59 protein-coding genes (1 of these 59 running past the window's edge) are annotated in these 57,671 nt (G+C 41.9%); 7 read left to right on the plus strand and 52 right to left on the minus strand.

All coding sequences use genetic code 11. The annotated features are described in order from the left end of the window. Nucleotides 1-436 precede the first annotated feature (436 nt). Both groL and groES read right to left on the minus strand, forming a co-directional pair. Nucleotides 437-2,071: a chaperonin GroEL gene (groL, locus tag QZ995_RS18900; protein ID WP_301809958.1), complete on the minus strand. Its 1,635-nt coding sequence runs from the start codon at nucleotides 2,069-2,071 to the stop codon at nucleotides 437-439. A gap of 60 nt (nucleotides 2,072-2,131) precedes the next feature. Beyond that, entirely contained in the window at nucleotides 2,132-2,413 is a 282-nt protein-coding gene (groES, locus tag QZ995_RS18905) for a co-chaperone GroES (RefSeq protein WP_003333513.1), read from the minus strand. Between the two features lie 324 nt (nucleotides 2,414-2,737). Here groES and QZ995_RS18910 point away from each other — a divergent pair, with 324 nt between their 5' ends. Then, the gene (locus QZ995_RS18910; protein WP_301809962.1) at nucleotides 2,738-4,009 is read left to right on the plus strand and encodes a CAP domain-containing protein; all 1,272 of its coding nucleotides are present in this window, start codon (nucleotides 2,738-2,740) and stop codon (nucleotides 4,007-4,009) included. A 1-nt stretch (nucleotide 4,010) separates the two neighbouring features. On the opposite strand, the gene QZ995_RS18915 is transcribed toward QZ995_RS18910, so the two are convergent. From QZ995_RS18915 to QZ995_RS18945, 7 genes are all read right to left on the minus strand, one after another. Next, nucleotides 4,011-4,550: a hypothetical protein gene (locus QZ995_RS18915; RefSeq protein ID WP_301809965.1), complete on the minus strand. Its 540-nt coding sequence runs from the start codon at nucleotides 4,548-4,550 to the stop codon at nucleotides 4,011-4,013. A gap of 166 nt (nucleotides 4,551-4,716) precedes the next feature. Continuing rightward, nucleotides 4,717-5,373, minus strand: coding sequence for a Bax inhibitor-1/YccA family protein (locus QZ995_RS18920; RefSeq protein ID WP_301809968.1), 657 nt, complete (start codon nucleotides 5,371-5,373; stop codon nucleotides 4,717-4,719). Nucleotides 5,374-5,487: 114 nt separating this feature from the next. Then, the gene (gene tatC, locus QZ995_RS18925; RefSeq protein WP_301809971.1) at nucleotides 5,488-6,279 is read right to left on the minus strand and encodes a twin-arginine translocase subunit TatC; all 792 of its coding nucleotides are present in this window, start codon (nucleotides 6,277-6,279) and stop codon (nucleotides 5,488-5,490) included. 20 nt (nucleotides 6,280-6,299) lie between these two features. Then, entirely contained in the window at nucleotides 6,300-6,668 is a 369-nt protein-coding gene (locus QZ995_RS18930; protein WP_301809972.1) for a twin-arginine translocase TatA/TatE family subunit, read from the minus strand. A gap of 26 nt (nucleotides 6,669-6,694) precedes the next feature. Then, on the minus strand, nucleotides 6,695-7,696 hold the full coding sequence (locus QZ995_RS18935) for a molybdopterin-binding protein (RefSeq protein ID WP_301809973.1): 1,002 nt from the start codon (nucleotides 7,694-7,696) through the stop codon (nucleotides 6,695-6,697). Continuing rightward, a complete protein-coding gene (locus QZ995_RS18940; RefSeq protein ID WP_018673793.1) occupies nucleotides 7,690-8,205 on the minus strand; it encodes a MogA/MoaB family molybdenum cofactor biosynthesis protein in 516 nt (171 codons plus the stop codon). Before QZ995_RS18940 ends, QZ995_RS18935 begins: the two co-directional genes overlap by 7 nt. An 84-nt stretch (nucleotides 8,206-8,289) precedes the next feature. Then, nucleotides 8,290-8,853 (minus strand): 5-formyltetrahydrofolate cyclo-ligase, encoded by a 564-nt coding sequence (locus tag QZ995_RS18945; protein ID WP_301809977.1) that lies wholly within the window; start codon nucleotides 8,851-8,853, stop codon nucleotides 8,290-8,292. Nucleotides 8,854-8,968: 115 nt separating this feature from the next. Here QZ995_RS18945 and QZ995_RS18950 point away from each other — a divergent pair, with 115 nt between their 5' ends. Then, a complete protein-coding gene (locus QZ995_RS18950) occupies nucleotides 8,969-10,903 on the plus strand; it encodes an ABC-F family ATP-binding cassette domain-containing protein (protein ID WP_301809980.1) in 1,935 nt (644 codons plus the stop codon). On the opposite strand, the gene QZ995_RS18955 is transcribed toward QZ995_RS18950, so the two are convergent. From QZ995_RS18955 to QZ995_RS18980, 6 genes are all read right to left on the minus strand, one after another. Then, nucleotides 10,900-13,260 (minus strand): hypothetical protein, encoded by a 2,361-nt coding sequence (locus QZ995_RS18955; RefSeq protein ID WP_301809983.1) that lies wholly within the window; start codon nucleotides 13,258-13,260, stop codon nucleotides 10,900-10,902. The genes QZ995_RS18950 and QZ995_RS18955 overlap by 4 nt on opposite strands. A 330-nt stretch (nucleotides 13,261-13,590) precedes the next feature. After that, nucleotides 13,591-14,649, minus strand: coding sequence for a tRNA (adenosine(37)-N6)-threonylcarbamoyltransferase complex transferase subunit TsaD (gene tsaD / locus QZ995_RS18960; RefSeq protein ID WP_437124754.1), 1,059 nt, complete (start codon nucleotides 14,647-14,649; stop codon nucleotides 13,591-13,593). 16 nt (nucleotides 14,650-14,665) lie between these two features. Then, nucleotides 14,666-15,136 (minus strand): ribosomal protein S18-alanine N-acetyltransferase, encoded by a 471-nt coding sequence (gene rimI, locus QZ995_RS18965; RefSeq protein WP_301809988.1) that lies wholly within the window; start codon nucleotides 15,134-15,136, stop codon nucleotides 14,666-14,668. A 9-nt stretch (nucleotides 15,137-15,145) separates the two neighbouring features. Continuing rightward, nucleotides 15,146-15,859, minus strand: a complete 714-nt coding sequence (gene tsaB, locus QZ995_RS18970; protein ID WP_301809991.1) for a tRNA (adenosine(37)-N6)-threonylcarbamoyltransferase complex dimerization subunit type 1 TsaB — start codon at nucleotides 15,857-15,859, stop codon at nucleotides 15,146-15,148. Then, nucleotides 15,840-16,310 carry a tRNA (adenosine(37)-N6)-threonylcarbamoyltransferase complex ATPase subunit type 1 TsaE gene (tsaE, locus tag QZ995_RS18975; protein WP_301809996.1) on the minus strand — a complete coding sequence of 157 codons (471 nt, stop codon included), beginning with the start codon at nucleotides 16,308-16,310 and terminating at the stop codon, nucleotides 15,840-15,842. The genes tsaB and tsaE overlap by 20 nt, the downstream gene beginning before the upstream one ends. A gap of 65 nt (nucleotides 16,311-16,375) precedes the next feature. Further along, a complete protein-coding gene (locus tag QZ995_RS18980; RefSeq protein WP_301809999.1) occupies nucleotides 16,376-16,840 on the minus strand; it encodes a SprT family protein in 465 nt (154 codons plus the stop codon). Nucleotides 16,841-16,961: 121 nt separating this feature from the next. Here QZ995_RS18980 and QZ995_RS18985 point away from each other — a divergent pair, with 121 nt between their 5' ends. Both QZ995_RS18985 and cmpA read left to right on the plus strand, forming a co-directional pair. After that, entirely contained in the window at nucleotides 16,962-17,297 is a 336-nt protein-coding gene (locus QZ995_RS18985) for a hydrolase/acyltransferase (RefSeq protein WP_301810002.1), read from the plus strand. 109 nt (nucleotides 17,298-17,406) lie between these two features. Beyond that, the gene (gene cmpA / locus QZ995_RS18990; RefSeq protein ID WP_003333532.1) at nucleotides 17,407-17,532 is read left to right on the plus strand and encodes a cortex morphogenetic protein CmpA; all 126 of its coding nucleotides are present in this window, start codon (nucleotides 17,407-17,409) and stop codon (nucleotides 17,530-17,532) included. Between the two features lie 74 nt (nucleotides 17,533-17,606). Here cmpA and QZ995_RS18995 read toward each other — a convergent pair whose 3' ends face one another. The 9 genes from QZ995_RS18995 to pstB (QZ995_RS19035) all read right to left on the minus strand — a co-directional run bounded on the left by QZ995_RS18995 (nucleotide 17,607) and on the right by pstB (QZ995_RS19035) (nucleotide 25,843). Continuing rightward, complete coding sequence (locus QZ995_RS18995) at nucleotides 17,607-19,766, minus strand: Tex family protein (protein ID WP_301810011.1); 2,160 nt, start codon at nucleotides 19,764-19,766, stop codon at nucleotides 17,607-17,609. Nucleotides 19,767-19,981: 215 nt separating this feature from the next. Continuing rightward, complete coding sequence (locus tag QZ995_RS19000; RefSeq protein ID WP_003333534.1) at nucleotides 19,982-20,332, minus strand: type II toxin-antitoxin system PemK/MazF family toxin; 351 nt, start codon at nucleotides 20,330-20,332, stop codon at nucleotides 19,982-19,984. 3 nt (nucleotides 20,333-20,335) lie between these two features. Then, on the minus strand, nucleotides 20,336-20,635 hold the full coding sequence (locus tag QZ995_RS19005; RefSeq protein ID WP_003333535.1) for a CopG family ribbon-helix-helix protein: 300 nt from the start codon (nucleotides 20,633-20,635) through the stop codon (nucleotides 20,336-20,338). A gap of 144 nt (nucleotides 20,636-20,779) precedes the next feature. Then, nucleotides 20,780-21,985, minus strand: coding sequence for an alanine racemase (alr, locus tag QZ995_RS19010; protein WP_301810016.1), 1,206 nt, complete (start codon nucleotides 21,983-21,985; stop codon nucleotides 20,780-20,782). A gap of 3 nt (nucleotides 21,986-21,988) precedes the next feature. Further along, on the minus strand, nucleotides 21,989-22,432 hold the full coding sequence (locus tag QZ995_RS19015; RefSeq protein ID WP_003333537.1) for a hypothetical protein: 444 nt from the start codon (nucleotides 22,430-22,432) through the stop codon (nucleotides 21,989-21,991). Between the two features lie 226 nt (nucleotides 22,433-22,658). Continuing rightward, a complete protein-coding gene (locus QZ995_RS19020) occupies nucleotides 22,659-23,690 on the minus strand; it encodes a DUF4367 domain-containing protein (RefSeq protein ID WP_003333538.1) in 1,032 nt (343 codons plus the stop codon). Nucleotides 23,691-24,034: 344 nt separating this feature from the next. Next, a complete protein-coding gene (locus QZ995_RS19025) occupies nucleotides 24,035-24,364 on the minus strand; it encodes a gamma-type small acid-soluble spore protein (RefSeq protein WP_301810021.1) in 330 nt (109 codons plus the stop codon). 209 nt (nucleotides 24,365-24,573) lie between these two features. After that, a complete protein-coding gene (locus QZ995_RS19030; protein ID WP_301810024.1) occupies nucleotides 24,574-24,906 on the minus strand; it encodes an ArsR/SmtB family transcription factor in 333 nt (110 codons plus the stop codon). Nucleotides 24,907-25,090: 184 nt separating this feature from the next. Continuing rightward, nucleotides 25,091-25,843 carry a phosphate ABC transporter ATP-binding protein PstB gene (gene pstB, locus QZ995_RS19035; protein ID WP_301810027.1) on the minus strand — a complete coding sequence of 251 codons (753 nt, stop codon included), beginning with the start codon at nucleotides 25,841-25,843 and terminating at the stop codon, nucleotides 25,091-25,093. A 195-nt stretch (nucleotides 25,844-26,038) separates the two neighbouring features. Here pstB (QZ995_RS19035) and QZ995_RS19040 point away from each other — a divergent pair, with 195 nt between their 5' ends. Then, nucleotides 26,039-26,233 (plus strand): DUF378 domain-containing protein, encoded by a 195-nt coding sequence (locus QZ995_RS19040; protein ID WP_301810029.1) that lies wholly within the window; start codon nucleotides 26,039-26,041, stop codon nucleotides 26,231-26,233. Between the two features lie 108 nt (nucleotides 26,234-26,341). Here QZ995_RS19040 and QZ995_RS19045 read toward each other — a convergent pair whose 3' ends face one another. The 6 genes from QZ995_RS19045 to QZ995_RS19070 form a co-directional block, all read right to left on the minus strand. Further along, nucleotides 26,342-26,863, minus strand: a complete 522-nt coding sequence (locus QZ995_RS19045; protein WP_301810031.1) for a GerMN domain-containing protein — start codon at nucleotides 26,861-26,863, stop codon at nucleotides 26,342-26,344. Nucleotides 26,864-26,884: 21 nt separating this feature from the next. Continuing rightward, entirely contained in the window at nucleotides 26,885-28,558 is a 1,674-nt protein-coding gene (locus QZ995_RS19050) for an N-acetylmuramoyl-L-alanine amidase family protein (protein WP_301810034.1), read from the minus strand. 264 nt (nucleotides 28,559-28,822) lie between these two features. After that, nucleotides 28,823-29,248, minus strand: a complete 426-nt coding sequence (locus QZ995_RS19055) for a hypothetical protein (RefSeq protein WP_301810037.1) — start codon at nucleotides 29,246-29,248, stop codon at nucleotides 28,823-28,825. Nucleotides 29,249-29,319: 71 nt separating this feature from the next. Further along, entirely contained in the window at nucleotides 29,320-29,577 is a 258-nt protein-coding gene (locus QZ995_RS19060) for a hypothetical protein (protein ID WP_301810040.1), read from the minus strand. Between the two features lie 157 nt (nucleotides 29,578-29,734). After that, nucleotides 29,735-31,354, minus strand: a complete 1,620-nt coding sequence (locus tag QZ995_RS19065) for a peptide ABC transporter substrate-binding protein (protein ID WP_301810043.1) — start codon at nucleotides 31,352-31,354, stop codon at nucleotides 29,735-29,737. 180 nt (nucleotides 31,355-31,534) lie between these two features. Continuing rightward, the gene (locus QZ995_RS19070) at nucleotides 31,535-33,172 is read right to left on the minus strand and encodes a peptide ABC transporter substrate-binding protein (RefSeq protein ID WP_301810051.1); all 1,638 of its coding nucleotides are present in this window, start codon (nucleotides 33,170-33,172) and stop codon (nucleotides 31,535-31,537) included. A 577-nt stretch (nucleotides 33,173-33,749) separates the two neighbouring features. On the opposite strand from QZ995_RS19070, the gene QZ995_RS19075 reads away from it, so the two are divergent. Both QZ995_RS19075 and QZ995_RS19080 read left to right on the plus strand, forming a co-directional pair. Beyond that, a complete protein-coding gene (locus QZ995_RS19075) occupies nucleotides 33,750-34,910 on the plus strand; it encodes a HesA/MoeB/ThiF family protein (protein WP_301810054.1) in 1,161 nt (386 codons plus the stop codon). Nucleotides 34,911-34,925: 15 nt separating this feature from the next. Continuing rightward, nucleotides 34,926-36,149: a PqqD family protein gene (locus QZ995_RS19080; protein ID WP_301810057.1), complete on the plus strand. Its 1,224-nt coding sequence runs from the start codon at nucleotides 34,926-34,928 to the stop codon at nucleotides 36,147-36,149. Between the two features lie 103 nt (nucleotides 36,150-36,252). Here QZ995_RS19080 and QZ995_RS19085 read toward each other — a convergent pair whose 3' ends face one another. From QZ995_RS19085 to QZ995_RS19190, 22 genes are all read right to left on the minus strand, one after another. Further along, the gene (locus QZ995_RS19085; RefSeq protein ID WP_301810059.1) at nucleotides 36,253-37,107 is read right to left on the minus strand and encodes a MetQ/NlpA family ABC transporter substrate-binding protein; all 855 of its coding nucleotides are present in this window, start codon (nucleotides 37,105-37,107) and stop codon (nucleotides 36,253-36,255) included. A 31-nt stretch (nucleotides 37,108-37,138) separates the two neighbouring features. Then, nucleotides 37,139-37,822, minus strand: coding sequence for a methionine ABC transporter permease (locus tag QZ995_RS19090; protein ID WP_301810062.1), 684 nt, complete (start codon nucleotides 37,820-37,822; stop codon nucleotides 37,139-37,141). Beyond that, nucleotides 37,822-38,853 carry a methionine ABC transporter ATP-binding protein gene (locus tag QZ995_RS19095; protein WP_301810064.1) on the minus strand — a complete coding sequence of 344 codons (1,032 nt, stop codon included), beginning with the start codon at nucleotides 38,851-38,853 and terminating at the stop codon, nucleotides 37,822-37,824. Before QZ995_RS19095 ends, QZ995_RS19090 begins: the two co-directional genes overlap by 1 nt. A 230-nt stretch (nucleotides 38,854-39,083) precedes the next feature. Continuing rightward, complete coding sequence (locus tag QZ995_RS19100) at nucleotides 39,084-40,124, minus strand: LCP family protein (protein ID WP_301810065.1); 1,041 nt, start codon at nucleotides 40,122-40,124, stop codon at nucleotides 39,084-39,086. 125 nt (nucleotides 40,125-40,249) lie between these two features. Further along, a complete protein-coding gene (locus QZ995_RS19105; RefSeq protein WP_301810068.1) occupies nucleotides 40,250-40,528 on the minus strand; it encodes a hypothetical protein in 279 nt (92 codons plus the stop codon). Between the two features lie 51 nt (nucleotides 40,529-40,579). Further along, the gene (locus QZ995_RS19110) at nucleotides 40,580-43,345 is read right to left on the minus strand and encodes a calcium-translocating P-type ATPase, SERCA-type (RefSeq protein WP_437124755.1); all 2,766 of its coding nucleotides are present in this window, start codon (nucleotides 43,343-43,345) and stop codon (nucleotides 40,580-40,582) included. 201 nt (nucleotides 43,346-43,546) lie between these two features. Then, nucleotides 43,547-44,194, minus strand: coding sequence for a sporulation membrane protein YtaF (gene ytaF / locus QZ995_RS19115; RefSeq protein WP_301810073.1), 648 nt, complete (start codon nucleotides 44,192-44,194; stop codon nucleotides 43,547-43,549). Nucleotides 44,195-44,407: 213 nt separating this feature from the next. Beyond that, complete coding sequence (locus tag QZ995_RS19120) at nucleotides 44,408-44,839, minus strand: BrxA/BrxB family bacilliredoxin (protein ID WP_301810139.1); 432 nt, start codon at nucleotides 44,837-44,839, stop codon at nucleotides 44,408-44,410. 80 nt (nucleotides 44,840-44,919) lie between these two features. After that, nucleotides 44,920-46,572 (minus strand): ribonuclease J1, encoded by a 1,653-nt coding sequence (gene rnjA, locus QZ995_RS19125; RefSeq protein ID WP_301810075.1) that lies wholly within the window; start codon nucleotides 46,570-46,572, stop codon nucleotides 44,920-44,922. A 324-nt stretch (nucleotides 46,573-46,896) separates the two neighbouring features. Then, a complete protein-coding gene (gene pstB / locus QZ995_RS19130; protein WP_301810077.1) occupies nucleotides 46,897-47,673 on the minus strand; it encodes a phosphate ABC transporter ATP-binding protein PstB in 777 nt (258 codons plus the stop codon). Between the two features lie 18 nt (nucleotides 47,674-47,691). Continuing rightward, the gene (gene pstA, locus QZ995_RS19135) at nucleotides 47,692-48,582 is read right to left on the minus strand and encodes a phosphate ABC transporter permease PstA (protein ID WP_301810080.1); all 891 of its coding nucleotides are present in this window, start codon (nucleotides 48,580-48,582) and stop codon (nucleotides 47,692-47,694) included. Then, the gene (pstC, locus tag QZ995_RS19140; RefSeq protein ID WP_301810081.1) at nucleotides 48,582-49,568 is read right to left on the minus strand and encodes a phosphate ABC transporter permease subunit PstC; all 987 of its coding nucleotides are present in this window, start codon (nucleotides 49,566-49,568) and stop codon (nucleotides 48,582-48,584) included. Before pstC ends, pstA begins: the two co-directional genes overlap by 1 nt. A gap of 50 nt (nucleotides 49,569-49,618) precedes the next feature. Then, on the minus strand, nucleotides 49,619-50,551 hold the full coding sequence (locus QZ995_RS19145) for a phosphate ABC transporter substrate-binding protein (RefSeq protein WP_301810083.1): 933 nt from the start codon (nucleotides 50,549-50,551) through the stop codon (nucleotides 49,619-49,621). Between the two features lie 257 nt (nucleotides 50,552-50,808). Then, nucleotides 50,809-51,429: an SCO family protein gene (locus QZ995_RS19150; protein WP_301810084.1), complete on the minus strand. Its 621-nt coding sequence runs from the start codon at nucleotides 51,427-51,429 to the stop codon at nucleotides 50,809-50,811. 10 nt (nucleotides 51,430-51,439) lie between these two features. Next, nucleotides 51,440-51,862, minus strand: a complete 423-nt coding sequence (locus tag QZ995_RS19155) for a hypothetical protein (protein WP_301810086.1) — start codon at nucleotides 51,860-51,862, stop codon at nucleotides 51,440-51,442. Nucleotides 51,863-51,881: 19 nt separating this feature from the next. Then, nucleotides 51,882-52,193, minus strand: coding sequence for a rhodanese-like domain-containing protein (locus tag QZ995_RS19160; protein WP_301810087.1), 312 nt, complete (start codon nucleotides 52,191-52,193; stop codon nucleotides 51,882-51,884). Nucleotides 52,194-52,314: 121 nt separating this feature from the next. Beyond that, nucleotides 52,315-53,334 (minus strand): cytochrome d ubiquinol oxidase subunit II, encoded by a 1,020-nt coding sequence (locus QZ995_RS19165; RefSeq protein WP_301810089.1) that lies wholly within the window; start codon nucleotides 53,332-53,334, stop codon nucleotides 52,315-52,317. Between the two features lie 19 nt (nucleotides 53,335-53,353). Beyond that, nucleotides 53,354-54,670 (minus strand): cytochrome ubiquinol oxidase subunit I, encoded by a 1,317-nt coding sequence (locus tag QZ995_RS19170; protein ID WP_301810091.1) that lies wholly within the window; start codon nucleotides 54,668-54,670, stop codon nucleotides 53,354-53,356. A 394-nt stretch (nucleotides 54,671-55,064) separates the two neighbouring features. Next, the gene (gene lepB, locus QZ995_RS19175) at nucleotides 55,065-55,643 is read right to left on the minus strand and encodes a signal peptidase I (RefSeq protein ID WP_301810093.1); all 579 of its coding nucleotides are present in this window, start codon (nucleotides 55,641-55,643) and stop codon (nucleotides 55,065-55,067) included. Between the two features lie 50 nt (nucleotides 55,644-55,693). Continuing rightward, the gene (locus QZ995_RS19180) at nucleotides 55,694-56,614 is read right to left on the minus strand and encodes a hypothetical protein (protein ID WP_301810096.1); all 921 of its coding nucleotides are present in this window, start codon (nucleotides 56,612-56,614) and stop codon (nucleotides 55,694-55,696) included. 69 nt (nucleotides 56,615-56,683) lie between these two features. Then, complete coding sequence (locus QZ995_RS19185) at nucleotides 56,684-57,463, minus strand: hypothetical protein (protein ID WP_301810099.1); 780 nt, start codon at nucleotides 57,461-57,463, stop codon at nucleotides 56,684-56,686. A 44-nt stretch (nucleotides 57,464-57,507) separates the two neighbouring features. Further along, nucleotides 57,508-57,671 carry the end of a hypothetical protein gene (locus QZ995_RS19190; RefSeq protein ID WP_301810101.1) on the minus strand. 310 nt of this gene lie beyond the right edge of the window, so the window shows 164 of its 474 coding nt (coding positions 311-474); its start codon lies beyond the right edge, outside the window — the gene reads right to left on this strand; its stop codon occupies nucleotides 57,508-57,510.

The raw sequence follows: 57,671 nt of genomic DNA on the forward strand, positions 1-57,671 counted from the left end.
AGAGCACTTTTCAGCTTAAAGCGAGTTCATCTCGTCTCTCGCTTACCTTTATAACTCTATCAGATCATCATCTTAAAGTCAATAGTTTTTTAAAACTTTTTAAGAGATTTTTTTATAGAGTTGGTAACATCGCTTAAAGCGACGCTTTTTATAATACCAAACTAAAGACAGGTTATGCAAGTTTTTTTATTTTTCCCTAAATATTTTTCAATCCTAATTAAACTAACTTATAAAAACAGCATCCACTTTTCTCTAGAATAAACAAAAACGTCATCTTGATTATCTATAACCAAGAAAGCTTTCTACTAAACCGAGGTTCTCTATAGCATAAGCTCTCTCGTGAAATCCTAGCAATAATCCTGTAAATATTTTCACTCACAACAAAGGAAAAAGAGGTGACAAAATCGTCACCTCTTCGCAGTTTGGGTATAACTGCTTACATCATACCCATTCCGCCCATGCCACCCATAGCACCCATGTCTGGCATTGCTGGTTTATTTTCTTCTGGTTTATCTGCAACAACCGCTTCTGTAGTTAAGAACATAGCAGCAACTGAAGCAGCATTAGATAGAGCAGAACGAGTTACTTTAGCTGCGTCTACAATACCCTCTTCAATCATATTTACCCATTGTTCAGTAGCAGCATTGAAGCCAATACCTAGTTCTTCTTTTTTCAGACGTTCTACGATTACGGAACCTTCCAATCCAGCATTTGCTGCGATTTGGCGTACAGGTTCTTCCAAAGCACGAAGAACGATTTGGGCACCTAGACCTTCTTCTCCTTGAAGGTTTAGCTTCTCGATAGCATGCATAACAGAAATTAGTGTTGTACCGCCACCTGCTACGATGCCTTCTTCTACAGCCGCACGAGTAGAGTTCAGAGCATCTTCAATACGAAGTTTTTTCTCTTTCAACTCAGTTTCTGTAGCAGCACCAACTTTAACAACTGCAACACCACCAGCTAATTTAGCTAGACGTTCTTGCAATTTTTCACGATCAAATTCAGATGTAGTGTCTTCGATTTGTTGACGGATTTGAGCTACACGACCTTCGATAGCTGCTTTATCCCCAGAACCTTCAACGATTGTTGTGTTTTCTTTAGTAACAACAACTTTCGCAGCACGGCCCAATTGTTCGATTTTTGTAGCTTTAAGATCAAGTCCCAATTCTTCAGTGATTACTTCACCGCCAGTAAGAATAGCGATATCTTGCAACATCGCTTTACGACGATCACCAAATCCAGGAGCTTTTACCGCTACCGCTGTAAATGTACCACGCAATTTATTAACTACCAGTGTAGCCAAAGCTTCGCCTTCAACATCTTCAGCAATGATAACTAAAGGTTTGCCGCTTTGTACTACTTGCTCAAGTACTGGCAATACTTCTTGGATGTTTCCGATTTTTTTATCAGTGATTAAGATAAATGGGTTGCTAAGAACAGCTTCCATTTTATCAGTATCAGTGATCATGTAAGGAGAAGCGTATCCACGGTCGAATTGCATACCTTCAACCACTTCAAGCTCTGTTGCGAAACCTTTGGATTCTTCAACAGTAATTACGCCGTCTTTCCCTACTTTTTCCATAGCTTCAGCAATCAAGCTACCTACTTCAGGATCATCAGCAGAAATAGAAGCAACTTGTGCGATTGCAGCTTTGCTTTCTACTGGTTTGGAAATAGAATGGATTTCTTCTACAGCAGCACGAACAGCTTTATCCATACCGCGACGAATCACCATTGGGTTAGCACCAGCAGTTACATTTTTTAGACCTTCGCGAATCATGGAAGCAGCAAGTACTGTTGCAGTAGTTGTACCGTCACCAGCGATATCGTTGGTTTTAGTAGCAACTTCTTTAACTAATTGCGCACCCATGTTTTCGTATGCATCTTCTAGTTCGATTTCTTTTGCAATCGTTACACCATCATTTGTAATCAATGGAGAACCGAATTTTTTTTCCAAAACAACGTTACGACCTTTAGGTCCAAGTGTTACTTTAACTGCATTTGCAAGAGTTTCTACACCGCGCAACATAGAGCGACGTGCATCTTCGGAGAACTTGATTTGCTTTGCCATCTAATACTCAACCTCCAAATAGAAATATGTGTTTAGGGTAAATCAGTATGTGACGGTACCTTAGCCGATAACTGCCAAAATATCGGACTCACGAAGTACCAAATATTCTTTGTTGTCCAGCTTAACTTCTGTACCAGCATATTTAGAGAAGATTACTTTATCGCCTTCTTTTACTTCAAGGGCGATACGCTCACCGTTTTCAATGCGACCAGAACCCACTGCAACAATGCGACCTTCTTGTGGTTTTTCCTTTGCAGTATCAGGCAAAACAATACCACTAGCAGTTGTTTCTTCTTTAGAAATTGGTTCAAGTACGACACGATCACCTAATGGCTTCAACACAAAAAACACCCTCCTCAAAGATAGTACATAATTTTTCTTAAACGGTTAGCACTCACCTTTAAGGAGTGCTAACACCCAATTCCTATAATAATAAATCACTGAATGCTTTGCAAGTATTTTCAAGTACATTTACAGACAAAAACTTCTATCCCTGTAAGGTCTGGGACTAAGCATCCAGTCTCTTCATACATATATCTTCTGGAACTCTCTTATTCCACCTTCTTTTCTTTTATACAAAACTCTATTTATTAGTTCTATACTTGACGATATTTACTTATAGATGAAATAGAGAAAGATTTGCTAGACTCCGAGGAGGAATCGTACATGCCTAAAAAAAGCTGGTTTCTTGTTACAGCTCTTGGACTTTCACTTTTTGTTTTGTTGCAAACAAGCACGCAAGCCTCATCCGAGACGAAAAGTCATATGCGGATGATCTTCTCCCCTCTTTTTACGAAAACAAGCACGCTACATGCATCAGACTCTGACAAATATACCAAGGGTACCTCTGCTGATGTCATTGAAACAGTAAAAGAAACGACGAAAGCTGTTTTCCTGACAACGCTGACACCTGGGCACACTGCGTCTGCTAAATCGCCCCTTCAGCAAAATCAGCGAATAGTCACTCCTTCTATGAAGCAAGTTTTATCTACGACGGAAAAAAGAGAGACCCCCACGAAGCCCCTTGTTTCTGATCCTATTCTTTTTGGGGTCTCCTTGCATATGAGTTCCCAACAGGTGGAAGCTGCATTAGGTATCCCTGATCGTCGGGAACCCAGCTTATTGGGATATGAATGGTGGATCTATAACAAGCATCCTGATCGTTATGTACAGGTTGGCATTTTAAAAGGGAAGGTAGTAGATGTCTTTTCCAATAGTTCGAAAGCCGCTTTAACCAATCAAATACGTATTGGCACTTCATATGATACGCTCAAAAGGAGCTATTCTTTACAGGAGCGCGTTACCTTTTCTTATGAGGATACATTTGTGGAAATAAAAAATGACCGAGCAGAGCGGCCGTTACAGCTTGTAGGTGATATTCCTGTCTTATTTTACTTGGACAAGCACAACCAACAGAAGGTTACTGGCATCCGACTCATCGACAAGCTAGTTCTGCTTCAGGGCGGATTCTCCGAAACGAAGTGGACTTATACAGGGGAAGCACCCAATTTCACGCCTCCCACCCCTGATGCTAAAAGTCAGGAGGAGATTAATCGAGCGATGGAACGTCAGATATTAGATTTAACCAATGTCATTCGTTATCGCTATCAAATTCCACCATTGCGTTGGAACGAAAAAGCAGCCATTACAGCCCGTAATCATAGCATTGATATGCAGCGCAATCAGTATTTTGATCATATTTCCGCAACAACAGGCTTATCTCCATTTGACCGACTGAAGAAAAACGGTCTGTCCTATCGAATGGCAGGAGAAAATATTGCCGCCGGATTTCCTGATGCTATTGAGGCCTCTCAAAGCTGGTTAAACAGCTTGGGACATCGTAAAAATGTGCTCGAAAAGCAATTTGAAGAGCTAGGCGTAGGTGTCTTTTCTGACTACTTTACCGAAAACTTCGTTACACTCTCTGCAACCAAATAAATTATTTCTTGATGAGTTCACGTATCGCCCTTACATCTCTGGTAAACTCCGCTAATATGGTTTCCTCACGCTGATTATGCAGGATAAGCCATGGTTTGCGTTTCCCGTTCTTTGGCATCACCACAAAAACTCGCGCGATATGATCTTTTATCTTTTCTTTCGGAACAGATACTTTTATTGGAGGGTCCACAGGGATTTTTAAAATATAACAATGCTCCAACTGCGGGCTAATATCCTGGACTCTCCCGCTCACTGAGTGTAAAATCGTTTGCGCTTCCTGTTGAAAGAGAGTGCTATTTGAGTAATGGGATACAACCTTTTGCTGGTCGCTATCAAATAGCTCGACATTCTCTCCAGCTATCTGCGCTCCATCTGAATCGTTTCCTGTTGGGGCACCGCTAGTGGCCGTTGCTTGCTCACCCTTATGCAAGAATGGGAGAATTCCTGAGATTGCACCTGCCTTCATCATAGTGAAACCAGCCACCACCGCCGATACGGATAAAAAAATAGCAGATACTACAATCCACCTTCTTTTTTTCATCTATTTCACTCCTTTTCAAGCCATTTCGTCCATATAGTATTTGCTCGACAAAAAGCAGCTATACCAAACAGAGCAAGTATTTCTGTAAAACAATAAGCTTAATATCCATACGCAAAAGCCCCCCTCCTGAAAAAGCTCAGAGGGGGGCACATTCATTTTTTAAGAACTAATCATCACTATTTAAAATTCCTAAAAGACGGAGCAATGACAAGAACAAATTGATAAAATCGAGGTAAAGCGAAATAACAGCCATTGGGATATCATCATCTGCTACCCCATGTTTGAACTGAGACACATCATATAGGATATAGCCGCTAAAAATCAAAATCCCGCCAGATGCTATTAATAGCTGCATTCCCGTTCCTAATGGAATAAACAGATTTAGCACCTGTAACAGGATCAAGCCAATAAGAGCTGCAAACAAAAAGCCGCCGATTGAACTGAAGTCGCGTTTGGACACATAAGCATAACCAGCCAGTGAAATAAAGATAACGGTAGTGATGAGGAAAGCTGCGTTAACCAGCAAGGCCCCATTTTTCATTGCGTAGTATTGAAGCGTTGGCCCAAGCGTGATTCCACTGATGAACACAAAGGCGAATAAGAATCCATACCCGATTCGAACACCCTTTCTACGCATAAAAAAGGCACCGATCAGCATTAGCAATTCAACAACAACCAGTGGCAGGATAAAGGCCGGGGGAACAAATGCTGTTCCTACCGCACTACCAATCGTTGACACCAGCAGTGAAATGGCAAACAATCTCAAAATTTTAGGAAAGTTACTCTCTTCCCGATACACTTGCTCCGAATAATTCTCGTTCAAGCTTCAAGCACCTCCAATTTTTGGTTCCTACTTAAGAATCCTACCGATTCATGACAAGTTCTGCAACTATATTTACACAAAAAGAGCATAAATATAACTTTATGCTCTTTGAAACTATTTCATTTCAGAATCAGCTTGAACTTCCGCGATACCGTATTCACGTTCCCACGCCTCATCCTCTTTCAACTGCCGACGGTAAATGACTTTGGACAGAAACACACTGATCTCATACAAAACAAACAACGGAATCATTACGATAAAGTCACTCATGAAGTCAGGAGGTGTAATCACAATTGCAATAAAAGCTAAAATAAAATATGCGTATCTTCTTATTTTAGACAGCCTTACCGGATTGATAATCCGCAGCCTTGTTAGTAAAATCACCAGGATCGGAAGTTCAAACAAAAATCCAAAAGGTACAACCATATTAAACATAAAAGAGAAGTACTCACCTAATCCCCACATGACTGGGGTACCCAACTGAACGTTAATGTTAGTCATAAACAGAACCACTAACGGGAACACAACATAATAGCCAAAAGCTAATCCAATCAGAAACAACAGACAAATAACGGGAATAAACGATAGAGTTAGCTTTGTTTCATGTGGCTTTAAACCTGGTTTAACAAACGCCCATAGCTGTAACAAAAATACAGGTGTAGTTAGAATCATCGAAACCAGGAAAGCAAACTGCATGTACACCTGCAAAGCATCGGAAGGCTTCAAGGAAACTAATGTATTCATAGAAAGATTAGTCATAGGCGTTTGCTGTAGATACATAACAACCGGCCCGGCGTAGTATAGTCCCACTGCTAATCCGATAACAAAAACGAGTAGAACAATTAAAAGACGATTACGCAATTCGCCAATATGTTCCCATATAGTCATTTCTCTTTGTTTACTCATCCAACCTGCCTACCTTCTTCTTACGCTTTTGGTTCGCTGGAAGAGGACGCTTCTTTACGCTCCTGTTCGATTTTTGCGCGAATCTCCTTTTCTAGACGCTCGCGTTCCAGACGCTCACGAATTTCACGCTCTAGCTTTTCACGATCAATTTTCTCTGAGGTCTCCACTGTGTCCGCCGGTTTAGCAGTCGCTGCTACCACTTGCTGTTCGGCTGGTTTCTCTTTTTTATTCTCGTCAAAATCATCATTAGCAAGTCCGCTTGTTGCTTTTTTGAACTCTCGCAAAGTACTGCCCATAGCTCTTCCCAACTCTGGCAGCTTTTTAGGCCCAAAGAAGATGATAGCTAAAATGATCAATATAACAAAACCTGAAGCTCCAATTCCACTCATAATCAACATCTCCACTCATTTGATTATTAACACTTCCGTAAACCACCATAACCAAGTCGTGTCATATCACTTTCTTGGATGCGCTCTCCATACAGGATTCTAGGCAAAAAGACGTCAAACGATGTAACAGGCTCATGCATCACCGCTCCAGGTAAGCCTAGAATAGGGGTATCTCCTTTATAGGCGATCATTAGCATAGAACCAGGCAACATCGGCGTTCCATAACGTATAACATCAGAGCCTACACCAGCAATAGCTCCGGGTGTCTTATCATCTGGATCAACAGACATACCGCCTGTTACACAGATGAGATCAACTTCTTGTGCCAGGAAATATTCTATCTCATGTTGTATCATTTCTTTATCATCTGGGGCAAACCGTTGTTCAACTATTTGAGAGCCTAGCGCTTCTACCTTAGCTCTAATAGCGGGGCCAAACTTATCTTGGATTCGTCCCTGATAAACCTCACTTCCTGTCGTGACCACTCCTACCCTGCGAGCAGGAATGGGCAGCACATCCACGATCGGTCCTTCAAACTGCTTAGCCAAACGTTCTAACACGAGAATGTTTTCTTCTTTCATAATCAAAGGGATAATACGAGTAGCAGCCACAGACTGCCCCTTTGTTACCACTTGATTCGTTAGAATAGTGGAAAGGGCTATACCATCTAATTCATTTAAAGCATGAACGGCCTGCTCATTGATTTTACAAAGTCCGTTCGTTTTTGCCTTCATTGTAACCTTACCTTCATAAGGCTCTGTTAAAATAAGATTTGTGCCTGCAACAGCTTGGGCAATTCTTTGACCTGCCTCTTCTTCATGGATAAAGCCAGGAGGCATATCCATGATATAAATATGCTCTTTTCCTATAGAAAGCAGCGGTTCTATGTCTTCTGTTTTAATAACATGCCCTTTTTTAAACAACCTACCCTTGAACTCCCCGGGTAAAATCTGCGTCATATCATGAGGCAAAATCATGCCCACCGCTTCGCGGACAGGCACGACTTTAAAGTTCGGCTTTTCTACCATCCGATTCCACCCCAGTCTTCACCGGCTTCTTCTGAGCCTTGCAAAATATGCAATGCATCCGGCAGCATGTCTGCAATAGCGATAAAGCAGACCTCGACTCCTTTAGGGTTTCCTGGTAAATTGAAAATCAAACTGTTGCCTCTAGTCCCTGCAACAGCACGTGTTAACATTGCGCGGCGAGATTGCTTTAAACCTGCACGACGCATCTCCTCCGCTAAGCCAGGTACTGGACGATCAATTACCCATGACGTTACTTCCGGTGTAACATCCCGCGGACTCAATCCTGTTCCACCTGTGGTAATGAGAATATCGCATTTTTCTCGATCCACCAATTCGATCATATGCTCCTTCAGTTCTTCCATATCATCCGGTAAACAACGATAAATAATGTTTTCCGTATGCAAGTGCTGTTTGACTAACCCTCGCACCAACTGAATTCGATCATCCTCTCTTTCCCCACCAGCAATTGAATCACTAGCCGTAATGATGCCTATTTTCCATCCTGACATGTTAAACCCTCCTCCAATACCATCACAATTATACAATACCATCTTTTTGGGAATGGTGTAATGTATGTCCAAATTGTTTCAAATTCAGATAATTCCCTCTTCGGTGACGATTTGATCCAAATGGATATCAAAAGGCTCCATTGGCACTTTTTCAATCACCTGCATAGCAAAGCAAAATCCAATTCGTCTAGGTTCATGCGGCAAGCTTTGGAAAAATCGGTCATAATAACCGGCACCATACCCTAAACGCCCTTTTTGCCGGTCAAAGGCTACTCCTGGAACGATCACTACTTTAATCTCTGATAGCTTCAGCTCTGTTGAACGTGTGGGGTCTGGCTCCCAGATACCGTAAGCTCCCTTCTTCAAGCCACTTCTGCTCTCATATGTATAAGGTATTATTTTTTTATCCTCTCGATTCGTCAGGGGAAGAGCAACCTTTATGTCACGCTCTCTTGCTTCTTCTATAAAAGACCACGTATTGATTTCACTTCCAAACGAACTAAAACACATAATCGTTTGAGCTTCTTTTACAGCTTTGATACTCCATAAATGCTGCGTAGCCTTATCGGATTTTTGCCTGCGATCCTCTTTACTCAACAAATCACGCTCGCTAATCATCACCTGTCTCAAGCGTTTCTTCTCTTGCATGTGTATACTTTGCCCCCTTATTTGCCCACCTATTGATCGGCTCCCCTTGTTCCCGACCTCAGCTTTAGGTACACTGTTAGGATAGAGATCTGAATATCATCTCGGGGTGAAAGCTATGATTTTATTACAAGCAGAGCACATAACGAAGTCATATGGTGTTGAAACCATTTTACAGGATATATCTTTACAAGTACAAACGTTAGAACGGATCGGTTTGGTTGGAGTAAATGGAGCAGGGAAATCTACGCTGATGAAAATTATAGCAGGCGAACTTAGCTATGATAGCGGAGTGCTTCGTAAACCAAAGGATGTAACTATCGGTTACCTAGCCCAAAACAGCGGTCTGGAATCCAATAACTCCATCTGGGCAGAGATGCTTCTTGTTTTTGAGCATCTTCAATCAGAGGAAAAAGAGCTCCGCAAGATGGAAGCTATGATGGGCGATCCCGCAGTCTTTGAGGACGAAAAAAAATATCAGCAGATTATAGAGACCTATTCACATCGCGTGGAAGCCTTTAAAGAAAAAGGCGGTTATAGCTATGAAGCTAGCATTCGCGGTGTACTTCACGGTCTTCGTTTTTCAGACATGGATTATGAAACACCCATTTATACGTTAAGCGGCGGCCAAAAAACACGTCTGGCATTAGCGAAGCTACTTCTTCAGTCACCTGATTTGTTGCTGTTGGATGAGCCTACGAACTATTTGGATATCGAAACGCTATCCTGGCTGGAGGTCTATTTGCAAAATTACAAGGGTGCTATCCTAGTCGTTTCCCATGACCGTTACTTTTTAGATAAGCTAGTAAATATCGTCTATGAAATAGAGCGTCATCAGGCTCAACGCTATGTAGGCAACTACAGCCGCTATTTGGATCAAAAGGCGGTGCGCATAGAGCAGGAACTGCGCCGTTTTGAAAAGCAAGAGGAAGAAATCGCCAAATTAGAGGATTTTATTCAGCGCAATATCGCAAGAGCATCTACTACCAAACGCGCACAAAGCAGACGGAAAACGCTTGAAAAAATGGATCGAATGGATAAACCGATTTCGAGTAACAAATCTGCCCATTTCTCCTTTGAAATTGCCAAAATGAGCGGAAATAACGTGCTTAAGGTTCGAAATCTTGCCATTGGCTACGAGGAGGTCACGCTTTCCTCTCAATTGACCTTTGATTTAGAACGCGAAGAGCGCGTTGCACTAGTAGGACCAAACGGGATTGGAAAATCTACTTTACTGAAAACGATTGTGGGTCAGCTTACCGCCAAACAAGGACATATAGACCTCGGAAGTAATGTAACCATTGGCTACTATGATCAGGAACAACGCGAGTTAAATATGAGCAAAACCATTTTGGCAGAGCTATGGGATGATTATCCGCAAATGCTGGAGAAAGAGGTCCGCACTATCCTTGGAAACTTCTTGTTTAGCGGCGATGACGTGTTGAAGAGAATTGGCGACTTGTCCGGCGGTGAGCGCGCGCGTGTCTCTTTGGCTAAGTTAATGTTAAAAGAAGCCAATTTCTTGATTTTTGACGAGCCGACTAACCATCTGGATATCATCAGTAAAGAGGTATTAGAGAATGCCCTGTATGACTATCCCGGCACGATTTTATTTGTATCCCATGACAGATATTTTCTAAACAAAATGGCTACTCGCGTTCTAGAGATGTCTCCGACTGGAGTAACAAGCTACCTTGGTAATTACGACTACTATCTGGATAAAAAACAAGAGCTTGTAGAACAAGCTCAGGAAAAGGTTGAACAGACAAATTCAAAAACCTCAGCAGCCAGACCAAACACTCCTGAGAAAAGCAACTATGAGCTTGATAAGGAAGCGAAGCGTAAAGAGCGGCAACGCCAACGACGTTTAGAAGAAATTGAAAAAAACATTCAGGATACCGAGGAAAAAATCGCTACCTGGGAAGAAGAATTATGCCATCCTGATGTTTATTCCGATCATGTTGAGGCCCAGAAGCGTAATGATCTGATCAGCCAGGCTCGAACAACAATTGATCAATTGTATGCAGAATGGGAAGAGCTGTCGATGGACTAATACTTTCTAGCTATCTTATCTTCCTGTAGAGTTAAGAGTAGTGCAGGACTTACAAAAAAAATGATCGACGTGCCCGCTGTCACAATACCTGAATCATTTAAAAAAAGACCAGCCAACGAACCTGCCATGATCCCGCTAAAGCCCATAACCAAGGCAGGATAGCTGGCATACAATCTACGCATATACTGCTGCGGATAAAAGCTGATGACACTGACAATAAACAGGGATAGAAAAAATACCTTACTCCATAAAGAAACACGGATTAGGCGAAGATTCATTTCCAGCTTCCGCTGAATAATCTGACCCACTTCTATCCAGTTACCCGTTACAATGTCATGAGCAACTTTACCTACATGAGTCATTGGTTGCATCGAAAACAGATGAATAATAAGTAAACTCGCAATACCAACGAATAAGCTTCCTCCTACCAAGAGGAGGCTTATTTTGCGTAGACGGATTTGATAAAATCGAAACAACGTAACCACAAACGCAAGTCCAGTTGCCAAAAATCCCCCTGCATTCGTACCATATTGAGGAGAAGCCAGATACCATAGAATGATACCCATACATACAATAATCAAAATCAGACCCACTAGAGACAGATTCGTCTGTTCATCTTTTATTTGCTTTCTTTTCCGCCCTTGTTCCCATTGATAAAATGCAGCAAAAAAAAGCAGGCTGGCTCCAATTAATACCCCCTCATATTCGTTACCTATTCCATAAAAGCGCGCCCCAATGACCGGGTCATACCCGAGGAAAGAACGCTTCATCAAGTGAGCGCCCGTAAATCCATCTACTAATAAGCCGATTGTCGTACAAACTCCTATCAGAAAAAAACCAGTTGCTAGCGGGAGGCGGGATAACCAGTAGGCCATTACCCCAGCTACTATCCCTAACAGCGAAATTGTAGCAAGAACCGGTAAAGAGATATCCACGAGAGGCTCTAGCAAAAGCAAAAACGGGACTAATAGCAATGCAGTAAGCAATAGCCTTACAAATTTACGCACAGACAATGAAACTGGCCTAGATTGATACTGATATCGATACCATAATAAAAGCCCCAACAATAAGCCGGCCAACTGAAGGATGACAAAGCTATAAATAATGCTTGGTCTGTTCGCATATATACGATGAATGCGGTCTATTTTTTGGAAAAAGGAAGAAATTCTCCAATCCGACTGATTGTCTTTCACCTGACTTACTTCAGTCGTGGAAACAAATGGGATTGGTTGATTCGTTGCAGGATGAATCACATGCCCAATTACATGTTCGGGTAAAGGCAGATGAATCCAATGATAAACAGTTGGTAATAGATCCAATCCGCTCACGAGTCCTGGCTGACGTGTGGTTATGGACGTTAACTCGCCTGTTTTTGCTCCTGAATATGTCCACATGAGAAATGGCGTCAATATGCCCTTTTCTTTGATGGCAATTGGATTAGCATCTGCAGATAGCAACAGAAACATTTGGCCTGGTTGCAGTTTAGCAATTATTTGACCTGCTATCTTTGCTAAATCACCAATAATTTGATGGTACATCTGTTTAAAATGCGAGGGTGACATTTCAGGCATTTGTTTGTATAATCTTGCCAAATCCCCATATTGCCAAATGATTAGGCTTGAGCTTTTATCCTCTGCAATCTGTTGTAAAACAACATCTTTCTTTGTACGCAGACCATAAGGATAACGCAAGTCCTTTTCCAATATCATATCGGGCGATACCATTCCCTTTCTGATCTCTCCGGTTGAAGTAACCCCCAGTAACGAGGCATGCCGTTGCTTCTTTTCTCCGTAATCAGCATTTCCATAAAAAGCTACCGTACCGTCTACACGTTCAATGCCATCTCCCATTAATCCAATTCGGGCTGTATACGGCTTGTTTTCATTATCTCTTTGCAAACGAAAAATACCGGGGTATAAGAGCGTACTTTTTTTGTTAATCGTATGCGGATTCGTCAGGCGGCTCATTCGTTGTTCTGCTGTTTCATTATTGCTTGTGGATTCATTAGCCTGGTACAATGTTTCGCTGGCTTCTGTATATTGAGCCTGTCCTCCGCTACCCATCAATAGATAGCCATTCGCGGCCGTTCTTGGTCCGGCAGTCCGCATCGTTAATGCTGCATAGCCCGCCTTATGCATATGACCAGCAAAAGGCTGACGGTACCGCAGCTCTTGAAGATCATTGAAAGAAAACATATCCACAGCGAGTATAATTACTTGTCGATTCTTTATAGAAATAAATGGTGTGGTTAGTAGCGGAGATGTTGTAGACGCAGAGGCGGCAAATGCCGCTTTATGAAAACTGATCTCAAGAATGACAACCAATACAAGCATCCACCGAAGCAACTGTATTTTCATAAAGGTATTCCTCCTGTTAATAACAAGAAGCTGAATGATTATGCCGAATAATGTTATATGCATTTTTTCAACAGATTTATCCACAGTTAAAATAGCCTTTTCAACAGAAAAAAAACCATAAATAAGAGTTTTATGGACTAAACATCATCGTTATCCACATTATCCACAAAGATACTAACAGATTTATTACATTTGTTAAGAAATGATTGTGGATATTGTTTATAAGTTGATTTGCAACTCATCGACAATCCTTAGTAGCTTTCCCATCTCTCCTAGACAAATTCCTTTTATGGGGGTCATTGGAACAAAAAAACCCTTTTTAGCTTTATACTAAAAAGGGTTGGTCAATTCTAATCCAGGAACACCATTTAAATTAAGATCGGCAAATTTCCCCTGTTGGTATGAGACAAATCCAGCCGCCGCGATCATTGCAGCATTATCTGTGCAAAGAATAAGTGGCGGGATAGTTAGAGCCAGTCCTTCCTTTGCACACCGCTCACTTAATGCTGAACGTAATCCTTTATTTGCTGCTACGCCGCCCGCTAATAATATTTGTTTAGCCTGATACTCTCTTGCGGCTCGAATCGTCTTTTCTACTAAAACCTCAACTACTGAAGTTTGGAAGCTTGCTGCCAGATTGGCCGCAGGAATTTCTTCTCCTCGCTGTTTTGCATTGTGAAGCGTATTTAATACAGCCGATTTCAAGCCGCTGAAGCTAAAATCATACGAATCCTTCTCTAGCCAAGCTCTTGGCAGGCTAATACTTGCTTCCCCTTCATGAGCTAGCCGATCAATATGCGGTCCGCCTGGGTAAGGCAATTCCAATGAACGGGCAACCTTGTCATAAGCCTCTCCGGCCGCATCATCACGGGTTTCACCTAAAATCTCAAAATGCCCATGCTCTTTCATATAGATTAACTCTGTATGTCCACCAGAAACAACTAGACTGATCAGCGGAAATTGCATTTCCTCCACCAAACGATTTGCATAAATATGCCCTGCAATATGATGAACTCCTATAAGTGGAATTCCTTTTGCAAAGGAAATAGCTTTCGCAGCTGCTACGCCGACTAGAAGAGCCCCGACTAATCCCGGGCCATACGTCACTGCGATAGCAGAGATATCGTCCCAGCTTTTATTAGCAAGCTCTAGTGCCTCTTCTATGGTCACCGTAATATTTTCCACATGTCTGCGAGAAGCAACTTCAGGTACAACCCCCCCGAAGCGTTTGTGTATATCAGCTTGAGAAGCAATCACGTTGGATAAAATGGTTCTACCATTCTCAATAACGGCTGCCGATGTTTCATCACAGCTCGTTTCAATACCTAAAATACAGACTGGTCGATTCGATTGTAATTGTTGTTCATAGCGTTGTTGTACCCGCTTCATATAGCGAGATTGTCGATTACTCTTCACGTAAATTCACCCACATAATAATGGCATCTTCGTTATTATCGGAATAATATCGTTTTCGTCTTCCATGTTCTTCAAAACCTAATTTTGTGTATAAGTTCCGAGCTATTTCATTAGAAGGGCGCACTTCCAAGGTCATTCTTTCGCCGCCCAGTACGATCGCAAGTGCCATCATCTGTTTCATGAGCTGTAATCCCACCCTCTGACCACGTACATCGGGATGAATACAAATATTAGTGATATGAGCCTCATCAATAATCAGCCACATTCCACAATAGCCTACAACTTGTCCGTCTAGTATAGCTACTATATATTTTGCATTCGGATTAATGGTTAATTCATTAATAAAGGCTTCTAATGGCCAGGGAGTTGGAAAACAAATACGCTCTAGCTCAGCAATCCTTTCTACATCATCTAATGTCATGTAACGAAATTCTATCTGCTTTGATAGTGTCTCACTCATGTAATATCCCTACTTTTCCTGTTTCGCTATCCATTTGGCTTCCGCTTCTGCCAATTGTAGATACTCAGGTGCTAAGTCATGCGCAGGAATGCCTTTTCCTTCCTTCAACTGTTGAAGACCCTCCCATGCCAAGTGTGCTGCTCTTGGATGATTGAAGGCAGGGGTTGCAAACATTGCCTTTTCTCCCAGCACATCGTTAATAACGTCACGATGTTTGTCCAAATCTTCTCCTAAAAATAGCAAGGGCTCATCAGATGTTTCTTGTTGGAGCAGATCCAACCAATCTGTAAGCAATATAATTCGTTCAGGTAGCAAAGCGTCCAGCGTCTGACAATCCTTGCTTCGATACAGGCCTGTGTATACTTGACCTCTCCTTGCATCAAAGAGCGGGACAATTCCTCCTGTAAAAGAAAGAGCATTCATTCCTACTGCTTCTAGACTAGAGATACCAATCACAGGAATCCCAAGAGACCAGGCCATGCTTTTCGCCGTAGCTACTCCAATCCGAACTCCTGTGTAAGAACCAGGTCCCTTTGCTACAGCAATTCCCGTCAATTCTGCCGGGTCAATATTTAGTTCATCTAGCAGCGTGGATATCCCGTCCATTACTGTAACGGAATGATTTCTATTTAAATTACTTGTCCATTCTCCCCGTACTCGTGAATCATCGACCACAGCGACGCTAAGCACGAGATTGGAGGTATCAATTGCCAGCACGCACATGTTGATCAATCTCCTTACCTACCTGTTCACTTCGTTTTCCTACTACCTCAAGTCGGCATAGGCGAACATTCTCTCCTTGTTGAAGCAAATGAATCGTCATTCGATCCTCCGGTACATGATCTGGGATTAAAGAGGCCCATTCTACAACACAAACACCTTCACCGTAAAAATACTCATCAAGCCCTAAATCATCCACCTGATCAGCGACACGGTATACATCCATATGATAAAGCGGCATACGTCCAGCATACTCTTTTATAATCGTAAAGGTTGGACTATTGACCACACGTTTTACTCCGAGTCCCCGTGCCAGTCCTTGTGTAAACGTAGTTTTACCAGCTCCCAAATCCCCTTCCAACGCCAAGAAATCCCCTGGCATCAAAAGCTGTGCTAGTTTTTCTGCGAATTCCTGGGTCGCTTGCTGACTAGTAAATTCAAATTCATACGTCATTGCCTTGCCATTCCTCCATTCTTTTTATTATAGCCCTGTCGAAAATGGCATGTAAAGGCGGGTTCCTATCCCTGTGACAAGGGCTCGATACGCAATTTCCCTCGACACCTGCCACACACATAGCGGGCTGGGTTAATCCTTTTCTTTCTTTTATACGAAAATCCACAGTCCGTGCAGATTAGTTGGTAGCGATATGGCAGCACGATTTTTTGTTTGCTAAGTCTGGAGCAGTATCTTGCTCCACCTACCTGCTGTAATAATTGAATAAAATCTTGATCGCGATGTCGATAGCCCTTTCCCTCCAGATGAAGGTGATAATGGCATAGCTCATGCTTAATGATACCAATCAATTCTTCCTTACCATGTTCTTGAAGATGAAGGGGATTAAACTCAAGATCATGCGAACGCAATAAATATCTGCCGCCAGTCGTGCGCAAACGTGAGTTAAAACGAGCATTATGACGAAACGGTTTGGCAAAATCACGTACCGATATCTCTTCCACTAGTTTTTGCAATTCCTTATCGTTCACACACGTCTCCCCCTAAGTCTTTTCCGACTGTACTTACTATAACAAAATCTCTTGAATTCTGCTTGAAGGATACGCTACACTTGTGCATGAACTCAAGTCAATTTAACAGATGGAGGCTTTCATGCGCTACCTACTTTTGCAAAAGAAGAGCGAGCTTTTTTTTGTACAAATGCCGTCATCACATATGTATCAGCTTTTAGCCCTGCTTAAACGGCTACAAAAAGAACATAACAAATTAACTGCAGTCACTAGACCCGAATTACCGCATATGCTATGCGAATGCAGTGATCTTGAACTTCTGTCACAAGAACTAAAGATTGTAGATGGTCTTTCCTATCTGAATGAATTAGAGTCCAGCTTTTCCTGCTTAAATGAAACAGAGTACCCACTCCGTTCCTTATTAACCGAAATTCGCGCTCTGCAAGCACAATTAGAAGGTTTAGCAGAAGAGGAATAGAATCTTATCCGGTCCCAGACATAGAATTAGGTTATGACTTACACAGACAGGTACCTCCACCTTTCTTCCTGCATACAATGCCAGTAAGAAAGCGCAGGAGGTATTTTTTATGCCACAATGGATGCGTAAACAGCTACAACGCGCCTTCTTTGGGAAGGATGTAAGACAAATTCGATTGCTAAACAGCTGTTGGTTTCTATATTTAGAAAAGCAAAGTAGCCGCCCTGAGGAATAGGACGGCTTTTTGTCCGTTTAGAGACATGAACTAGTTGAAAAACCTTCTCTTTTTACAAAACCATGTTTAGCAGGCTATTCTTCTGGAGAAATCATGGTCATACCAACCCGCTGACGTTTCTCATCAATATCCATTACCCAGACATCAACGATATCTCCAACTGCTACAACATCAAGAGGATGTTTTACGAATCCCTTTTTTAATTGAGAAATATGGATAAGCCCATCATTTTTTAGCCCGATATCAACAAATGCACCAAAATCAACCACGTTGCGAATCGTACCTTGCATCTTCATACCCTTGCTCAGGTCTGTTATTTTCAAAACATCTTTACTTAACAGCGGCTTAGGAAGCTCATCACGCGGATCGCGTCCCGGGCGCAAAAGGCTGTCTACAATATCTTTTAGTGTTGGTTCACCAATCTCAAGCACTGCTGCCATTTGCGGCACTGAAATATTCATGACCTGCTTCTTACAAGCCTCACTGCCAATTTCCTCAGGCTGGATTTGTAAATGTTTTAACAGCTTGTACGTAACCTCATATGACTCTGGATGAATAGGAGTACGATCAAGAGAATTCTCTCCGTCCATCACACGCAAGAAGCCGATGCATTGCTCATAGGTTTTAGCACCCAACCGAGGTACCTTTTTTAATTGGGATCGGTTTGTAAATTTCCCATTCTCTTCACGAAGCTTCACAATATTGGATGCTACTTGCTTGTTTACACCGGATACATATTGAAGCAAAGAAGCAGAAGCCGTGTTCACATCCACTCCGACGTGGTTAACTGCTGACGATACCACAAATTCTAGACTTTCCGCTAAACGAGTTTGCGATACATCATGCTGATACTGTCCAACACCCACTGATTTTGGATCGATTTTTACTAATTCAGCCAGCGGATCTTGTAAACGGCGAGCGATAGAAATAGCACTTCTTTCTGCTACGTCCAAATCAGGAAATTCTTCCTTCGCTAACGCTGACGCCGAATACACAGAAGCTCCTGCTTCATTCACAATAATATAGGAGACATCACGCTTTACTTCTTTTAATACATCAGCGATAAACTGCTCAGTCTCCCTTGAAGCTGTACCATTCCCGATTGCAACTACATCTACTTGATATTCATCAATAATTTGTTTCACGGTTTCACTAGCTTCTTTGACTTTGCTTACTGGCGGCGTTGGATAAATCACATTGATGTAAAGCTTTTTACCCGTATCATCCACAACGGCAAGCTTACAGCCAGTACGAAAGGCCGGGTCGACACCCAATACCACTTTTCCTTTAAACGGAGGCTGAAGCAGCAAATTGCGTAAATTCTCAGCAAAGATGTGAATCGCTCTCTCCTCAGCTACCTCTGTCAATTCATTCCTTACCTCACGTTCAATAGAAGGAGCAATTAAACGCTTGTAGCTATCCTCTATCGCTTGCTTGATTACATCCTCAACGACCGTCTTCTGAGCTAGTATTTTTCTTTGTAGAAACGCAATTATATCTTCGACAGGCGCTTCTAACGAAACCTTTAAAATCCCTTCCTTTTCACCGCGATTTATGGCCAGAACGCGATGAGGAACGACTTTTTTGACGGGCTCGGAGTAACTATAATACATTTCATAAACATTTTTTCCGTCTTCTTCTTTTTCCTTTTGCTCCGTGAGCAGGATAGCTTTCATGAAAGTTTTTTCACGAATCCATTTCCGATACTCTGCGTCATCGGAGATTTGCTCAGCAATAATATCCATTGCCCCCTGCAAGGCATCTTCTGCTGTTTCAACACCTTTTTCAGCGTCTATATAACAACTAGCTTCTGAGAAAGGATCACCTGTCTGCGGCAAGGACAGTATATAGGCGGCAAGAGGCTCTAATCCTTTTTCTTTGGCGATCGTTGCACGTGTACGGCGCTTTTGCTTATATGGACGATAAAGATCCTCCACCTCCTGAAGCTTGGTGGCCTTGTGAATTGCGATTGATAATTCTTCTGTTAGCTTTCCTTGCTCCTCAATTAAACGAAGAACCTCTTCTTTTCTGACAACTAAATTTCGTAAGTAACGCACACGTTCTTCAATAGTCCGTATTTGTGTCTCGTCTAATTGACCAGTCATTTCTTTCCGATAGCGAGAAATAAATGGAACGGTATTTCCTTCATCAAGCAAGGTTATTGTTTGTACGACCTGCTGAACACCTACACCTAATTCTCGTGCAAGGGTGGCAGCCATTTGTTTAACATCCATGTACCTATCCTCCCAAGGTTTACAGAAGTTCTCAATCTTTTTACGTCTAACTAGTATGATAGCCCCCTGAGGTTTCGTTTACAAGTTTACCTAGGGATAGGACAGGGTTTTCCCTAGGCTCTACGTTGTAAAGAGACCTCCAGATCTGAAATCAACTGTTGATGAAAAAAGGACCCTTCGCTCTTAAACGCGAAAGATCCTTTTTTCATCCGTTATTAAAAATCTATTAATCCGAGGCTGATCTGAAGTGATTCATTCACTCTTTCCATCATCTCATCGTCCAGATGAGTGATTTTATCAGTCAACCTTTGCTTATCAATGGTTCTTATTTGTTCCAATAAGATGACAGAGTCACGATCAAACCCATATGTTTTTGCATCGATTTCCACATGCGTAGGCAGCTTTGCCTTTTGAATCTGAGCAGTGATCGCAGCGACGATAACCGTCGGACTAAATCGATTTCCAATATCGTTTTGTATAACTAATACCGGTCTAACTCCACCTTGCTCGGAGCCAACCACAGGGGAAAGGTCCGCGAAAAATACATCGCCACGTTTAACATTCACTTACTACACCCCGCTAACTAAGCGGTCTAAGGTAAGATCGGCTTCCTCTTCTGCTTCAAAAGCCTCCGATGCCATATTGAGATTGATTTTAGCCATTTCCAAATAACCACGTTGCATTGTTTCTCGTATAAAGCGTTTTTTTCGTTCCTTGAGGTAGAGACTCATCGCTTGACGAATCAATTCACTTCGGTTTGATCTCTCTTTCTGCACAACGCCGTCTACCTCTTGCAATAAATGTTGCGGCAAACTGATCATGATACGTTTTGTATTGCTTTTAGACAAGACAAATCCACCTCCAGCCATGACCGTAACCTCTGTTCTCGAACGCTTTCCGTTCTCTTCTGATCTTATCAGTACCATTATGTCGAACCATATGCAAAAATATACCTTTTTGATGCTTTTCACCGATGCATGATGCCCACCTTAAAAGGTATTCGATCTTTTCCGCTAAATTCCTGCCATTTTTCGATATTCTTCTAAGAATTTATTGGCAATTCCATGACAGATACCGACAATTTTCCCATTTCGTAAGTAAACACGAGGAATGCGATAATTGAGCATACATGTTACTTCATAATTGATTGTTCCCAAGCACTCGGCAATCTCATCGAGTGTAATTTCTTCATTCCCTTGTTTTCCGTACAAAACCACTTCGTCTCCCACCTGGGCATCTCCTGAGTGAATATGAAGAATGGTTTGATCCATACACACTCTGCCTACAATAGGCACTCGTTTGCCATGACATAAGGCGACACCTCGATTAGACAATAAACGGGGAAAACCATCTCCATATCCGATTGGTACAGTGGCTATCTGTTCTTGATCGGTGGTTGTATAGGTGGCTCCATAGCTGATTGTGGAATGCGGGGGCATATTTTTCACATGGGAAATTCGGGTTTTTAAGCTGAGGGCTGGTTTTAAATCAAGTACATGCTGTTGTTTTATGAAGTCGGAAGGATACAATCCGTATAAGCCTATGCCCAATCGGATCAAATCATAACTCCATTCTGGAAAAACAATTGCTGCAGCCGTATTATTGCAATGAATGAGCGGAAGCTTATAGCCTGCTTTCTCAACAGCTTTCAAGCGTTCCTGAAATAAGGCATGCTGTCCTTTTACATGTGTAGTGTCTTCCTCATCCGCACAAGCAAAGTGCGTGAATATTCCAACCCAACGCATGGAATCATTTGTAGTTATCGTATGGATAAGCTCCAATAATTCTTTTTCATTACTAACCCCGATGCGTCCCATACCTGTATCAACTTTGACATGAATCTCCAATTTTTTAGAACTGCCTACCAAAAGATGGGCAGCCTCTTGCAGCCACTGAAGATGATAAACGGTCAATTGAATATCCTCTTCCACAGCGGTTTGCATAGCATCTACGGGGGTATAACCTAAAACAAGGATCGGTGCTGTAATACCTGCTCGTCGCAGCACAAGCGCCTCATCTAAAGCAGCTACCGCCAGTCTGGTAGCTCCATGCGCAAGTGCTTCTCTGGCCGTATATTCTGAACCATGACCATATCCATCCGCTTTAACTACTGCCATAATTTCTGAGTGGGCAGGGATATGTTGGCGCAGGGCAGAGACATTAGCCGCAATCGCATCCAGATCAACTTCTATCCATGTATCGCGGGCATATGGCTTCATGAATTATCGCCTCTTATTCTTTCTGTTAATAACATGTAGTCTCTCGTTTAAATGAGCTAGAAATTTATGAGATATCATGAGAGGCATACGTTTTCCGTTAATACGGTACATATGTCTCCCTTCAATAATCGGCTCTACTTGCGTCAGTGGATACGCTGTTTCTTGTCCACGAATATTGATAATGAGATGAGATTTCGTCACAGTGTAAGCAGGTCGAAGTCTCCACTTATAAAAGAACGGAGCCAAGCCCACCAGTGCTACCGCACTTGCTATGGCGATTACTTTAAATACTGTGCTATCCCGGTCACCAAAAAAATTCGACAGCAGAATCATGATTATCACAAAAAGTACCGTTTCCATAATTCGCATCTTAGCATCCTTACGTAAGAATAAATCTGAATAGGTCGCTTTTTCATGATAGAGTACCTCACCATATTCATGTTTCATCTAAGTTGAATCACCCCTTATAAATAACTCGTTACGTATCTTACCGTTTTTTTAGGGAGCCTGTCAATGAAGCAACATGAAATGTCAGAAAAATCCGTCTATATTTGCCGATTAGATATGGCTTTGGTGAGCAAGTAAAATCACTAGATCGTACATATGTTTTCTTTTCTCATGCTACATAGAAAAAGAGACGAAGACACCCTTCGTCTCTTGCAGCTTCGATACTTTATTTACCGCCTACACCATAAGTAGACTGTGCTACCTTTAGCATTTCATCTTCAGGCAAGTCACCGGAGAGTGTGAATTCGACACCATCCAGCTCCCATTTAAGAATACGTTTTTCTTCAGCAGTCTGATACAGAACACCAATGGTAAAACCAAGGTCTACAGGCATTCCTTGTTCATAGGAAACAGTCGCAGCAGTTGGACGGCTTTCCATCAAGGAATAGTTGTACTCTCCTTTATATTGTAACAATACGCTCTTCTCATTATTATGAGTCACCGGTTCAATGTTGTTTAGCTTAATTCCTGCTGGTACATAAGTCGGCTGTATAACCCCAAATTGGCTCGTAGGCTTCTTCACACCTGTTTCAGTTTGACCCATAGTCGGAACAGAAGGGAGAGCACTAGTCATGTTCTTATCTTTATCGAACGCGTCCTTCGGAAATTCAGGGTTAAAGTTGAACTCAGTGAAATTAATTTCTACCAGCTTATTCATATTGTTGTCCATAATCTCAGCTCTCGTTGGCCTCAAATCATTGCTCATCCAAATTTTTTGCTTGCTAAAGGAACGATTGCCACTGTAGTTCGCTTTTACTTCAAAGACATACTCCTTATCATCCATTTTCAATTTACGATCAGCATCATTTACAATACTGTTAACCAACGTTTCATATAAGTAGAGAGGTCCATTGTTTTCCGGCCATCCACTTTGGAAACGGAAGCTTTTTTTCAGATGTGGGGTTAACACAAAAACACCTTCATCATTACGTAAAATAATTTGCGTAATGTTACGCTGTTTAGATGTGAGAGCTACACGATAATTATTTTGTTTAGAATACCAGACCTCCACATCATATTCTTGTGGTGTGGTACCGGTTTGCAGAGTTAACACTGCATTGGTCTTATAACCGGTAATTTTGTCCATCTTCCCTCCTAATTCATTCACTACATCCTCTGGTGTCTTTGTCCCGAAGCATCCCGTCACGAGCAACGAGAGCACCAATAGCATGACTAAACCTAAAGCTCTACGTTTCATTACCTCAACTCCCCTTGTCTAGTTTCGACAATGAAGGGCTTGACTGTCTATTTCCTAGGAAATTTGTCAGATAGCTATCCAGCTCCAGTCAACATATCCTACATGCCGACTGAATCTTGTACATTCCGCAAATATTCCTGCGCTAACAGAACTTTAGTAAAGTCTGTAGAGCTAACAGTTTCCCCTCCTGCTCTATGCGTTATATATCTATGAGCCTTCTCGTCCCAATATGCAGACAAGTTAGAGTTTGACTTGGAGCCTGCAAAAATCTTCCTTTACATATTAAGTCTTCTGAACATAAAAAAGACCCTCACCTCAAGGGTGAAGGTCTTTCGCGAAACCTATTATTTAGTAGCGTTGTTTTGTTGAGCAGCGCGAGCAGCAGAAGCTCGATTCTGCTTTTGCACTTGAGCTACGTTCGTTTCGCTTGCGAACTCAGTCGCTGTATTTTGTGCAGCAGCACGAGCAGCAGAAGCTTGATTTTGTCTTTGTACTTGAGCTACGTTTGTTTCGCTTGCGAACTCAGTTGCTGTATTTTGTGCAGCAGCACGAGCAGCAGAAGCTTGATTTTGTCTTTGTACTTGAGCTGCATTTGTTTCACTTGCAAACTCAGTTGCTGTATTTTGTGCAGCAGCACGAGCAGCATTGTTCAACCCTTGTTGTTTGTTATTCATGGATATCTCACCTCCCTTGATGACACATATAATTTGTGCGTAATCAAGAGAGCGTATCCACACCTTATTTTAACAGGTATATCACAAAGCGAAATTTTAAACGCTCATTTAAATTGAATATTTTACCCGGATTTCTTCGTCATATCCGTATGAGTATACAAAAAAGGAGCCTTAACTAGCACTCCTTTTCGTATGATGGTCTTCCCTATTTAACTGCTTAAGGTAACACGCTGTTGCTTTTCAACAAGTGGCTTAACATCCGGCAAATGCTCAAGAATGAGCTTCATAACTGGGGCAGACTCGTTGTTTAGGGAGTAAAATACCCAGGCCCCACGGCGTTCTTCCTTTACCAAACCTTGTCCTTTGAGTTTAGCTAAATGTTGGGAAACGGATGGCTGAGAAGCTTGTAAAATTTCTACCAAATCACGTACACATAGAGATTGAACTTGTAACAAAGCCATAATGGTTAATCTCGTCTTGTCACCGAGTAGTTTGAATAAGTCAGCAAGCACCATCATCTGAATCATATCTGTGGTCTCCATATTCTTCCCACCTTTGTATAAACTTTCTTCACCAAGTATACTATATGGATAGTGAAAATTGGAATCCAAGGTTTTGATTTCTCTGAGTAATAACACGATTTTTACAGTTACACTTGAATTGGGCGAAAAAAAAGAACGGCTTTAGCCGCTCTTCAAATAAAGGGGGTATAGCTGTATCTCATAATCAGCCAAAACGGCCGGAGATATAGTCCTTCAGGCGTTGATCTTTTGGATTCTCAAACACCTCAGTGGTTTGGTTCATTTCAATGCATTCACCTTGTAAAAAGAAAGCGGTTTTATCAGAAATACGGGCGGCTTGCTGCATGTTATGCGTTACCATCACCAACGTATAATTCTCCTTTAATTGTATCAACAGCTCCTCTATTTTAGCTGTAGCAATAGGGTCTAGGGCAGATGTCGGTTCATCTAACAGGATGATCTCTGGTTCTACGGCCAGAGCCCGTGCAATACATAAGCGTTGCTGCTGTCCGCCTGATAAACCATGAGCGGGTTTATGCAAACTATCCTTTACCTCTTCCCACAAGGCTGCCTGCCGCAAGCTAGCCTCAACCAATTCCTCTAGTTGCTTCTTATCTCGAATCCCATGTAATTTCGGACCATATACAATGTTTTCATAAATGCTTTTTGGAAAAGGAGTAGGCTTTTGAAACACCATTCCGACTTGCTTACGTAATTGCTCCACATCCCAATTGGCATCATATATATTTTTACCTGCAATCTGAATGCTTCCTGTGATTTTCACATGCGGAATCATATCATTCACGCGGTTAATTGTCCGTAAAAAGGTTGATTTCCCGCAGCCGGAAGGACCGATTAAAGCGGTAATTGATTTTGGTTCAATCTCCATTTCAATATGCTTTAAAGCATGGGTTAATCCGTAATAGACATGCAGGTTTTGCACCTTAATCATGCTCAAGAACTTCGCTCCTCTCCTTGCTTCTATTCACAGATTACATGACAGACATGAAGCCTGTATGAGATTTATGTAAATTTTTTTTAAAGGTGTCCAAGTAACAGCGGACTTCCCTTTTGGGTCAAAGCCAAACATGAATAATCCAATTTTGAAAAGGAAATCATGAAACTACTTATAAAGAAAGGAGTGAGTAGGGGCATGGATAAATTTGTATTGCTTCTTGTTATTATCGGTGCTATCAACTGGGGACTAGTTGGTTTATTCCAACTTGATGTGGTTGCAACCTTGTTTGGGGGTATGAACTCTACTTTAAGTCGTATTATTTACACGATTATTGGTATTGCCGGAATTTATGCTATCAAGTTTTTTGGAAGCGACCGTCAACGTACCTAGAAATCAGCTTATGTGTACAAGCTGACTCATATAAAAATGAAAAACGGTGCGTCATTGATAGACACACCGTTTTTTTGGTTCTACCTTTATTCTGTTCAGGTTCTTCTGTTAGGGTGTAGAGCGAGTTAATGGTTCATCAATGCTAACATGCCCCATGAGAGATTCGGTCTTTTTCCCATCTACTAAAACAACGATTTTCATAACCTCTGGGAACTGAAACATGGTTTGTTTCAATGCATCAATAGCAAAGGCTTCACCACTAGAGCCCATATTATATTGGTTTGTCCCCTTAGCATCAATGGTTAACGTACCGTTTTCAAACGCAATGGAGTGGTAACCAAAGTCTTTCCAAAGCGCATTATGATCTGGCTTGGATGGTTTCCCCAGCAATTCCATTGCCTTTGCATACTTATCCTTATCAGAAGCAGGGGCTGTAATCTGCTGTTTCTCTTCTATTAGCTTGGTTAGATCATTGTCTGCATAGTAAAGGGTAAGGGTTAGCTGTTGTGTTTCCTTCACAGGTTGTTCTCTCTTGGCATCCTTGGCCGGCTCCACTGTCGCAGAATTGTTATTGCATGCAGCCACTAGTAAAGCTAGAAGGGCACACATGATAAGAGCTATTCGTTTCATCCCCAACCTTCCTTTCCTTTATTAGTAGGTTTGGTAGTACTCAAAGATCGCATCTGCTAATGATTTTGCTACCTTATCTTGAAATTGCGGGGACATTAATTGAGTATTTTCGGTTTGATTCGTAAGAAACCCTGTTTCTGTCAATACAGCAGGCATTTTCGTGTTCTTTACAACATAAAAGTTGTTTTGTTTTACTTTCCGATCAGGGAATTGGGTCGCCGCCAGCAGATGCTTATGAACCACACGCGCTAAATCCAAGCTGTTCTGATTGTAATAATAGGTTTCGGTTCCGCGCGTTTCCGGTTTAAAGGAGTTAGCATGTACAGAGATAAATACATCAGCATCTATCTCATTGGCTATATCTGTACGCTCCTTTAGCGTCAAATACGTATCGGTGCTGCGGGTTGCGATGACTTGAAATTCTTTATGCTGTTTTAGGTATTCAACTAAACGATTAGCTACAGATAAAGTAAAATCCTTTTCATAGTTGCCGACCGTTCCCTTGGCTCCTACATCATGACCACCATGCCCCGCATCTACAACAATGAGATACCCCGTTTTTTGCGGTTTAGCTTGTAATTGCAGCTTTACACCTTCATTTGTCGACACTAGCTGATATTTACTTGAGCGATTCAATTCCACTACAACTCTGACCGTTTTAGGAGCGTCCTGATATTGGCTGTATCGAATCGATCGGATAAGCGGTTGAGTTTGTTGGCTGACTGCGCTAATGGATGCGTCATTGGAATCTTCATCACTTAGCTCTAATTTTTCTGGGCTGTCCATATTAGAGGAGGAATAATCGGAGGAACCGCTCTCTTTCCTTTGATCAATCACTATCTCTTTGCTTTCCTCGTCACGCATTTTATTGGATAGTTCCATTTCCGGGAAATCCATTACAATCCGATAGGGATTTTGTAAGACTGACACAGTTGGAGATACCTTATATCTGGTTTGAATCCGAACACTGTCATCCTGTGGCTCAATTCCTGTCAATCTGTTCATGCGAGTAATAACCACTTCATTGCGCTTTTCGTCCCACTCAGCTACATCTGTTCCGATACTGTCTTTTATATCTTGTAAGGATATAACTGTCGTCGAATCAATTACTTTCTTCAAGCTGGCCTTGGCAGTCAGCTCGTCTTGGGAAACTCCCAATCTGTCTGCAATCGCCTTCACTGGTAATAAAACCTTATCCTCCCAGTGATATACTTTCTCAGTAGCCGGTAAAGCTTGTCCATTAATTTGCGTCTGAACAGGTTGGTTGACAATTACAGTCCGGCTGTCATTTTCCCATCCTACCGTCGCTCCTAATGCTTCCCCCACAAATCGCAGAGGTAGCAGCATCCGATTATTCATGAGCTCGGGCGCGGCCTCCAAGGTCTGTGCTTTCCCATTTATGTAGGCTTTCTTGCTGTTTAACTGCAAAATTACCTCTCGATTATCTTTCGTAATCTTAGCCTTTCGCTCCTGCTGGTTCCAATCAATTTTTGCTCCCAAACCTTCTGCAATAACGCGAACAGGGACAAGGGTGCGTCCGTTGGAGATGAGCGGAGGAACTTCCGCATTAACGCTCCTGCCCTCGATCCGTAATTGTATATTGCCCTTTGTCGATTGTCCTGCGGCATCTATTGCTTGAGGCGCCATCCAAATAAAACTACTCAAGGCAACCAAGCCTAAAACAAACTTTTTCAAAATTTCTCCTCCCCTATCTTGCTGTTCATTACTTTAGACGTTACTTGATGAGAAAAGTTTTTAGGCTTTTGGTACTAAAAATCCTTACACTTGCTTCAAGTGACGATAATTTATATTAGCAAAACATTCGAGCCAGTGGTTCATTATTAGTGGTTTAACAGAAAAAATACTGCCCCACGGTTTTTTACCTTGAGGGGGCAGTTTTTCACAATACTCTTTTTTTCAAAATTCACTTTTCCTTTTTGTTGTTGCAAATCATTTTCATTACCTGTTTTTTGTCTCGTGTTTAACTGGAACAGGTAAATTGTTTGTTTGAAGGTTGCCTAATAGCTGTTGGATTACATTGGCTACGGCAGGATTAGAAAGGATCTGCATGGTATCCTTCATCTTAGATTTCGATAATTTAGGCATCACCTTACTAATTTCCGGCATAATCGAAGTTAGCTGAGGGAGCAACGGCAGCACTTGCTCCAAATTAATTCCGAGACTTGGTTTTGGAGGTTCTTCCACAATAACAGGCTCTGGCGGCTTCCTTCTCCTAGGAAAAAGACTAAAGCTAAGCCGTTTACGTTCTGACTCGACAGGTCGCAGCCGTCCCAGCAACATTTTTATTTCCTGAATTTCTCGTCGGAGATGGGCCATTTCTTGTTGAACATGTGCATGTTGGTTTTGCTGAAGTGTGGATAACATCCTTAGTTGATTGCTATGGGTTGAATTTCGACGTTTCAGTGGTGTCTTCTTTGAAATGACAACCCTCTCCTTTACTTCAGCCCTTTTTTGATTCTGTCTATATCACTTTGGTCCAGGCCTTTTTTCTTTAATTGATCCAGCATGCTGCCAACGTCTTTTTTCTGCATTAATTTCTTTACTTGCTCTGTATAATTGTCCAAGTCTCTTTTTGATAAATCTTTACCTGATTTACTTGCTAAATCCTTGATAACCTCACGAATTCCCGATTCCGTTTTTAATTTATTCTTGTCAACTGTCGCCGCCAATTTCAAAATCTTTCCCCAGTCCATAATCATCCTCCCCTGATATCATCGTTCTCTTTACTCTATGAAATAGATGGTAAACTCGCTTGGTCATTTGTCCTATCAAAACGAAAAAAACAGAATTCCCGCTGGAATTCTGTTTTTTTCTGTTACCAATTATGTTGTTTTTTAACGGTTTGCAGGTTTATTCAAAAGAAGACCACTTGAAATCTACATTACCCATAGCATCTACAACAGCACCTTTGAGGTTGTCATTTTGCAGCCATACATTGGAATCAAAGTAGATCGGAATAACTGGCATTTCATCAATAATGATTTTTTCTGCGTCTGCCAAATATCCTTTGCGCACCTCTGGGTTTGTTTCAGCGTCAGCTTTATTTAACAGTTCCTTGTATTTTGCATTTTCCCATTTGGTATCGTTGTTACCGCCAGTTTTATCTTTATAGAGCTGTAAGAAGCTAATTGGATCATTGTAGTCGGCATTCCAGCCATTGCGGCCTACTTGGTAGTTACCTCTGTGCAGGTCATCAATAAATACTTTCCATTCTTTGTTAGTCAGCTTCACGTCAATATCAAAAGCTTTTTTCCATTGATCTTGAATCGCTTCCGCAATCTTTTTATGCTTTTCTGCTGTATTAAAGGAAATTTCAATTGGCGGAAGCTTTGTTAAGCCTTCTTCCTTCATACCTTCAGCAAGAAGCTTTTTCGCTGTATCTACATCGCCATCTTTAAAGAAGCCCTCTTTTGCTAAAGCCATTGTTGGAGGCAGCAGATTAGTAGCAGGGGTTTGGCCAGATTGTGTAATGTTATCTGTGATTGTTTTGCGATCAATTGCATATGCAAATGCTTTACGGATTTTTGCATTATTAAACGGTGCCTTCTCCGTATTAAATTTGTACCAATAGATACCTGCTTTTGGCTGGACATGCAATTTGCCGGACGCCATGTTAGGAGCAATTGCATCAATTGGCAGCATACCATTAGGCTGACCTGCCCAATCGAGGTCTCCATTTTCAAACATGGACAGCTCTGTATTTTCATCATCAATCATTTGATAGACAATTTTTTCCAATTTTACGTTATCTTTATCCCAGTAATTATCATTTTTCACAAGAACGATTTCGTTTTTGTGCTTCCAGGATTCCATTTTAAACGGTCCGTTACCAACATGCGTACTTGCCTCTCCTGCCCATTTTTCGCTAGATGTTACAACTTTTTCATTTACAGGATAAAGCGTATAGAATGCTGTTAGCTCCAGGAAGAACGGAGTTGGATTGTTCAAGGTGACTTCAAGCGTATGTTCATCAAGCGCCTTTACGCCAACATCCTCAGCCTTGGCTTTCCCTTTGTTATAAGCTTCTGCATTTTTCAAATAATACAATTGATAGGCATAAGAAGCCGCTGTTTTCGGATTAAGCACACGTTTCCATGCATATTCGAAATCTTTTGCCGTTAATTTTTCACCGTTAGACCATAGTGAATCACGTAAAATAAATGTATAAGTTTTGCCGTCGTCAGAAATTTTATAATCTTTCGCTACAGATTTTGCTATGTTCCCGTCTTTACCTGAGCGCATCAAGCCGTCAAAAGTCGCTCTCAAAATGGCAGAGGAAGCATTGTCATCAGCAAGACCAGGATCCGCAGTAGGTGGTTCAGAATGCAGATTCACACGTAGAACTTGCTCATGAGTACCGCCGCCAGCCGCTCCTGTTTTATTCTCAGAGGCTGCATTGCCACCACAGCCAGCCAATGCTGTACTAAGAACCAAAATGGAGCTTACAGTTGCAAAAATGCTTTTATTCATGTGTATTATGCCCCCTAAAAAAAGATATATAGAATTAAATATACCTTGTTTTTTTCGGTAACAAACACTTTTATAACGAAAATTAATTTTAATTTATGTTACAAAATTTACATTTATATGTTCAAAAAAATAAAGAGGAGCATCATTTGCCCCTCTTTTTCTGCCTGATTTCTAGTAATCTTATTGTTCTAAATCTGCCCATTTCCAGTCAATGTTACCCATAGCATCGAAGCTTACACCCTTCAGCTTAGGATTTTGCACCCAGGAATCGGTGTAGAAGTATACTGGGATAACTGGCATTTCATCCATAAAAATTTCCTCTGCTTTTTGTAATAACGCATTACGCTTCTCTTTGTTTAGCTCTTTTTGAGACTCATTCACAAGCCGTTTGTATTCAGCATTTTCCCAGTTGGTATCGTTGTTTCCGCCCTTTTTATCACGGAATAACTCAATATAGTTAATTGGATCATTAAAGTCAGCGTTCCAGCCCATACGTCCGATTTGGTAGTTACCTTGGTGAAGTTTATCCAAGTATACCTTCCACTCGGAATTCTCTATCTTCACATCGACGCCCAGACCTTTTTTCCATTGGTCTTGAACAGCTTCTGCAATTTTTTTATGGTTTTCAGAGGTGTTGATTGAAATAGTAACTGGAGGAAGCTTATCCCAACCCATTTCTTTCATACCTTCTGCTAAGAGCTTTTTAGCTTCGTCTACATTATTATCTTTAAAGTAGCCCTCTTTTTTAAATGCCATAGTAGGCGGTAGCATTCCCATTGCTGGAATTTGTCCGGACTGTGTTACGTTCTTAACGATCGCATCACGATTTACAGCATAGGCGAATGCTTTACGGATTTTGGCGTTATTAAATGGAGCCTTCTCCGTGTTCATTTTATACCAATAAATAGATGCCCTTGGCTTTGAAATCAATGTATTATTTTGTTGCAGAGCAGGAATTGAATCCAACGGAATATTGCTTAGAGGGTTACCTGCCCAATCCAAATCACCGTTATCATACATGGAAAGCTCGGTATTTTCATCCTCTACCATAGAGAATTCAAGCTGGTCGATTTTTACAACATCGGCATCCCAGTAGTGTTCATTTTTCTCAAGAGTCATTTTGCTCTTATGTTCCCAGTTCGTCATTTTAAACGGTCCGTTACCAACGATTGTCTTAGCTTCCTTAGCCCAATCCTTGTTGGATTCAACCAGCTTTTTATTTACAGGATAATACGTATAGAAGCTGGTAAGCTCCAGAAAGAATGGCGTTGGGTTTTCCAATTCTACTTCCAAGGTCTTATCGCTAGTCGCTTTAACACCTATATCTTCTTTTTTACCTTTTCCTTTGTGAAATGCTTCCCCACCTTTTATGTAATACAGCTGGTAAGCATAGTTGGATGCTGTCGCCGGATCTAATGCACGCTTCCAAGCGAATTCAAAATCGTGCGCTGTCAGCGGCTCGCCGTTGCTCCATTTAGCATCTCTTAAATGGAAGGTATATTTCTTTCCGTCAGTTGAAACGTCAATTTTTTCAGCTACGGATGGCTGTGGTTTTCCTTCGTTATCGGTACGAGTTAAACCATCAAAGATTGCACGAACCACAGCACCGGAAGTGGTGTCCTCCGCAATGCCCGGGTCTGCTGTTGGCGGTTCGGTGTGCATGTTCAAGCGTAATACCTTCTTCTCACCTTTTGAAGCTTCTTGTTTCGATGCATCAGTAGCCGCCGGTGCTGATGTACTTGTGCTACCTGAACATCCTGCTAAAGCTGCGCCCAAAACCAAAACGGAACTCATTAGTACAAAGATATTCTTTTTCATCTTTTTGTGTCCCCCTTTTTTCTTTCTCATATGCTTTACTATACTCTTTTTCAGAATAATATAATATAATTTTCTTTTACATTTAATTATTTTTTATTAATTATCAAGATAAATAAATAAAAATAAAGTGTATTTTTGGTAATATAGAACTAAAGATGAATTTCATGGAATTTTATGGTTCTAATTTACTAAATTTAATCTAGTTTTGCAATTCGATAATTCTGTCAAATTGTAAAATCGATTCCGATTAGGTAGCCAAAACATTTTGTTCTCCTTCTAGTTTTATCCTTTAATCCTGTAAATATCCTTTTGAACCGTTTTCATTTTTACTAACTTTGGGACCAACATGAGACATCGTGGATGACATTAATGCAAAAAGCAGTCTTTTATACAGTTTTAAGCAGATAACTGAAAATTGTAAATTTATATTGAAATACACTTGTCGAAACGATACAATCAACGTTAGATAATTCTGACAATTACTTGTTTTATTCCTGCTTATGATTACCAGATGGATTACGGATCGTTGCTACGCTACTCTTATCGCCGTTTTTATACCTATAAGGAGATGTATTGTATGGAAAAAAAACCCATCCTAAAAGAAATCCACCCTATTATCGAAATTGGCTCTGACACTCTCCAATTCGGACAAGTATCTGGCTTCCTCAATCATATTCCCGATGAAACGGGGTCTATAAAAACATTAATTCAGCTACTTGATGGCACCCGCACTACTAAGCAGATACATCAGGAGCTAGTCAGCAAGCATCCAGAGGTCACATTTGAGGAGTTAACAGAAGCAATTACTGTTCTGAACTCTCTGGGTTATCTTGAAGATCAGATCTGGGAAGAAACAACCTCTCTCTCAACGGCTCAAAAAGATCGGTATCGGGCAAATCTTCGTTTCTTTTCGATTTATTCGGATATAGACAATCCTCCTAGTAAGATTCAAGAAGATTTACTGCAAAAAAAAGTAACCATTCTTGGATCAGGGGCCTTTGGCTCTACTCTTCTCTCTAGCTTTGCTGGTCTGGGCGTTACAAATGTCCGAATTGCAGATTTTGACCGTGTGGAGCTGAGTAATTTAAATCGACAATTATTATTTAAAGAAAGTGATATCGGCCGGTTAAAAATCGAAGTAGCGGAGGAATTTGTTACAGAACGGAATTCAAACATGTCAATAGAAACCATTAGAAAGAAAATCTCTTCTGCAGACGATGTTAAACAGCTAATTGCAGGCAGTGATCTGGTTATTTTAGCTGCTGATACCCCCTTTTTCTTCATCCAAAGATGGGTAAATACAGCGTGTGTTGAATTAGAAATCCCTTATATTGCAGGTGGAGTCAATTTAACAGAAGGAACCTTTTATCATATTAACCCTAAAAAAACACCTTGCTTGGATTGCTTCCATCTGCATCACTATGATCAAAACCCAGATCAATACGAACAGGAGCTTAGATATTTGGTGGATTCAGGCTATCATCTTCCTACAGCAACTATTGCTCCGAATTTATCCATTATTACAGGGATTATCGCTTCTGAAGCATGCAAAATTCTTACAGGTACAAGCCAAGCTCAATCTCAGGGGAAATTTGTTTCGATCAACTTCTTAACTTATGAAACAAAAATCATTTCCGAAACAGAAAGAAAAGAGCTAGATTGTCCGACCTGCGGTGAAGGAAATCGCACACTTTCTATCTTCTCGTTGGAGCAACCAGCCGAAAAAATGCTTAACTAACGGAGGAACGAGCCAATGGAATTAACAAATAACAGCAAACTGCGCATGCATCCCTTAAAAAAACGTCAAGTCAATGAAGAAGAAACCATAATTGGTCGACCCGATAAAAGCGAATATATCATGCTGCCTACCTTCGCAGTCGAAATTATTGAGATGCTAGATCAGGGGCAAACCATCACTCAGATAGCTGAGGAAATGGAAAAGCGCTTTGGCGAGCCTGTTGATGTTCGTGATTTTGCACTCGATCTGATTAACGAATATCAATTTGTATATACAGTAGATGGAGTAGTCGTAAATGAAAAAGAGATGCGCGTCGATCATTTACCATGGATATCTGAACGTGTTGGGAAAGTATTATTTAATAAATTTACCTTCTCTTTCTCTATTGCCTGCTTTTTATCTGCTGTTACTCTTCTCTTTGTTCATCATGAATATTTTCCCGTATTCACCGATATTTTTAGCTCGCCATCCTTGACTGCTTCTCTCTTGCTAGCAGTTGTTGTTAATTATCTGTTTTTGTTTATACACGAGACAGCCCACTTAACTGCTGTGCGTTCTCTAGGGATAGGAAGCCGAATCGGTTTTAGCCATCGCCTATTCTTTCCTGTGGCAGAAACAAATATGTCAGACATCGTGCTAGTGGAACCCAATAAGCGTTATACAGCCTATCTGGCCGGGATGGCTGGAGATGCCCTCTTTTTTAGTATGGGTGTCTGGCTTCTGTACGCTAATGATGCAGGAGTCATCTTGCTGTCTGATTTTCTACTCTCCTTTATTAAATTAATGAACTTGAATTTCTTAATGGCTCTGGGCTTTCAATTCATGTTCTTTATGCGAACGGATATTTATTATGTCTTTACTACCTTTTTCGGCTGTAATAATTTATTTGATAATACGCAGCTATTTCTGCGTAAATTTTACCGAAAATGGACGCCTGACGAACAAGACACATGGGACGCTGTAGATATGCGAGAAAAAAAGGTGATCCGCTGGTACTCTATTTTCTTTTTGTTGGGCTTTTGTTTTGCCCTCTACTTCTTCTTCAATTTCTTTTTGCTCCAGTCAATCGAGATTATTCGCCGAATTACGACTGATTTCTTACAATACCCTATCCTCTCCTGGCAATTCGCGGACGGTATTCTCTTACTTCTTTTAACATTGCTCCCATTTGGCATTGTAATCTGGTCATGGAATCGGCAAAGAAAAATAACCCGCAATGTAACCCGTCAGGTATCGTAACCTTGTAAAACAGAAGTAGGCTGCCTGTGCTGCTAAGCCGCCTACTTCCTTAAAACTAGACGAAAAAAACTGCCGATTTTATTCGACAGTTTTTTTGACATCGTTATTTAAGCTGCCCTACAAACACTACAGCACCGTTGTATTTCTTATCAATGAAGTCTTTCACTTCAGGGGAAGTCATAGCTTTAGCAAGCTTCTTAATTACTTCACTATCTTTATTGTCTTGACGCGTCGCCAATACATTTACATTTGGGTTATCTTTACCCTCTTCGATATAAATAGAGTTCTCTGTTGGTTTTAATCCAGCTTCCATCGCAAAGTTAGAGTTAATTACGGCGGCATCAATACCCGGATCGTCAATTGCACGAGGCAGCATCGCTGGTTCCAGCTCTTTTAATTCTATTTTTTTCTCCACGATGTCAGCTACCGTTCCATTGGCAGCCACGCCATCCTTTAATTTTAACAGACCCGCTTTTTCAAGAAGGGAAAGAATGCGGCCTTGCTCTGCAGAAGCATTCGTAATTGCTACTGCTGCGCCCTGCGGAAGAGCTGCTACATCCTTGTAAGCTTTGGTTTTATTGGAGTAAATCCCCATCGGCTCAATGTGAATGCCTGCTACATACGTAAGGTCTAACCCTTTTTCTTTATTAGTTTTCTCTAACCAAGGAATGTGCTGGAAATAGTTAGCGTCTAATTCCTTCTCAGCAAGCTGAGTGTTTGGCATCACAAAGTCTTGGAACAGGACAACATCAAGATTAATATTTTCCTTCTGTAGCATCGGTTTAACCACTTCATTTAAAATCTCTGCATGAGGAACGGCTGTTGCTCCCACCTTTAGTGTAACCGGCTGTCCTTCCTGTGGTGTAGCTGTGCTGTTATCGGCTTTATTACCGGCACCGCACGCCGCCAAACTTAAAGCTAATACCCCAATTGCTAGTGTAGAAAAAATCTTTTTCATCCTTTTACCCCCCTATTTTCATGCATTATAGTCAACGATGATCCAGCTTCCGCGCAATCGCGTCACCAATCATCTGAATGATTTGGACAAGAATAATCAGCAGAACAGTCGTAACCAGCATGATATCTGGCTTAAACCCATTAAATCCGTAGTTAAATGCCATCGCTCCTAAGCCGCCTGCACCTACGACACCTGCCATCGCTGTATATCCTACCAGGCTAACAGCAGTAACCGTAATTGCTGAGACAATACCCGGAAGTGACTCTGGAATCAAGATTTTATAGATAATTTGCCAGTTGCTAGCACCCATGGATTGCGCCGCTTCGATTACGCCTCGATTTACTTCACGAATGGACGTTTCCACTAGGCGGGCAATAAACGGTGCTGATCCGACAACAAGACTTAGAATCGCCGCGTTAGGTCCGATTGAAGTCTGTATGAGTGCACGCGTGACCGGGATAAGGATAATAATTAATACAATATAAGGAATCGATCGAAAGATGTTCACAATAAAACTAAGGAATTGATATAAAGCTGGCATCGGCTTTAGGTGACCTTTACTTGTCACAACGAGCAAAATGCCTAATAGTATACCAATAAGTGCAGCAAATAGCAATGAAAACAAGACCATATAACCGGTTTCCCAAATGGCCTTCTGAATTAAATCCCAGAATTTCATGACGTTTGGTAAATATGTTATCAAGAAGTCATTCATCAGCGATTACCCCCTTCTGCACCTCGAATGACATCAACAATAATGCCATTCTTCTTCAAGTAGGCAATAGCTTTTGATTCTGTATCAATATCACCTGGAATCTGAATGTACAGAGTACCGAAGGCAACATCTTTTAAACGCTTAATCTGTCCCTGTAAAATATTTGCCTGCACCCCAACCTCACTGACTAACTGACTAATGATAGATTGACTAGCTGAACCGCCCAAGAAGGTTAGACGCAGGACTGCACCCGGTCCCAAACCATCCAGAAATTCAGCAGATAGCTGATCATTACCAGATACCTGGCTCAAGAATTCTTTGGTTGTAGTTGTTTTAGGATGGGAGAAGACTTCTACGACATCACCCGCTTCAATGATTCGCCCGCTTTCCATTACAGCTACCTTGTCACAAATTTTTTCAATCACATGCATCTCATGCGTGATTAAAATAATGGTTAACCCTAGTTTGCGATTAATATCTTGTAATAATTCCAAGATAGAATCGGTTGTCTTCGGGTCCAGAGCTGATGTTGCTTCGTCACACAAGAGCACATCAGGCTGATTGGCCAATGCACGCGCAATACCTACACGTTGTTTTTGACCGCCAGATAATTGAGATGGATACATATCGGATTTATCTGACAACCCTACCAATTCTAATAATTCTTTTACCTTTGCTTGATGCTGTGACTTTGGCACACCTGCAATCTCCAACGGCAATGCTACATTGTCTGCTATTGTACGCGACCACAGCAGATTAAAGTGTTGAAAAACCATACCGATCTTGCGTCTTGCCTTACGTAATTCTCTTGGTGTTAAATTATGGAGATGTGTGTCACCCACAGTAACCTCACCACTAGTTGGCGATTCTAGTAGGTTAATCATACGGACTAGCGTTGATTTTCCAGCTCCACTGTATCCAATGATGCCATAAATATCTCCCTGCTGGATTGTCAAATCGACACCATTTAGGGCTGTAAAGGTTCCAAAGCGACTTTTAAAAACCTTTACAATGTTTGTTAGTTTAATCATGAGAGTAGAATCGCCCCCTGTTTCACCCACGGATCTAACCGAACGGGCAATAAATTACGCAAATCATTTCGGAATCTTCAAAAATTTAAGATATATATCAATTCCTACATAAACACTAGGAATTGGCTAAATCAACTATAAGAATAAAGAATTAGGCATCCTGTGTCAATGGAAAAATAATAATAGAGATGGTTCATGATAAACCATCTCTATCAAAATAAATTGTGTTTCTAAGAAGCATGCTTTACTGAGGAATCTTGATTGGTGTTAGAGGAATCTTCCTGTTTTCCTTCTTCATCCTCTGCTGTGTCGCTTTTATTTAGCTGCTCGTCCACATATTTGATGACGTCTTTTTCAGATGGGATTAGCACAGCACCTTTGCCAGGTACATGAGCTTCTTGGAATTTATGCATCGGCGGCAATTGATGACCGCCTTCTCCTGCCTGTTTAAGTGACATCCCCAATGAGCCTAGTTTAATCATATCGAGTGTGGCAAGATTGGTTTGGATATAAGGCTGTACACTATCCAAAATCTTAGGAATTTGAAAAATAGTGGTGGTAGATTTTAATTCTGCAGCCACTGCGCTTAATAGCTTACGTTGTCTCTGTGTGCGCGTATAGTCAGAGGTGGCATCATGTCGGAAGCGGGCATATTGCAATGCTTTCTCACCGTCTAAGCGTTGCAATCCCTTTTTTAAATTAATGTCGTACTTTCCTTTATCTGTCGGGTCATGATAGCGCATGTTCTTTTCTACATCTATCTCAACACCCCCAACAGCATCAATTAAGCTCTTGAAGCCTTCAAAATCAGTTATTACATAATAATGGACTGGTTGTCCTACAAAATCACTGACTGTTTCCATGGCAAGCTCTGGGCCGCCATACGTCAAAGCTTCATTTACACGCGTTTTGCCATGTCCCGGTATACGTACCAGCGTGTCACGCATAATCGAGAACAGGTCATACGTTTTCTTTTTTGGATCAATGCTTACCAGCATCATGCTATCAGAACGCGGCAGTTCATTTGGACGCATCTCGCGTTTGTCTACACCCATTAATAGAATGTTAACGCGCTCCGTTCCCGTCCATACAGGTGGAGCCTCTGGCTTTGTAGCAGTCGGATTTGATGTTGGAGGAAAGATTGTCGTGCTTTGAATACCTGACAAAAAACCAAAGATTTTATATGCAAAAAAAGCCGCCGTAATCAAAATAAGAAATACACATAATAATAAAATACGCTTAGTTCGAATACTCAAACTGGATTTCACCATCCTTGTCAGTCCGTGTCAAAATTTGTTGGCTTGTTTCATCCTACTAGTATACTCGAAACGGCTGTTTTGCGAATCATTTTTCTTTTCCACTTTTGGAGAATAGAAGAAAAGGAGCTGCCTGATGGTCAGCTCCTTTTTTGCATTTTTTCTTCATGATATGGGATATTCACGCGCGATTTCTGTTCTTTCGGAACTTTAACCTTGTATACCTTTACCCAAGCGTGATTTTCATGAATCAAATGTTTTTGACTATGATACTCGATGCCTCGCTCCTCCAAATGCTTGCACCATTGGACAAATTCCGTCTTATCAGTAGTTCGAAGTAGGGTTACCCATAATCGCTCCTCAAATAGATAAGCGATGAGCGAACAGGCGAGTGTCATTACAAGAAAAAACGTTTCCATAGCACCCCCTCCTGTTGCTACTGTATGCATACTGAGGACAGTGCGCTTCTATTAGTTGGCTTTATAAGCTTCTTTGGGCTGCGAGGAACGCAGAACTCCACCCATACCAGCAACAAAAGTAGGAATTCCTGCTGCAACAAAGATTAAAGCCCAATCTCGCAGGGAGAGGGAGGTGGTTTTAAAGATTGGCTGCATGACATCCCAATAAATAACGACTAGCACCAAAGCCATTGACGAGAGCACTGCCCAGACCAAGAACTTGTTGCTAAGTGGATTGCGGTGAAAAACGGAATGCTCGCTGCGGCAATCAAATACATGAATGAGTTGTGCTAGAACTAAAGTAGCAAACGCCACTGTTTGGGCATGGGTAAGATCATTTGGATTTTCATGATACGCTATGATAAAAGCTCCAAGGGTCATCGTTCCAATTAAAAAACCCCGGCTAATAATTTTCCAGCCCAATCCACGGGCAAAAATATTCTCATGTTTTTTACGCGGTTTATGTCGCATTGTGTCTCCCTCAGAAGGATCAATTCCTAATGCCATAGCCGGCAGTCCGTCCGTCACCAAATTCACCCATAGGATTTGAATAGGAAGTAAGGGTAAGGGTAGTCCCATCAGCATAGCGAAAAACATAACTAAAATTTCTCCAACATTGGATGCAAGCAGGTAGCGAATAAACTTTCGAATATTATCATAGATGTTTCGGCCTTCCTCAACAGCAGAAACAATCGTAGCAAAATTATCGTCTCGCAATACCAGGGATGCTGCTTCCTTAGTAACATCTGTTCCTGTAATCCCCATCGCAATGCCTATATCAGAAGCCTTGATGGCAGGTGCATCATTCACACCGTCACCTGTCATTGCTACAATATGACCACAGCTTTGCAACGCTTTGACAATACGCAGCTTGTGCTCTGGAGACACACGTGCATAAACATATACCTTATCAACCGTCCGTATCAGTTCTTCCTCGGTCATTTCATCAATGGTGGCTCCTTCCAGCACATGGCTGTTACCTCCCTGCAACAGACCAATTTGACGTCCTATTGCTTCTGCGGTAATTTTATGATCCCCGGTAATCATTACTGTTCTAATGCCTGCTTGACGACATAGCTGGATAGCAGACTTTACCTCCTGACGTGGAGGGTCAATCATGCCAACCATCCCTACAAATGTAAGATTCGTTTCCAAGAGAGACGGGGGTTCACCTGATTTATAGTTTTTGAGTGATCTGTAAGCAAAGCCCAGGACTCGCAAAGCTCTGCTTGCCATCTCTTCTGTTTGCTTAGCAACTGCTATACGATGAGCATTTGTCAGAGGTATAATTTCTCCCTGCCAATAGATGTGCGAGGAGTTCTTTAACAGAGCCTCGACAGCTCCCTTTGTCAGTAGCTCTGTTTTTCCATCGGGAGATTGTTCTACTACAGACATCATTTTACGCTCAGAATCAAATGGCAATTCGTCAATGCGAATGGTGGGGCCGCCTTGATTATTCCCCTCCTTTAACGCCTTATAGGCTAAGGTAAGCAGGGCTCCCTCAGTAGGATCCCCAATCACACTCCATGTCGAAATATTTTTAGACAAAATGAGCTTGGACCTCTCCTTTTGCTGAGCATTTACTAATTTTGCATTATTGCATTTTTCGGCAATTTGGCAAATCTGAGATAGACCTTGATCGATTGTTACCTTGATCGATTTTCCTTGCCATGTAATTTCCCCATTGGGCTCGTAGCCATTCCCCGTTACATCAAAGCTTTTTCCGCTATGCCACAGATGAGTCACTGTCATTTTATTTTCAGTAAGAGTCCCTGTTTTGTCAGAGCAAATGACTGACGCACAACCAAGCGTTTCGACAGAGGGGAGTTTGCGAACAATCGCATTTCTTTTAATCATTCTCTGCACGCCTAGAGCAAGGGCTACTGTAACAATTGCAGGCAATCCTTCCGGTATAGCCGCTACAGCAAGACTAACCCCTGAGAGAAACATCGTCATTAATTCTTGTCCATGCCAAACCCCTGCTACAATGACAAAGATCGTAAGCAGCAATGCAATCCAGACGAGTGTTTTCCCCAACTGTTCCAATTTTATCTGTAAAGGAGTTTCTATCTTGTCAGCTTGATTGATCAAATGCGCAATTTTTCCAATCTCGGTAGACATGCCTATTTCAGTAACAATTCCCTTTCCAGTTCCTCCGGCTACCATCGTTCCCATAAAAGCTACATTCTTCTGGTCGCCGAGTGGAACAGCTCCTGTTGATTCAATCACATTAGCAGTTTTCATTACTGCTATCGATTCTCCAGTAAGCGCAGATTCCTCTATCTCTAACCGATTGGCATTAATCAGTCTCATATCAGCAGGAACTCGATCACCTGCTTCAAGAAGTACAAGATCGCCTGGAACTAACAAAGTAGCAGGGATCATGTCCAAGTTTCCGCCGCGAATGACACGGGCCATAGGGGCTGCCATATCTTTTAAAGCGTTTAGCGACCTTTCCGCTTTCGCTTCCTGAATAAAGCCTAACACGCCATTTAAAAAAATGATGGCAATGATAGCGATAGCGTCTAGGTACTCTCCTAAGAAAAAGGAGAGGATGGTGGCAACCACTAGAATTCCCACCATAAAATCTTTAAACTGATTCATAAACACAACATAGAGTGGGATTTTCTCGGCCTCGGCAAGCTGATTTTTTCCATATTTTTGTTTACGAGTAGCCGCTTCCTCCTGTGTTAAACCGTTTTGAACGTCACTGCCTGTCATCCTGGGTATTTCCGCTAGAGGGACTTGGTACCACGGTTTATTCGGCTTCAATACAATCTCCTCCAATGCTCTTCATCAACTTATCTCATATCTATGCAGACAAGCCGACTAGTATGAAAAAAGCTTGAAATGAAAATCATCTGATTCACGAAGCACTTTTGTGGCCCTCAATCCCCAGGACAACTAATCGTCTATGTAATCGAAAAAGCTTCGGTTCTTCTCTTAAAACTAAGATACCGAAGCCCTCCGTTCGTTCCCTCACCATTTGAAAAGACCTATTCCTATTAACAGGATTGCCGGAAGAAATGATAGCCGCTGAAACCATCCAACCGATGAAAAATGCCGTCCCACCTTGATCCCTGCCCATAATAAAATCATGCTAGTTAGGGCAACCCAGACCGAGGTCAATAGAGGTGCAAACCCCAATAGCGTCAAACTAATTCCAGAACCAAATGCATCAAGGGACAACGCCAGACCTAGCATGACCGCTTCTGTTCCTACGATATGCCCTGAATGATCAGTATCCGCTCTGGCCGGATCACGTAAAATGTGTATCATTAAACCAAACATTTTTATTGTCCAGCGAAATTCCCGGTATGTTGCCTTCTCCTTTACCGGCAGGATATCTGACTGCTTCTGTTTCTCAACCATCATTTTCCAAAAGGTTAAACCGCCTATCAGAATAAGCACGGTTGCTCCAATTTTAGAACTCAGTTCAGAAGTTACCCAATATTGAAGCCATTGTCCTATAGTCATAGAAGCAAAGATGACGGTAAAGGAACACAGACCAATTACCATAAACGAAAGAAACGGCATTTTCATTTTACGTAAACCATATGACATCCCAACGCCAAAACCATCCAAGCTGATTGCTAAACAAATCAGCAATAGCGACACTAGCCCCATATCTATATCCACCTCTTCTTTCATCCCATCATATGAAGGACAGCGGGGGGCCGGTTACTTTAGTGCCTAAAGTATTTTTACCCTTGTCTATGCACCATTGTTCGTTTTCTAGGCGATCGTGTCAGATTATCTCTCATCCCCTGTACAACCGGGATGTTCAAAATAAAAAACGCCCATTCCTATTATGGAATGGGCGTTATAATTCCCTGCTATCTATTTGCAATGTTGATCAAAAGCATCAGTTAGGAGCTTCGCAATGGATTCAAGCTCATTGCCTTCAATTTGATGGCGTTCAACCATCGCTACCAGCTTACCATCCTTCAATAGTGCATAGGATGGAGAAGACGGTGGGTATCCTTCAAAATACTCGCGTGCTTTAGCAGTTGCTTCTTTATCCTGGCCAGCAAAAACTGTGTAGAAATGGTCTGGCTTAGATTCATGGCGAGTCGAATAGATAGCTGCGGGACGAGCCAATCCTGCTGCACAGCCGCATACAGAGTTAACCACGACCAATGCAGTTCCTTTTAGGTTCGAGAATGTTGCTTCTACCTCTTCTGCTGTGCGGAGTTCTTCAAACCCAGCATTCGTTAACTCATCTCGCATTGGTTGTATAACCTGGCTCATATATGCTTCATAAGACATCATAATCATTCAACTCTCCTTTACATACATTTCTTCTATTATACCTGTTCTCGTATTAATCGAGTACAGCGGATCTACAGTTATTACACTTCCATTACAATGGTAAGAATCATCGGGTTGCGTCCCGTTTTTTCAAAGATGAACGGCTTTAATACCTGGTTAATCTGAGATTTCAATTCAGACCACTCTCTCACTTTGCGATCTAATGCTTCCAACAGCTTCTGTTTGACTAAAGCAGTAGCTTCCTGGATCAGCGATTCGGAACCTCTCACATAGACAAAACCGCGACTTACGATATCTGGACCAGTTAGAAGCTTAAATTGTTTCATATCGATGCTAACGACAACAACCATTAATCCATCCTCGGCAAGATGCTTACGATCGCGCAATACGATATTACCAACATCACCAATACCGCTGCCATCAATAAGCACGATACCTGCTGTCACCTTGCTTGTCACACGCCCTGATTCTCTGGTGCAAGAAACTACATCGCCATTATCAATAATAAAGATGTTGTCAGACTCTACACCCACCTGTTCAGCTAATCTACCGTGCTGTTTTAACATCCGATACTCTCCATGGATTGGAATAAAGTATGTAGGCCGCAAAAAGCTCAGCATAAGACGCAATTCTTCACTACTGCCATGACCGGAAGCATGAATATCAAACGCTGTGTTTTGTACTACATTAGCTCCAGCACGGTACAGTTTATCAATAATGCGGCTTACATTAACTGTATTTCCTGGAATCGGCGATGCAGAGATAATCACTGTATCGTCTGGATAGATCTGAACGGAACGGTGTGAACCAGACGCAATGCGCGTTAGCGCTGCCATTGGTTCTCCCTGGCTACCTGTACAAATAATTAATACCTTGTTATCAGAGTAATTATCTATGTTTTTAATGTCAATTTGACATCCTTCAGGCATTTGGATATAGCCTAGCTCCTGACCTATCATGAAGGCCTTTTCCATGCTTCGACCGATAACAGCAATCTTTCTGTCATCCGCCACTGCGGCATCTACAACCTGTTGCAAACGATGCACATTGGAAGCAAAGGTTGCCAGGATGATGCGCCCCCGCGCTTTGCTAACGACATCCATAATGCTATCGCCAACCGTACGCTCTGACATTGTAAAGCCCGGGCGTTCACTGTTGGTGCTATCAGACATCAAAGCTAGTACACCATTTTTTCCGATGCGGGCAATTTTTCCAAACTCTGTAGGACGTCCTACTGGTGTCAGGTCAAATTTAAAATCTCCTGTATGAACCACTGTTCCTTCTGGCGTTTCAATCGCAATACCAAACGAATCAGGAATACTATGATTAGTACGGAAGAAAGAAACAGAGAGATTTTCAAATGGCAAAATCGTATCTTCAAACACAGGTACCATCTTTACGTCATTTTGCATACGGTGCTCTTCTAGCTTAGCCTTTACCAAACCAAGTGTCAGGCGTCCACCATAAATCGTTGTCTGGATTTGTTTTAACACATAAGGAATAGCACCAATATGGTCTTCATGTCCATGAGTAAGTACCATAGCCTTGATCTTGTGCTGGTTTTCAATTAGGTAGGAAACATCTGGTATCACCAAATCTATCCCAAACATTTCAGTCTCAGGAAACTTTACGCCACAGTCGATGATGATAATCTCATCCTCGTACTCGACGCAATACATATTTTTACCAATTTCCCCCAGACCACCTAAACCAAAAATTTTAACCTCACTCAAAAAAATACCTCCTACAAATACGATGTGGGCCGTTCTATGCACTCTGCTTTTATAGTAACATAATTTTCATATGGATAGTTGTATTCTCCCAAGGCTTTCACACTTTCGCTTTTCTTCCGCTAAAAAATTAGTATACTCATTTCGACTCTAAAACAGACTAAAAAAAGCAAGAATCCCTAAAAACAGGTCTTTACCATGCCTAAACCCATGAAAGATTGAATTGCACTCATACAAGTAGTCTATATCGTTATACTTTCCCTTTATATAAAAAAACCAGCAAGGACTTAAAGCCATGCTGGTTTTTACTGTTATGTCACCTTATTCTTACCCAAAACGGCCGCTAAGATATTCCGCTGTCTCTGCTTGCTTTGGGTTATTGAATAATTTGTCAGTGGATGCTTTCTCCACTAGCTCTCCCATGAGAAAGAAAGCCGTCTCATCTGCTACCCGCACAGCCTGGTGCATATTATGAGTCACAATCACAATCGTATAATCGTGTTTCAATTGGATGATAAGCTCTTCAATCTTCGAGGTGGAGATTGGATCCAACGCTGAACAAGGTTCATCTAAAAGCAGGATACCCGGCTTCATTGCGATTGCACGTGCTAAGCACAGCCGTTGCTGTTGACCTCCCGACAGGGCTAGAGCAGAATCATTCAGCCGATCCTTCACCTCATCCCATAAAGCAGCCTTTCGTAAGCTTTCTTCCACTATATGGTTTAATTCAGCTTTATTAGTAGTCCCGTGATAGCGCGGAGCAAATGCAATGTTTTCATAGATGGATTTTTGAAAGGGATTAGCACGTTGGAACAGCATTCCGACCGATTGACGCAAACCTTCTTTTTTTACAGAAGCCTCATAGATATTCGCTCCATCTAGCAAAAGTCTCCCTGTCACACGGCAGCCTCTAATCTCTTCGTTCATGCGATTAATCGAGCGTAAAAAGCTAGATTTCCCACAGCCGGACGGACCGATTAAGGCGGTTACGGTATTGCGCTCCATTTGGATATGAATATTTTTTACAGCATGCTTATCGCCGTAAAAAACGGACAAGCCCTCTGCTTCAATAATAGCTTTTGTTTGGGCAATTGTTATCGGCATAATTGATTCCCCTTTTCCCTACGCGGCAATTTTGGTCAAACGCTTGTGCAACCAACGGCCAAACCAACGTGCCCCACCATTAAACAGAAGAACAGCAATCACCAAAATGGCCGCCGCTCCATCCGCAATTTCTCGCGCATCAGCAACGAGACCCTCCGCATTAATTTTCCAAATGTGTACAGCTAACGACTCTGCTGGACGAAATACATTCCATGGAGAGGATGGACTGCTTAAATCAACATTATGAAATTGAATGTCAGGAGAGGTCATACCCGCTGTAAACAGTAGTGCTGCCGCTTCTCCAAAAACGCGACCTGAAGCAAGTACAAATCCTGTAACCAAGCCGGGCAACGCAGCAGGTAACAGAACCGAAACTATTGTTTTCCATTTCGTTACACCTAATGCATAGCTCGCTTCCTTCTGATCCTGCGGGACAGAACGCAAGGCATCCTCTGTAATCCGAACGATTAACGGCAGATTAAATACAGTCAGAGCCAACGCCCCGGAGATCAATGAATATCCCCAGCCTGTCATGCTTACAAACAGTAACAGCCCAAACATTCCTACAACTATGGACGGCAACGAAGACAGCACCTCAATAGACATGCGAATCATTTGCACCCACTTGCGGTCTGGTGCATATTCGGCCAAATAAATTCCTGCGCCAAGCCCTATAGGAACAGCGAAGCACATCGTTAAAACCAATAAATACAGCGAGTTAAACAGCTGTGGACCAATTCCTCCACCTGCGTTTAGCATGTCAGGCGGGGAAGTGATAAAGTCCCAATTTAGTTTTGCTGCCCCTTTGCTGATCACAAAACCCAAAAGACCAATCAACATAGCAATTAAGAGAACAGCAATTCCAGTGAGTAAGAGGGTGGCGAGTTTATCCTTTTGCTTGTTAGTCATTATTTGGCCCCCTTCTTTCTACCGATTAAGCGAACCACTAGGATAAATAATAGGGACATAGCTAATAAAACCAAGCACATGGACCAAAGCGCATTATGATAAGGAGTACCTGGAATCGTATTTCCCATATTTAATGTGATACCACTTGTCAGTGTAATCGACGGATCGAATAAACCTCCAGGCAGCTTCAGCGTGTTTCCAATAACCATTTGGACAGCCAGTGCCTCACCGAAGGCCCGTGCCATACCAAGAACAATACCTGTCAGACAGCCAGATCGTGCCGTATATAGCACTACATGGCGAATCGTTTGCCAGCGGGTGGCACCTAATGCAAGCGAGGCATTGCGTAATTCCTGCGGCACAGTTGCGATTGCATCAGCGGCAACACTGGTCACAGTCGGCAGAATCATAACTGCCAGGACAATTCCCCCTGCAAGTAAGCTAAATCCTAAAATATCAAATTGACTGCGAAGAAACGGAACAAGCAAGGTAAGACCTACATAGCCGTATACCACCGATGGAATTCCAACTAACAGCTCCATAACTGGCTTCAATACTTTTTGCCCAAACCTTGGAGCAATTTCTGTCATATACACAGCCGCTCCAATGCCGAGCGGGGCTGCAATTAATGTTGCAATCAGGGTAACCCCAAAGGAACCTAATATAAAAGCTACTGCCCCAAATTGACCGGGCTCTGCTTCTGGATCCCATTTTGTACCGGTAAAAAATTGCGACACGCTAACCCCGTCCACCATAAAGGTAGCGAGGCCGCGTGAAGCAATAAAATAGAGGATGGAGAGCGTTAGAAGGCCTAACAATCCCGCACAGACAGCTGTAATTAGCTTCCCTGCTTTTTCTTCCCATGCATGTTTTTTATTGATATGGAACCGGTCGGAAAGTTTTTTGGCAGTAGCGGAGTTTCTCATTTGTCCCGCTCTTACTGTTGTTCCCTGCTGTAACAGTGTTGTTCTTTGTTCAGCGCTCACTAAACGCTCCCCCTTTATTTCGTTCACCTTTTTTTGAGCTACACGTTTCTCTATTTTTGTGTAATCTCACCCTTAGCTGTTCTTTCCACCTTCATGGCGGATGCTGGAATATATTTCAGCTCTTGTACAATTCCTGTTTGCACTTCGTCACTTGTCATGAAATCCAAGAACTCTTTTTGCGCGCCTGTTGGCTCACCTTTTGTATACATGTGCTGATAAGCCCACACTTTATATTTATTTGTTACGATGTTTTCTGTTGTAGCTTCTACACCATCTAGTTTTACTGCTTTTACAGTATCATTGAGATAGGAAATTCCCAGGTAACCGATTGCTCCCGGAGTTTCTGCAATAATTTTGCGAACCGTGCCGGAAGAATCCTCCGTGATGCCTTCAGCCTCCTCTGCACCATCCAGAGCATACTGCACGAACGTAGCACGAGTACCAGAGTTCTTCGGACGGTTGACCAATGTAATCTTTTGGTCTGCCCCGCCCACTTCCTTCCAGTTGGTTATTTTACCTGTGAAAATATCAATTAATTGTTGCTTTGTTAGATTATCTACACCTGCCTTAGAGTGAATCACGGCTGCCATACCTACTACAGCAATTTTGTGATCTACTAATTGGTCAGCAGGAATGCCTTTCTTTTCTTCTGCAAAAATATCAGAGTTTCCAATAGTAGCTGCACCATTGGCCACTTGGCTTAAGCCTGTGCCACTACCTCCGCCTTGCACTTGAATTTGCACTTGCTGATTTTTCTCCATAAATTTCTTAGCTGCCTGCTCCACTAACGGCTGCATGGCCGTGGACCCTACAGCTGTAATAGAACCGCTGCTGGCTGTATTCGTATCTGTTTTCGTTTCGGTTGCAGCTGGTGCTGGCGTAACCGGTGCTGTCGCATTAGAAGTGCCTCCTGCTCCACAGCCAGTTAACAATAATCCTACAGATAGCATACTTGCCATAAAAATGGATGAAATCTTTTTCAAAGGAAATCCCCCTCGTCACCTTCAAATCATTTGATTTCTTATACACTCTTCATCCTACCTCCCCAGCTTAAAGCTAGAATGAACGTAACGTAAAAGGAATGTTAAGGATTGTTAAGGTTTTATGTAGGAGGGTTTAAAGAAGCCAATTTTTGGGTAAGGAAAAAGCTGCCATTCCTTCTGGCAGCCTTCTCAATTGTTTATCTAATTATTTTCAAGGAATTGAAATAGTAGACCTATCTCAACCGTTATAGAACCTCTTACTCTTTGACTAGCTTTTTCATTTCACGCAAAATCTTTTCTTTGTCCATATCATCCGCCATACCGTATATCTGGCGAATATTTTGATTTTTGTCTAAAAGGAATGTCTTCATAGTATGCACGTAGAGCCCATCCTTTTGCTTTTCTGCACCAATCCAGAAATCTGCCAGTATCGGCTTCATAATGTTATCTGGACCACGTAGAAATTGCCAGCCGCTAGGATCGGCTTGAACTGCTTTCGCATATTTCTGTAAGGCTTCAGGAGTATCGTTTTCATAATCAAAAGTGACAGAAATGAATTCTACGTCTTTTCCATACATCCCAGCTGCTTTTAATTCATTCTGTAAATCCACCATATGCTGTGTGGTTAGCGGACATACATCGGGACAACGTAAAAAAATGAATGAGACGAGACGGACTTTACCATTGGAATCGGAGAGCCTGACATTCTGCCCGTCCATCCGCTCCAGTGTAAAATCTTGAACTTTCTTAATAATTGGCATGTCAGCCGTTGAAAAATAGCTTTTGTACAAAACACTGCCTACAGCAATCAAAATAATAATGACTCCAAAGATGGGCAACCACTTTCGATAGAGGCTCCCTGCTGTTACATCCTCCATTTTTATCCCCCTACTCTTTTATCTCGTAGTTGTATAGAAACGTGTGTACTTTGCCTTGATCATCTTTCCACTCCAGCATGCTCTGCCATTCACCAGGCATCATAATATGCGGGCCGGACTCTTGCCAGTTTGCTTCCTTTTGCTTCTTTAGCTCCTTCTCACTTTTACCATGCGTATCCATGTTAGGCATCTCAAAATGCAACACAGCTCCTTGCCCTGCTGTTGCCTGTGCTTTGTCATTGGTAATCGTGACTGTGTACGTATTAACTCCAGCTATTCCCGGCTTTATTTCCAGCTTCGCCTGATAACCATCTTGGGTGGCTTGCAATTCGATGGTCCCTTCCTTCTTATCGCTGCCACCGCAACCGGTTACGACGAGTAACAGAAACATTGCTCCTAGCCAGCCCAACCATTTTATCTGTTGTTTCGGCATGTTACTCCCCCACTTTATTTTAGCGAGCAATCTCTCCTGGCCAAGCGAGCATGCCGCCCTCCATATTGACTGCTTCAATTCCATTATGCTTCAAAAACTCGCAAGCATGGTAGCTTCTTGCTCCACTGCGGCATACCATGATGATTTCTTTGGAAGTGTCAAATCGGTCCAGAGATGCTGGAACATCATTTAAGGGAATTAGGATCGCTTCTTCAATGTGACCTGCTACCCACTCTTCTGGCTCTCGCACATCAATAATTTGAATAGCAGCCTTCTCCTTTAATTTCGTCAACACCTCTTCAGGTGTAACTTCCCTTACGAAATTATTCATTAATAATATCCTCCTCATTTTACGATAATTCAAATATATCATATGTCTCCTGCAGAAAAAAAAAGAGAAGCAGCCCCAAACTGCTGGAGTACTCCTCTTGTCAAAAATTGTTAACAAATTGCTAGTTTTTCTTGTCACCTTTGACGTATTTAGCATCAAATAAGAAGAGCCTCATCAACAAAATGAGCGAAGGAACTAATAAACATAGCCCGGCTATGAATCCAATGACTAGCGCCCTCCCCATCTCTGGACTGTTGATGCTATCGTTAATTGTGATGTAGGGATACAACAAGTAAGGTAAATGCGCTTTGCCATATCCAAAGAAAGCAAAGAAAAACTGCAGCATGACCGCAATAAACGCCCACCCATACGCGCGTCGTTTATACAATAAAAAGAAGGCTATCAGAAACGAAACAAAAGAAACAACGAAAAACCAACCGTTTTCCACCATTTTGGCATAATGCTCTGGATTATGAATTTGAATGGTCCAAAAGACAAGCAAGCTGGCAATAATAGTTGGAAGGGACCAAATCATTGCATAGGAGTGTAACAGCTTGGTCGCGTCCTTGTCTCCTGCTTTATTAGCATAAAAGGTCAAAAAGGTTGCGCTAATAAATAATACGCTGACTATAGCAAGAAATATAACCGCATAGGTGTAAGGAGTCGCAAGCATTTTACCCATTAGCAGATGAATTTTACTTCCCTCTTCTACAATAAATCCACCCTCCGATGCTACTAGAACGGTAGATAAAGCAGTAGGAAGCAACAGACCCGTAATTCCATAAATTCCATAATAAACGGTACTGTCCCTAGCCCCGTAATGCGCAAAAGCATAGAAAGAGCCGCGTAAAGACAACAGCACTAAAGCTAAACTACCGGGAATTAGCAACGCTGTGCCGTAATAGTATGCCGTGTCCGGGAAGAAACCGACAATCCCTACAATAAAGAAGATCAGAAACACATTGGTAACTTCCCAGACAGGGGACAAATAGCGCTGAATAATTTCATTTACGATGTGATCCTTCTTGCGGCGTCTAGAATAGTAAGCAAAGAATCCCGCTCCAAAGTCAATAGAAGCAACAATCAGATAACCATACAGGAAAATCCACAGAATGGTTATCCCAAGCAGTGCAAGCGTCATGTATTTCTACCTCCCCGTCTTATTTTTCCAGTTCCAATTCGACTGGTTTATCTTTAAACATCCGTTTAAGAACAAGGGCGCACACCGTTCCCAGGAAGGCGTACAGCAGGCAGAAAAGAATCAGCATTTCTCCAACATTATTTGCCGTTGTCGCTGCATGCATCGTTCGTAAATAGCCATTTAATATCCAAGGTTGTCTACCAATCTCCGCAAACATCCAGCCAAATTCAATTGCCAAAAATCCAAGTGGAGCCCCAAGAGCAGAAGCCCACAAAATCCATTTAGGCGGAACCCGTTTCCGTACCTTGACAATCAAGAAGTAAAGCACTGGAACCAATGCCATATATCCGCCTATAGCTGCCATGCTGTCGAACAAATAATGAATAAACAGCGGAGGCCATTCATCGCGAGGAATGTCATTTAACCCTACTACTACGCCATTGGGAGAGTTAGTTGCTAAAATGCTAAGAGCATAGGGCACCTTAATCGCATATTTAACCTCTTGTTTTTCTTTATCCAAAATACCACCAAAAACAAATTCAGCCTTGTCAGTGGTTTCAAAATGCCACTCCGCTGCTGCTAGCTTCGCCGGTTGATACTCCGCTAAGAATTTACCAGCAATATCTCCCCACACAGCCGTTCCCATAGAAAAGATAAACGCAAGTGTCAGCGACAGGTTAAGTGCCTTTTTGTGATAGGAATGTGTTTTCCCCTTCAAAATGCTTAAGGCAGCGATCGCAGCCATCACATACGCACTAGTGGCATAAGCAGCAAAGACCATATGCCCCACCTTAGAAGGAGTAGCCGGATTAAACATCGCTACTATCGGTTGAATATCGCGTAAAACTCCGTCTACGAGGGTAAAACCCTGCGGCGTATTCATAAAAGCATTCACTGTCATAATAAAGAACGCAGAACCAGTGGAACCAATTATCACTGGAATAGAGATCAGCCAGTGAAGATACGGATTTTTAAATCGGTCCCATGTATAAATATAAATGCCTAAGAAAATTGCTTCAAAGAAGAACATAAACGTTTCTAAAAACAGCGGTAACGCTATTACTTCTCCCGCCAATTTCATAAATGACGGCCACAAGAGACTTAATTGCAGACCGATACAGGTTCCTGTCACGACCCCCACTGCCACTGTCACAGTAAAACCTCGTGTCCAACGCCGTGCCATTAATAGATAAGCTTTGTCTTTTTTTCGAATCCCAATAAACTCGGCAATAGAGATAACTAAAGGAATACCGACACCCATTGAAGCAAAAATAATGTGAAACCCCAATGTTACGGATGTTAGTATTCGAGCCAGCATAGTGCTATCCAGTTCCAATCATGCTCCCCCCTCATACCATAAATCGTTCTCTTTCAGTGTGAATTTTATCACACATATTCAACTTATATGTTAAAAACTATCGTTATGTTGTGAACAATGCAGGGCGAATTTTTGTCGAATTTGTAGCTAGTATTTATTTGTGAATAAACGATGTCTAGCACTTGCATTTTTTTGAAAATCAATAAATAATGCTTGATTTCCGCCGATTGCTCATATCCTATTTATGAAAAAACAGAGTCCTGCAAGCAGGATTTTTAACAAATGAACATCTATTGTGTCAGGACAGAAAAGGGACTAGCCCTTCTTAGTATAGCTACCTCTGGCTACGAATATGTTTCAAGAAAACAAAAATCCAGCCCTATTCTCCAAGGCTGGATTGTGTCATATTCTTTTACACTTCTAAAGGCTTAGCTACTCGATAAAAGGGGAACAACGATAAGGAAACATATCCCTTAATATCTGTAATAGGTATTTGACCAATGCTAGGATCACGGCTATCCATACTTTCACCCAATGTTCGATTATCCCCTAATACAAACATGTGATCCTGACGAATTGTTAGGGGAGCCATATCCTCTGATACACCTTGCGTATATAGTTCCGGGAGTGGACTATCATTTACATAGACGACTCCTTTTTCAATTTTCACCGTATCACCAGGCAAGCCAATGATTCTTTTGATGATTTCATATCCCTTCGCTTCCTCGTGAATCACTACTACATCACCAAAGGCCGGCTTTGTAAAATGAGTAGGGATTTTATTTAACAGTACAATACTTCCATCCTGCATGGTAGGGTCCATCGAATGACCAACCACCCTTGTCAGACCAATACTATTTATCATAAGAAAGTAAACGACTGCCAATATCAGGAAAAAACGTAGCCAACTGAGAAGCTCAGATTGGAATGACTTTTTAGGTTGGTTAGGTGCGGCATCATTTTCTTTTGTTTTTAGTTTTATCGTTTCCATCCTTAACACCTTTTTCTTATAGAGTTTGTGGTTTCCTCATTATGAAGAGATCATGGTGTAGGGAGTGATTCCTTTTCTGTGTTTGCTGGGTCTGGAATATCTGCTGGGCGCTCCTGGCTCTCTATTGGTTCAGGCCCCTCTACAGATGGGATTGGCTTCTCGTCTGCTATAGATACTTGGGGCATTTCCTGATGCTGTTCAGGCGATGGCTCCGGCTGTTGCGGCTCGCTCGGGTTTGGCGATGGCTCCGGCTGTTGCGGCTCGCTCGGGTTTGGCGATGGCTCCGGCTGTTGCGGCTCGCTCGGGTTTGGCGATGGTTCCGGCTGTTTCGGCTGGCTTGGCTTTGGCGCTGGCTCCGGCTGTTGCGGCTTGCTCGGGTTTGGTGCTGGCTCCGGCTGTTGCGGCTTGCTCGGGTTTGGTGCTGGCGGCACTTCTGGCGTTGGAACCGGCGCTCCTCCCTTTACAGGCGGTTGCGACGGAGTGGGTTTTGTTGGAACAAACTCCAAGGAAGGGGCCTCATAGCTGTCAGCCAAGTCCTTCATTGCCTGCTGCGCGCTACTTAAAATAGCATCCATTTTTCTTTCTACTTGCCGTCTATCCTTTTCGTTTGAGATATCTAGGTTATCGATGAGGTCACCTGCATAATCCGCTAAAGATGTAAGACGTTTCGCTCTCTCTTCCACAGTGAATTGCTTTAAATCTTCAGCCGATTCTAGAAGTTTTCTTTGGATTTCTGCCTTCAAGCGCTCCTTTTGTACTTGCGTCTCCGTTTTTAGGGCATCAGTTACCGATTGCTTGGCTACCTCGGCACTTTGTGCATACCACCCTAGTAATAATTGCGTAACATCCACATCAGCATAGGCAACACCCATTGTTAAACCAAAACACATGCTTAAAGAAACAAATCCAAGGAAAATTCGTTTTCGTCCTCTATTACGCCGTTGCTTCTCTTTTTTTGATCTGCTTAACACATCTTTTCCCCCCTTAATGGGCATTGTCAGAGCTTAAATAAAAGCTCTGACAATGTATGATAATAATTTTTATTTAAATTGATCTGCTACTAGCTGATCTAAGCTATTTTTCGCATCCTTTTCAGCCTTGGCACCTGTATCTTTGATAGCATCCTTCACTTGTTTCTCCAATAATTTAGCTGACTCGTCAACTACTTTTTGGATTTCAGCTACCTTTTCATCAATAAAACGTTTTGTTTCCTCTTTAGAGCTTGCTTCTTTTTCACGAATCAAGCCACTAATTGTTTTCTTAGCATCGTTAATTGCACTAGTTAATTCTTGTTTTGCTTTATCTTGCGCACTGGTAACATTCGTTCTTACTTCTTGTTTGCCCAGTTCTCCAGCATGGTTCACTTTATTCGTAAGATCAATTACCGAATTGACCTTTGTATGATTAGCAGCCTTGTTAATTTCCTGCTTTAATCCTTCTACCTTCTGATTGTATTGGTTCTGCATATTGCCCTTGATTTCGTTGGTTTTGCCTCTCAAAGCATTCAAATAATCGTTTTTAGCAGCCGTTACTGCTGCAACAGCACGATTTGCTTCTTCACTGCCTGCTTGCTTCACACGGTCAGCAACCTGATTCTTTATTTTATTAAGCTCAGCTTCAGTAGCTGCCTTTTTTTCCGTTCCGTACTTAACCGCTTCAGCCGTAATAGACGCCGATGAAGCAGCGAATTGTTTATCATACCAATTTTTTAACTGACCGCCTACATCCACCGCCGCAAATGCAGTTCCCAAGCTGCCAATCAGACCAACTGCCAACACACTAATCACGATTTTGCTTTTTACTTTTTTCAACCTCTTCATCTCCTGTCTTTTTTTTAAAGGGAATGTACGGAAACAATGCCCTTCTATTTGTCAAACACCTGTTGTTCTGAAATAAATTTATGAAGGAATTCAATTGTTTCTTTATTTAGTTCTTCATTGATGTTCTCATTGGATTTTTGTACAAATTGTCTGAAGTCCTTAGGCAATTCCTGTTGCTCTAATATGCTTTGCTTATGATTCAGCCGTG

The sequence above is a fragment of the Brevibacillus laterosporus genome, from assembly GCF_030489605.1.
Classification (GTDB): domain Bacteria; phylum Bacillota; class Bacilli; order Brevibacillales; family Brevibacillaceae; genus Brevibacillus_B; species Brevibacillus_B laterosporus_E.

What these genes read in the sequence shown, in the direction of transcription:
- QZ995_RS19055 (WP_301810037.1), bottom strand. Translation starts at nt 29,248, where the DNA reads ATGTTATCCACACTTCAGCAAAACCAACATGCACATGTTCAACAAGAA.
- QZ995_RS19165 (WP_301810089.1), bottom strand. Translation starts at nt 53,334, where the DNA reads ATGACGCTTGCACTGCTTGGGATAACCATTCTGTGGATTTTCCTGTAT.
- lepB (WP_301810093.1), bottom strand. Translation starts at nt 55,643, where the DNA reads ATGGAAACGATAAAACTAAAAACAAAAGAAAATGATGCCGCACCTAAC.
- QZ995_RS18940 (WP_018673793.1), bottom strand. Translation starts at nt 8,205, where the DNA reads ATGTCAGGATGGAAAATAGGCATCATTACGGCTAGTGATTCAATTGCT.
- tsaB (WP_301809991.1), bottom strand. Translation starts at nt 15,859, where the DNA reads ATGTGCGTGCTGGCAATTGATACCTCCAATCTCGTGCTTAGCGTCGCT.
- QZ995_RS18915 (WP_301809965.1), bottom strand. Translation starts at nt 4,550, where the DNA reads ATGAAAAAAAGAAGGTGGATTGTAGTATCTGCTATTTTTTTATCCGTA.
- pstA (WP_301810080.1), bottom strand. Translation starts at nt 48,582, where the DNA reads ATGACTAACAAGCAAAAGGATAAACTCGCCACCCTCTTACTCACTGGA.
- QZ995_RS19080 (WP_301810057.1), top strand. Translation starts at nt 34,926, where the DNA reads ATGGAATTAACAAATAACAGCAAACTGCGCATGCATCCCTTAAAAAAA.
- QZ995_RS19160 (WP_301810087.1), bottom strand. Translation starts at nt 52,193, where the DNA reads ATGAATAATTTCGTAAGGGAAGTTACACCTGAAGAGGTGTTGACGAAA.
- QZ995_RS19040 (WP_301810029.1), top strand. Translation starts at nt 26,039, where the DNA reads ATGGATAAATTTGTATTGCTTCTTGTTATTATCGGTGCTATCAACTGG.
- ytaF (WP_301810073.1), bottom strand. Translation starts at nt 44,194, where the DNA reads ATGGGGCTAGTGTCGCTATTGCTGATTTGTTTAGCAATCAGCTTGGAT.
- QZ995_RS19025 (WP_301810021.1), bottom strand. Translation starts at nt 24,364, where the DNA reads ATGAATAACAAACAACAAGGGTTGAACAATGCTGCTCGTGCTGCTGCA.
- QZ995_RS18995 (WP_301810011.1), bottom strand. Translation starts at nt 19,766, where the DNA reads ATGGATGTTAAACAAATGGCTGCCACCCTTGCACGAGAATTAGGTGTA.
- QZ995_RS19155 (WP_301810086.1), bottom strand. Translation starts at nt 51,862, where the DNA reads ATGCCGAAACAACAGATAAAATGGTTGGGCTGGCTAGGAGCAATGTTT.
- alr (WP_301810016.1), bottom strand. Translation starts at nt 21,985, where the DNA reads ATGAAGCCATATGCCCGCGATACATGGATAGAAGTTGATCTGGATGCG.
- pstB (WP_301810077.1), bottom strand. Translation starts at nt 47,673, where the DNA reads ATGCCGATAACAATTGCCCAAACAAAAGCTATTATTGAAGCAGAGGGC.
- QZ995_RS18935 (WP_301809973.1), bottom strand. Translation starts at nt 7,696, where the DNA reads ATGGTAGAAAAGCCGAACTTTAAAGTCGTGCCTGTCCGCGAAGCGGTG.
- QZ995_RS19075 (WP_301810054.1), top strand. Translation starts at nt 33,750, where the DNA reads ATGGAAAAAAAACCCATCCTAAAAGAAATCCACCCTATTATCGAAATT.
- QZ995_RS19095 (WP_301810064.1), bottom strand. Translation starts at nt 38,853, where the DNA reads ATGATTAAACTAACAAACATTGTAAAGGTTTTTAAAAGTCGCTTTGGA.
- QZ995_RS19045 (WP_301810031.1), bottom strand. Translation starts at nt 26,863, where the DNA reads ATGAAACGAATAGCTCTTATCATGTGTGCCCTTCTAGCTTTACTAGTG.
- QZ995_RS19185 (WP_301810099.1), bottom strand. Translation starts at nt 57,463, where the DNA reads ATGAAGAGGTTGAAAAAAGTAAAAAGCAAAATCGTGATTAGTGTGTTG.
- QZ995_RS19100 (WP_301810065.1), bottom strand. Translation starts at nt 40,124, where the DNA reads ATGGTGAAATCCAGTTTGAGTATTCGAACTAAGCGTATTTTATTATTA.
- tsaE (WP_301809996.1), bottom strand. Translation starts at nt 16,310, where the DNA reads ATGACGTATGAATTTGAATTTACTAGTCAGCAAGCGACCCAGGAATTC.
- QZ995_RS19015 (WP_003333537.1), bottom strand. Translation starts at nt 22,432, where the DNA reads ATGAAACATGAATATGGTGAGGTACTCTATCATGAAAAAGCGACCTAT.
- QZ995_RS18955 (WP_301809983.1), bottom strand. Translation starts at nt 13,260, where the DNA reads ATGAAAATACAGTTGCTTCGGTGGATGCTTGTATTGGTTGTCATTCTT.
- QZ995_RS18985 (WP_301810002.1), top strand. Translation starts at nt 16,962, where the DNA reads ATGCGCTACCTACTTTTGCAAAAGAAGAGCGAGCTTTTTTTTGTACAA.
- QZ995_RS19090 (WP_301810062.1), bottom strand. Translation starts at nt 37,822, where the DNA reads ATGAATGACTTCTTGATAACATATTTACCAAACGTCATGAAATTCTGG.
- QZ995_RS19105 (WP_301810068.1), bottom strand. Translation starts at nt 40,528, where the DNA reads ATGGAAACGTTTTTTCTTGTAATGACACTCGCCTGTTCGCTCATCGCT.
- rimI (WP_301809988.1), bottom strand. Translation starts at nt 15,136, where the DNA reads ATGAGTGAGACACTATCAAAGCAGATAGAATTTCGTTACATGACATTA.
- tsaD (WP_437124754.1), bottom strand. Translation starts at nt 14,649, where the DNA reads ATGAAGCGGGTACAACAACGCTATGAACAACAATTACAATCGAATCGA.
- QZ995_RS18950 (WP_301809980.1), top strand. Translation starts at nt 8,969, where the DNA reads ATGATTTTATTACAAGCAGAGCACATAACGAAGTCATATGGTGTTGAA.
- QZ995_RS19005 (WP_003333535.1), bottom strand. Translation starts at nt 20,635, where the DNA reads ATGGCTGGAGGTGGATTTGTCTTGTCTAAAAGCAATACAAAACGTATC.
- QZ995_RS19085 (WP_301810059.1), bottom strand. Translation starts at nt 37,107, where the DNA reads ATGAAAAAGATTTTTTCTACACTAGCAATTGGGGTATTAGCTTTAAGT.
- QZ995_RS19060 (WP_301810040.1), bottom strand. Translation starts at nt 29,577, where the DNA reads ATGGACTGGGGAAAGATTTTGAAATTGGCGGCGACAGTTGACAAGAAT.
- QZ995_RS19065 (WP_301810043.1), bottom strand. Translation starts at nt 31,354, where the DNA reads ATGAATAAAAGCATTTTTGCAACTGTAAGCTCCATTTTGGTTCTTAGT.
- QZ995_RS19020 (WP_003333538.1), bottom strand. Translation starts at nt 23,690, where the DNA reads ATGAAACGTAGAGCTTTAGGTTTAGTCATGCTATTGGTGCTCTCGTTG.
- QZ995_RS19150 (WP_301810084.1), bottom strand. Translation starts at nt 51,429, where the DNA reads ATGGAGGATGTAACAGCAGGGAGCCTCTATCGAAAGTGGTTGCCCATC.
- QZ995_RS19030 (WP_301810024.1), bottom strand. Translation starts at nt 24,906, where the DNA reads ATGGAGACCACAGATATGATTCAGATGATGGTGCTTGCTGACTTATTC.
- tatC (WP_301809971.1), bottom strand. Translation starts at nt 6,279, where the DNA reads ATGAGTAAACAAAGAGAAATGACTATATGGGAACATATTGGCGAATTG.
- QZ995_RS18945 (WP_301809977.1), bottom strand. Translation starts at nt 8,853, where the DNA reads ATGCAAGAGAAGAAACGCTTGAGACAGGTGATGATTAGCGAGCGTGAT.
- QZ995_RS18930 (WP_301809972.1), bottom strand. Translation starts at nt 6,668, where the DNA reads ATGAGTGGAATTGGAGCTTCAGGTTTTGTTATATTGATCATTTTAGCT.
- cmpA (WP_003333532.1), top strand. Translation starts at nt 17,407, where the DNA reads ATGCCACAATGGATGCGTAAACAGCTACAACGCGCCTTCTTTGGGAAG.
- QZ995_RS18910 (WP_301809962.1), top strand. Translation starts at nt 2,738, where the DNA reads ATGCCTAAAAAAAGCTGGTTTCTTGTTACAGCTCTTGGACTTTCACTT.
- QZ995_RS19120 (WP_301810139.1), bottom strand. Translation starts at nt 44,839, where the DNA reads ATGATGTCTTATGAAGCATATATGAGCCAGGTTATACAACCAATGCGA.
- QZ995_RS19070 (WP_301810051.1), bottom strand. Translation starts at nt 33,172, where the DNA reads ATGAAAAAGAATATCTTTGTACTAATGAGTTCCGTTTTGGTTTTGGGC.
- groL (WP_301809958.1), bottom strand. Translation starts at nt 2,071, where the DNA reads ATGGCAAAGCAAATCAAGTTCTCCGAAGATGCACGTCGCTCTATGTTG.